Here is a 54,831-nt window from a genome sequence, read left to right as displayed (position 1 = left end):
AATACAAAAGGCAAGTTAGAGGATATACTGTTGGGCTAACAGGATTTTAAGCCTGTGGAGATGGTGGGTTACCACTTCTAAGAAGCAGGAATCCTCGTGGGCTTGCCCCGAGGAGGGTCAATTATGTAAGGGTGAACCTGCCTGTGTTGACATCTGTTCTGCTGGTGCACTGAGCTATGAAGAAACAGATGAATTTGACACAGCAAGAAGCAGGAGTGCTGCTGAAGAAATCAGAAAAGTTTTAAAAGGGGGGCAGCTATAAATGAAAGGCTATACAGGAAAATTTTTGCGAATTGACCTTACTCATGGAAATGTAAAAGAAGAAAAATTAAATCCAAAATTAGCAAAGAATTATATAGGAGCAAGAGGTCTTGCGGTAAAATACTTTTATGATGAAGTAGCTGCTGATATAGACCCGCTTAGTCCGGAAAATAAACTCTTTTTAGCAACCGGTCCACTAACAGGAACAATGGCTAATGCTGGAGGAAGATTGGATGTCGTAACAAAAGGACCTCTAACAGGTGGGATTACTGGATCAAATACTGGCGGTTACTGGGGCGCAGAGCTAAAATATGCAGGTTATGATATGCTTGTATTTGAAGGTAAAGCTGATAAACCTGTCTATGTTTGGATTGATAATGGAGAAGTGGAAATACGTGATGCATCACACCTCTGGGGTAAAAACACATATGAAACAGATACTAAGTTAAGAGAGGAAACACATAAAGAAGCCCGTGTTCTGAATATTGGCCCGGCTGGAGAAAATCAGGTGTTATTTTCTAATATAATGAATGACCGCGACAGGGCGGCCGGCCGGACCGGTGTTGGTGCTGTTATGGGTTCGAAAAATCTTAAAGCTGTTGTTGTGAGAGGTAAAAAAGGCATACAGGTAGATAATAAAGAAAAGTTTATGGAAACAGCTTTTGAGGTCAAGAAAAAAATAAATGAACAGGGTTTAACAGGTGAAGGACTTGCTGCTTTAGGAACTGCCAGTCTTGTAAATGTAATCAATGAGAACGGGAATTTACCGACAAGAAATTTCCGGGAAAGTATGTTCGAAAATGCAGATAAAGTCAGTGGAGAAACCCTTGCTGAAAATCTCTTGATTAAAAATAAAGCCTGTTTTGGGTGTGCAATCGCATGTGGTCGAGTAACAGAAGTACCATCTGGAAAGTATAAAGGTAAAGGAGAAGGTCCTGAATACGAAACTCTATGGGCATTTGGACCTGACTGTGGTATAGATAATCTGGAAGCTATAACAAAGGCCAGTTATTTATGTAATGATTTAGGTATTGATACAATTACAATGGGAACAACTATTGCCTGTGCTATGGACATGCAGGAAGATGGGATTCTCAGCAGAGAAGAAACCGGCCTTGATTTAGAATTTGGAAATGAGGATGTAATTATTGAAGCAACAAAACTGACTGCTGAAAAGAAAGGATTTGGCGAAAAATTAGCCAGAGGTTCATATCGCCTGGCTGAAGAATATGGAGTTCCAGAATATTCTATGACCAGTAAAAAACAGGAGTACCCTGCCTATGATCCAAGAGGAAGCCAGGGAATGGGGCTTGAATATGCTACTTCCAATAGAGGTGGCTGTCATGTCAGAGGGTATATGACTTCTCCTGAAGTTCTCGGCCTTCCACAGAAGCTGGATCCTGAGACAACTGAGGATAAAGCTTTCTGGACAAAAACATTTCAGGATCTAACTGCAGCAGTAGATTCTGCCGGCTTATGTCTATTTAATACATTTGCCATTGGTGGAGATGAAGTATACAGACTGCTGAATTATGCTACAGGTTTTGATTATACAGAAGAGGAACTCATGAAAGCTGGAGAAAGAATCTGGAATCTGGAGCGCCTCTTCAATTATAAAGCAGGTATTACTAAAGAAGATGATACTCTAAATCCACGTCTGCTGAATGTTCCTATTAAATCAGGTCCAAGAGCAGGCAATGTGGTTAAACTTGATGAGATGCTGACAGAGTATTATCAGCTGCGCGGCTGGAATGAAAAGGGTATACCATCAGAAGAGAAAAAAGATGAACTGAAATTATAGCAAAATGGGGGTAAATTATGAAATATGTAATTATAGGCAGCAGTGCCGCCGGACTAAGTGCACTGGAAACTATCCGCAAATATGATACACATTCTAATATTACAATTGTTACAGCAGATAGTGCCCGCCCCCATTCAAGAATTTTAACCAGCTATCTTATTGGTGATCAAATTGCGGAGGAAAATATTTTCCTCCGCTCTCCTGACTATTTTGATGAGATGGGAGTAGAGGTGCTGGACCGCTGTAGAGCAGAAGAAATTAATTCTGATAAAAAGGAATTAATTCTTTCTTCTGGAGAAAAAATAAGTTATGATAAGCTGTTGATAGCAACTGGAAGCAGTCCTAAAATGCCTGATTATAATGGAAAAGAACTTAAGGGTGTTTTTAACCTCCGTGATTATGGTGATGTAATTAAAATAAAGAGTTATCTGAATGATGTTAGGGTAGAACACTGCTTTATCCTTGGTGGTGGTCTGGTTGGTATGAAGGCTACAGAAGCATTTTATAATCTCAATAAAAAGGTAACAATAATTATTCGTTCCCCTCAGGTCCTATCACAGATGCTTGATCCAGAGGCCGCTTTTCTGGTGGAGAAATATCTTAAAAGTAAAGGAATTAACATAATGACAGGTGAGTCTCCAGCAGAAATAATCGGAAATGAACATGTAAAGCAGATAAAACTCCAGAGCGGCAAAACTCTAACAGGAGAACTGGTTCTGGTGGGTAAAGGGGTAAGACCCAATACTGATTTTGTAAATGGCGAAGTTGAACTCAACAAATATGGGGAAATTATTGTTGATCAAAAGATGCAGACAGGCACTGAAAACATTTTTGCTGCCGGTGATGTTGTTTCTGCTCCTGATTTTCTGGAAGACGGAAATTCTGCTTATGCAATCTGGCCCGATGCGATTTGGCAGGGTAAAACAGCAGCCAAAAATATGCTGAATATTGAAAGCAGCTATGAAGGTGGACTTAATTTGAATGCTCTTAAGATAATTGATCTTTTATTTTATGCTGTTGGAAAAGTCCAGCTGAATGATGAAGAAAAAGAAAAATATAATGTTTATGTCAGAAATGAACCTGGAAAGGGTATTTACCGCAAATTAGTATTTTCGGGTCACAGGCTGATAGGAGCAATTACTATTGGTCAGACAGATGATATAGGTGTTCTTTATCTGCTGATTAAAAAGCAGATAGAAATAGAAAATAGAGCAAAACACATATTAAAACATGGTATAAACTATGCTGAACTTATGAAGGAAAAAGTTTTATTAAAAACAGCAAATTTTGAACTGACAATTGTGTAAAATAGATTAAAAATAAATGTAGAGCACAGAGAAGCTCCCTGGTGGGGGTTTCTTTTTTGCTTTTTACATAAATATGGATTTTATCTGCAGTTGAAAAAGAATGCAGGAAACAAATTATTTTTAGAGAAGAAATAAATAATATAGTGAGAAGTGAATAGTGAGAAGTGAGAAGAGAGGTGAAAAAATGGTTTCAGAAAAAAATATAGTAATTAATTTGATAATGGCCTTAATGTTGAGTGGAGTAATTGGATCTGAAAGAGAAAGACATGATCGACCTGCCGGATTGAGAACACATATTTTGGTTGGTGTAGGTGCTACAATTATTATGATGATTTCTTTAAGTATGCATAGAATACATGTGGAAAATGATGCAGGAAGAATAGCTGCTCAGGTAGTTAGTGGAGTTGGTTTTTTAGGTGCTGGAACGATTATAAAAGAGGGGTTTTCTGTTAAAGGTTTAACTACAGCAGCAAGTTTGTGGGCTACAGCGGCAATTGGTCTTGCAATTGGCGGAAATTATTATTTTTTGGCCTTAATGACAACTTTACTTGTAATAATAACCTTATATTTATTAAATAGATTTGAATTCAGCAAAGACGGTAAAAAGGATAAGCTAATTAAATGCAAAGCCAAAAATAGCGATAATCTTCTCTGTAACATAAATAAAATTATTCAGGAAAACAGTGTTATTATCAAAGATATTGATGTAGAAAGAAATTTTGATTCACAGCAGCTTATAGTAAAGTTAAATTTAAAATATAAAGATAATAAAAACATTATTAATACTGCTGATCAGCTGATGCAGCTGGATGATATAATGGAGATTAATATTGGAAAATGAGCATATAGTAAAAAGGATTAAAAAGACTCTTCCTCTGTAAGTTTGAGGCAGAGTCTTTTTCATATTTTATAAAAATCAGGCTTGCCTTCCGTAAAAGTAGTCAGTGTTTCAAAACCAATTTCTTTTAATTTTTCAGCTGTTTCTTCAAATTTATATCCAATCTGTTCAGCATAATGGCTGTCAGAACCAAGAGTTAGTATTTTGCCTCCCAGTTCATAATATAGTTCTAAAATACTCCAGCTAGGCATAGGATTTTGTCCATCTTCAAGATGATAGCCTGAAGTGTTAACCTCAAGCCCTTTACCATTTTTAATAAGTATTTTTAAAATTTCTTCAATCAATTCAGCTGCAGTTTTATTTTCCATCAAATCTGGACTGCTGTTAAAATTTCCATATCTTCTTACTAAATCAAAATGTCCGATAACATTAAAATTATTATAATTTTTTACAACATCTAGAACTGTCTTTAGATATTGTATATAAGCTTCCCACTGCTCATAGCCTCTGAAGAAATCGCCTCTATAAAGGTCAGCTTTTTCTACTGTATGGAATGAACCAATAATAAAATCAAAATCATCAGCAAGATAATTATCACACTCCTCAAAAATGTGGAGCTGTAATCCCATTTCTATTCCTTTTTTAATTTTTAAATTTCCAGCAAATTTGTGCTGGTATTTTTCCAGTTCATTCAGATAGCTTTCTTTATCCAAAATAAATTCAATTGTATCATCCATGTAATCTATATCGAGATGATCTGTAACAGCTATTTCCCTTATTTCTTTACTAACAGCAGTCCTGCAGATAGTATCTAAATCAAGTTTTGAGTCTGCAGAAAATTGAGAATGCAGATGGTAGTCAGCAAGCATAAATTTCCTCCTTATTTAGTGTAGATATTTTTGATTATAAATATCTGACTATTACTATTTATAAATATAATAGCATAATCTATAAATAAATGAAATTAATTTTATAAATTAGTTTTTTGAACTGAGGGTATATGTTTTTCCGGCTGCAGATGAAAAAATAAATAAAAAATAAAATAATTGCTCAAATAACTTGACAGCAGGCAGAATAATAACTATAATAAATACAATACTTTAATACTTTACTATGATAAAGAGATAAAACAAGGGGGATAATATAGATGAGTACATTTGTAGAAGGAGTAAGAGATATTTTGCCGGCAGAATTAAGAAAAAGAAGAACTATATATCAAATAATAAGAGAAGTTTTTGAATCCAGCGGCTACAGAGAGGTAATAACTCCAACTTTGGAATCTCTGGAACTTTATGCTGGGATAGAAGGTCTGGTGGATAAAGATGAGATGTTTAAGGTTGTTGATGATAGAGGTCAGATACTTGTTTTAAGACCTGATCTAACAATGCCTATTGCGAGACTGGCAGCAAGCCGTTTTCAGAACAGTCCTCGCCCCCTAAAATTTTCTTATTTAAGTTCAGCTTTTCAGTCAAAAAATTCACAGAGTTTAAGTTTAAAAGAAAAAACTCAGGCTGGTGTTGAGCTTATCGGTTCAGATAATTTAGAATCTGATTTAGAAATGATTTTGCTCTTGATCAAAACAATGGAAAAAGTCGGTGTGGAGGAACCTCTGGTTGATATTGGTCATGCCGATTTAATCAATGAAATTTTCTCTGATCTAAAAATTAATGAGGAAGCCAAGAAAGAGCTCAGGAAACTTCTGGCGGCTAAAAATAAAATTGGAATAAAAAACTATATTAAAAAAATAGATCTGGCAGATAATACAGCAGAAATTTTACTGAGGCTGCCTTCATTATTTGGTAATCCTCAGCAGGTTATTAAAGAATTAAATAAAATGCCTCTGTCAGCTGAGACAGGTCAGGTTTTGAAAACTCTAGAAAAGTTATTTAATAAGCTGACAGAATTTGATAGTTTAAAGTATATTACTTTTGATCCGATGCTTATATCACGTCACGGTTATTATACCGGATTAATATTTAAAGGTTATGCCAGAGGATACAGCAATCTTCTTGCAAGTGGAGGCCGTTATGATAATTTAACCGAAAAATTTGGAGTTGAAGAAGCCGCCGTTGGTTTTGCACTTGAGATTGAGAATTTGCTTGATTTTTTGAATAGAACAGGAAATTTTAATGAAGATCCTGTACAGAGATTTTTGCTGTCCTATGAAAAAAAAGAAGATTTTAAATTTGCTTATTTGCTGGCTGAAGATTTGAGAGAAGCAGGATTTGCTGCAGAAGTCTACAATGGTGCAGATAAAGAGTATATTGACTTTCAGCAAATAGACTTTGAAATTTATATAAAAGAAAAATGTCTGGAGCTTAAGCAGACTGGTGGAGAAATAGCTGTACTCAAAAGAAATAGAAAAGAAGCACTTGAATATCTAATTTTAAATAAAATTGAGGAGTGGGAATGATGGGAAATCTCTGTATTGCCATGGCCAAAGGAAGGCTGGCTAAAGAAGCAGTCAAACTTTTTCGCCAGGCAGGATATAACATGCCTGATAATATGCTTAAATCACGCAAGTTAATTTTTGAAATAGAAAGTGAAAAATTAGAAATTATACTTGTTAAACCTGCAGATGTACCAATTTATGTTGAATATGGTACTGCTGATCTGGGTATTGTTGGTAAAGATACTCTTCTGGAAGAAAATCGTGATCTTTATGAAGTGCTTGATTTAGAATATGGTGTCTGTGAATTTGCTCTGGCTGGTCTGCCTGACCGCAAAGATACTCTGCTTGAGCGTAAAGTAGCAACTAAATATCCAGATTTTACCCGGCGCTTTTTTCGCAGCCGAGGTGAACCGGTTGAGATAATTAAGCTGAATGGTTCAATTGAACTTGCACCTCTGACAGGTCTTGCTGATACAATTCTGGATATTGTAGAGACTGGTAGAACTTTAAAAGAAAATGGTCTGGTAATTTATGAAAGTATCAGGGATCTATCTGCCCGACTGGTGGTAAATAAGGTGAGTATGAAGACCAGACAAAATGAAATTACAGCTATTATTGAAGCTTTAGATAAAGTTGTTAATGGAGATGATGGAAATGCTTAAAATAAAAAAAATAAAAGAAGGACGCAAAAATGTTGAGAAAATAAAAGAGCTGCTGGAAAACCGTGCTGATGATAATCTGTCTCAATATAGAGAAATAGTGGGAGAAATTATTAAGGATGTTAAAGATAAAGGAGATAAAGCAGTTTTAGAATATACAGCTCGCTTTGATAAAGTAAAATTTACAGCAGAAGATATGGAAATAGATAGAGAAGAAATAGAAGAGGCTTTTAAAGAAGTGGATGCTGATTTTAAAAAAGCACTTAAAAATGCTGCAGCAAATATAGAAGACTTTCATGCTGAACAAAAAGATAGATCCTGGCAAAAGCAAAAAAAGACAGGAATTATTACAGGTCAGATCTGCCGCCCCCTAAAAAGGGCAGGTGTCTATGTGCCGGGAGGTAGAGCAGCCTACCCTTCTTCTGTTTTAATGACAGTTATACCGGCAAAAGTAGCTGGTGTTGAAGAAATTATTATGCTTACTCCACCTGATGAAAACGGACAGGTGAATCCAGTAATTCTAGCAGCAGCAGAAATTGCAGGAGTTGATAGGATTTTTAAAGCTGGTGGTGCTCAGGCGGTTGCAGCGGCAGCATATGGGACTGATACTGTGCCTGGAGTTGATATAATTGTTGGACCGGGTAATATCTATGTTTCAATGGCTAAAGAATTGGTCTTTGGTCAGGTGAAAATTGATATGATAGCCGGTCCCAGTGAAATTTTGATTATGGCAGAAAAAGAGTCTAATCCTGCCTATATTGCAGCAGATCTGATGAGTCAGGCTGAACATGATCCGCTGGCAGCTGCAATTCTGGTTACGGATTCTCAATCACTGACTGCAGAAGTAGAAGAAGAATTAGAAAAGCAGATTAAAAATATGAGAAAAAAGGAAATTATTAAAGAATCTCTGGAAAATTATGGGCTGATAATAGAAGTTGAAGATCAGAAAGAAGCAGTTGAGATAATAAATCTGATTGCTCCTGAACACTTAGAACTGGCAGTAAAGAATCCTTTTGAAATTCTGACGTTGGTGGAAAATGCTGGATCGATTTTTTTAGGTGAATATACTCCAGAACCTGTTGGTGACTATTATGCCGGTCCCAATCATGTTCTGCCGACAAATTCAACAGCCAGATTTTTTTCACCTTTATCTGTTAGAGATTTTGTTAAATATTCGGGGTTTGCTTACTACAGCAGAGAAGCTCTGGAAAAAGCATCTGCTGATATTATATGTCTGGCAGAGGGTGAAGGACTTGATGCACATGCTAATTCAATTCGTATTAGAAAAGACAGTTAAGTATATTTATAAATTAAATTCGAAAACAGTAAAATTAGAAGGAGGAAATAATGAGCAGTAATAATTATAATAAAAAAGAAAAAATTTTTAAAAATTTTCTTAGACCTGAAGTGAAAGCTATTTCTCCATATATGGGAGAAAAAGATAGTTTTAAGGTAAAAATTGATTTATCAGGTAATGAGTCACCTTTTGACCTGCCTCAACAGATTAAAGATAAATTCAAAGAAAAATTTGATAAGCTTAATATAAATAGGTACCCTGAACTTTATTCTGACAGCCTGCGCGAAAAAATATCAATTTTTTTACAGCATAATACTGGTATCAATGTAAAATCTGAAGAGATAATAGCAGGAAATGGATCAGATGATCTGCTTGAGCTAATTGTAAGAACTTTTGTTGATAAAGGTGATTATGTTCTCTCACCGGCTCCAACATTTTCTATGTACAGATATTTTACTGAAGTAAATGGTGGTAAATATGTTGATCTACCTCTTATAGAAAAAAAATTTACTTTTAAAAATATTAAAACAGAAATCGATAAATACAATCCCAAGCTGATTTTTTTCTGTTCTCCAAACAATCCAACCGGTGAGATTTTAGACAGGGAGATCGTGCTGAAAACTGCAGAATATTATAAAGGTCCGGTAATAATTGATGAGGCCTATGCAGAATTCAGTAGAAATAATTTTATGCTTGAGGTTAAAAAATTTTCTAATATTGCTGTATGCAGGACTTTTTCTAAAGCATATGGGATGGCAGGAGTAAGGCTTGGCTATATGTTTGCAGATCGAATTATTACACAAGAGGTGGAAAAAGTTCTAAAACCCTATAATCTCAATATAATGACAGATGTACTGGGACGTATTATTCTCAAAAATAATGATATAATCAAAGAACGTATTAAATATATAGTAGCAGAAAGGGACAGACTATTTAAAAAGCTTTCACAGTTTGACGGGTGGAAAGTCTATAATACAGAAGCTAATTTTGTTTATATTGAAGGAGAAAAAACTAAAGATTTTAAAAATATTTTAAATCAGAATGGGGTAAAAATAAGATCATATAATACAGAACCGGCGGCAATCAGAATAACTGCCGGCAGCAGTAAAGAAAATGATGTTGTTCTAAAATTATTTAAAGAACTAAAAAGAACCAAAAAATGTCGATTGAGAGGTGAAAAAGATGTCTGAAAATAGAAAAGCAGTTATAAGGCGTAAGACATCTGAAACAAATATAAAGATAAGTATAAATCTTGATGGAAGTGGGAAGTGCAGTATAGATACCGGTGTTGCATTTTTTGATCATATGCTGGATCAGTTAGCAAGACATGGGAGTTTTGATCTGAGTATTTTGGCAGATGGAGATCTAGAAATTGATGCACACCATATGGTTGAAGATACGGGGATTGCTCTGGGCCAGGCTTTTGCTGATGCACTTGCTGATAAAAAAGGAATTAGCCGCTTCAGCAGTGTATTGGTTCCACTGGATGAATCACTTGTGAGAACCACTGTAGATATTAGCGGTCGTTCTTTTCTTTATACAGATCTTTCTTTCAGCAGAGAAATGGTTGGAGATTTCCCTTCAGAATTGGTTGTGGAATTTTTAAGAGCGTTTTCTTATAATGCTGGAATTACTGTTCATGTGGAACTAATGCATGGAGAAAACTGCCATCATCAGATTGAGGCAGTCTTTAAGTCACTGGCCAGAGCTCTGAAGATGGCGGTAAAAATAGAGTCAGATCAAATTCCGTCTACAAAGGGTGTGCTTTAATGATTGCAATTATTGATTATGGTGCCGGTAATTTAAATAGTATACAAAAAGCACTTGAATATATCGGTCAAAAAACTGTTATAATAAATAGTGCAGAAAAAGAAGATGTAGATAAATATAATGGACTAGTGCTTCCTGGTGTTGGTGCATTTCCAGGGGCAATGGGAAGGCTAAAAAACAATAATTTCCTACCATTTATTAGAGAATTTGTGGATAGCGGAAAACCATTTTTGGGAATCTGTCTTGGTATGCAGCTGCTTTTTGAATGGGGATATGAAGATAAAAAAACACCAGGACTTGGTCTGCTCAGCGGTGAAGTGGTAAGAATTAGCAGTGATTATAAAATTCCACATATGGGGTGGAATCAGCTTAAAATATTAAAGGATGATCCTTTATTTGCCGATCTTCCGGAAAATCCTCATTTTTATTTTGTTCATTCATATCAGCTGTCAGAACTTACTGATGATACTGAAGCAGTGGTTGAGTATGGTGTGGAGATTCCGGCTGTTGTGCGAAAAAAAAATATAATTGGACTTCAGTTTCATCCGGAAAAAAGTGGAGATAATGGGATACAGATGCTTAAAAATTTTGGGGAGATGTTATAGATGATAATTCTGCCAGCAGTTGATTTGCAGAATGGAGAGGTAGTTAGATTGAAACAGGGAAATTTTGATAGAAAAACTGTCTACAGCAGCAGTCCTGTAAAAACTGCAAAAATGTTTGCTTGCCGAGGTACAGAATGGATTCATATTGTTGATCTTGATGGTGCCTGTGCAGGAGAGAGCAAAAATTTAAATGTTATTCGAGATATTTCGGAAAAAACCGAGCTTAAGATTCAGGCTGGTGGTGGGGTCAGATCAAAGGAAGATGTAAAAAGGCTGCTTGAACTGGGTGTGGATAGAGTGATCATTGGTACACTGGCAGTTAAAAATTTGGAACTGCTGCAGGAGATAATTGCTTTATTTGGAGGAGAAAATATACTGGTAAGTATTGATGCTCGTGGTGGGAAAGTTGCCAGTTCTGGTTGGCTGGAAGATAGTAAGATAGATATGCTGGATTTTGCTGTACAGATGGAATCTTTGGGTGTTAAATACATACTATATACTGATATTTCCAGAGATGGAATGCTGGCTGGCCCTGATTTTGAAGGACTTAAAAAAATTAAGTCCAGGACAGAGCTGAATATTATTGCATCTGGTGGTATAAGCTCTGAACGTGATTTAATTAAACTTGCTGAATATGGATTTTATGGAGCTATTACAGGACAGGCGGTTTACCAGGGGAAAATTGATCTAAAAAAAATTTTTGCAGAAATAGGTGATATTAATGCTTAAAAAAAGAATAATTCCGTGTCTGGATATAAAAGATGGCAGGGTTGTTAAAGGGGTCAACTTTGTGGATTTGATAGATGCTGGTGATCCTGTTGAATCAGCCAGAAAATATAATCAGCTTGGTGCAGATGAACTTGTTTTTCTTGATATTACAGCTACCAAAGAAAAAAGAAAAACACTGACAGAACTTGTAGAAAAAGTTGCAGCAGAAGTATTTATACCTCTTACGGTTGGTGGAGGGATAAAAAATGTAGAAGATATGCAGCTTATTTTAAGAGCCGGTGCTGACAAAGTATCATTAAATTCAGCTGCAGTAAAAAGTCCTAATTTAGTTAGTAAAGGAGCCCAAATTTTTGGCTCTCAGTGTATTGTGGGGGCGGTTGATGCAGCCAAAAAGAAGTCAGGAAAAGGATGGGAAATTTTTATTCGTGGAGGAAGTAAAAAAACAGGAATAGATTTACTTAAATGGGTTAAAGAATTGGAAGAACTTGGAGCTGGAGAAATTCTGCTCACAAGTATTAATACAGATGGAACCAGAGATGGTTTTGATATAGAAATGCTCAAAGCAGTAACAGAAGCAGTAAATGTACCTGTAATTGCTTCTGGTGGAGCAGGTAGTATTCAGCATTTTATAGAAGTTTTTGAAAACACTGGAGTTGATGCAGCTCTGGCAGCTTCTATATTTCATTTTGGAGAAATAGCAATTAAAGATGTAAAAAAAGAACTTGATAAATCCGGTATTCCAGTTAGAATTGAAGATTAAAATAATAATTCATAATTTATATATGGTGTAAGGGAAATTATAATCTATCGGTCAGTTCTTTAAAACTGCTCGAAGGAGGGTTAGTAAATGCTGAAAAAATCTAAAAAAATAGAAAAAATTAATTTTAAATATAATGAAAAAGGACTTATGCCTGCTGTTGTTCAGGATTATCGGACAAAGGAAGTGTTGATGGTTGCTTATGTTAATGAAGAATCTCTCAAGATGAGTTTAAAAATGGGAGAAACTGTTTTTTACAGCCGCTCCCGTCAGGAACTGTGGCACAAGGGCGAAATTTCTGGTAATACACAGGAAATAAAGGAAATTTTTTATGACTGTGATCAGGATACAATTTTATTTATGGTTGATGCGGCTGGACCTGCCTGTCATACAGGGGAAAATTCCTGCTTTTATCGTAAAATTTCTAATGAAGCTGAGTCCGGAAAAAAACCGAAAAATAAGCAGGCAGAACAAAATACAGATTTAGAATTTGAAACAGAAAAAATAGTCGATTTTCTTTACCAGCTAATTTTAGACCGTAAAGAGGAAATGCCGGAAGGATCCTACACTTCCTATCTTTTTGAAGAAGGGCTAGATAAAATTTTAAAGAAAGTGGGAGAAGAAGCGGCTGAAGTAATTATTGCAGCAAAAAATGAACCAGATGAAGAGCTGATATATGAGTCAGCCGATCTTATTTATCATATGCTTGTTCTGCTGGCTGTAAAGCAAATATCTATAGATATGATAAGAAAAGAATTAAAGAAAAGACATAAGTAGAAATAAAGAATTAATGGTACCAGGTACCAACTGAGGTACCAACTGGTACCAACTATTTATTATTCATCCTTTCTTTATTAATATCTTTAGAACTTTTATGCCATTTAGCTGATAGATCGTCAAGAAAATCAGCTGTCTCATCTTTTAAGATTTCATCTGCTCCATCATGTGTAGGCACAGCACCTGACTCTTCTACTATATCCCTTAAAGCTTTAGGATTATCAATAATCGGACAGGGACACATTAAATTATTGGTAAAAGGCTGTTTCTTTTGAAAGGATTTAAAAAGAGGGTTCTGCAGCGCTTCTTTTAATGATTTTTCTTTTATATTATCTACTGCAAAATGAACAAATGCACAGGGCTCAACTTCTCCTTTAGCATTAATATGAAAATACCTTCTTCCCCCAGCAATACAGCCCTGGACATATGTGCCGTCATTCCAAAAATCCATAATAAATATTTCTTTTTTCTTCCTTAGTTCACTTCCTCTTCGAGCCAGATATACTCTCTGCTCAGGAGTAATCATCATATCAAGATTAGGGTTTCTACCTATTGGAATATAATGAAATAACCACATGTAAAGAGCACCCTTTTTGGATAAATGATCAATAAATTCATCGGAAAAAAGTTCATCCACATTATTTTTAGTTGCAGTTACACTTGCCCCAAAAATGATTCCCCTCTCACGCAGACGATCCATAGCATCCATAATTTTATCATAAGTACCTTCACCGCGGCGTTTGTCAGTTTCTTCTCTAAATCCTTCCAGACTAATAGCTGGTGTAACATTTCCTACTTCAAGCATTCTATCAGCAAATTCATCATCAATAAGTGTACCATTAGTATACATCATAAAGCCCACATCATCATGTTTTTCAAGAATGTCAAAAAGCTGAGGATAAACTGTCGGCTCACCCCCTGAAAGAACTATAAAGTAAATTCCCATTTCTTTAGCCTCAGTAATTATTCTATCAATTGTAGCAAAATCAAGACTATCACTTTTATTATATTTGCCAGCCCAACATCCTTCACAATTCAAATTACAGGCACTAGTCGGATCAATTAGTATTGCCCAGGGTACATCTACTCCTAGCTCTTCAGAAAGTTCATACTGATATGGTATGCCAAAAATAGCTGAATTAACTAAAAAATTCATTAAAAATCCATTTTTATAAGAGGGTGCAATATTATTAATTTTTTTAAGATATTTTTTTATTAAAGGAGTTGTTTTATAGTTCTCTTTGATGATCTTAATAGCTTTTTTGTGATTATCCCTTCTAACTAATTTTTCTCCAATATTTAGAATCTGCAAAAAATTTTCATCAGGATCCTTTTCCAAATATTTTAAAGCCTGTTTGATCATCTTATCAGCTGCATACTTTTTTGCCAGTTTAAAATCAATACTCATATTAACTCCTCCTTTTGTGTTATTCTAAATTTTCTCTTTACTACTTGTTAATCTTGTTAAACCGCAGTTTTTAATTTTTCTTTAGATTAGATCTGTCATTTTTAAGAGAAAAGAAATATTCTTTTCCCGTTCTCCTGGAAATCTCCTATCCAAAAGTAATATCATAATAAGCAGTGCATAGACGCCGCGTTTTCTTTCTGCTTTAGCCCCCTTTTTTATACCTTTTTTTTTCTTTAATCTGTAGTAATATCTGATCTACTATATCTAATAATTCAGATCGCAGCCGGGTTACAATTTTTTCTTCTTTATTATTTATATTTTTTTTAATAATTTCATCTATTATACCTTTTGATTTGTTAATTTCATCATAGAGATGGGTAATAAATACATTCAGATCGAGTTTGTCTTTTTCTAAATATTTATCAAAAAATTTTTTGTTATGATTAATTTTTTCTTCAATAACTTTTATAAATAACTCCTCTTTATTAGCATAATAATTATATAATGTTCCAACAGCAATACCGGTTTCTTCAGCAACAATTTTCATAGTAACATCAGCATAGCCTCTTTCAGAAAATAGTTGAGATGCTGTTTTATATATTTTATTCCTTAAATTATTGATAATTTTAGGCAAAACATTCACCACCTACTTTAAAAAATTCACGTTATTTTAATGAACTCATATTCATAATGTTTTATGAACTTATATTCATTATATATTATGAAAATGAATATGTCAAACTTTTGTGAATTTTAAAATAAAGGACGAACTGCAGTTTTAATGAGTTTATTTAAATTCTTTTTTAATCAATTTAAATTTACCGGTAGTACCTGCACTGTCTATATTTTTAACTTTTTTTATCCTAAAATTAACATTTTGCAGATTTTTACTCTGAAGTATTTTTGTTAATTCTTCTTTTATTTTCACTATTACATCTTCATTTTCACTTTCCTTTTTAATAACCGCCTTGAAAATAAAGGAAGTTTCACCCGTCTGTATCACCTGATATTTAGTCAATCCTCTAATATATAACTCTACAAATATTATCGGATGAATAAACTCTTTTTTTCCAGCTTGATTTTTAAACCATAATATATCCTCCTGGCGTCCGATAATTTCTTTTACCTTGTTAAAAGGCCATCTATCTTCATTTTTCCGTTCATTTACCGATACCAGTAAATCAGACATTCGATATCGTATAAGTGGTTGGGTATAATTATAGAGATTTGTTAGGTAATAGCCCTCTTCCGCAGTTTCAATATAATTAGCATCATCAAAAATATATAAATGATTAAACTCCTCTTTTTTTACTCCGATCACCAGGGACTCTGAGGCAGCATAATAATTAATAAGAGAAGTATCCCAGGTCCTTTTAATAAATTTCCTGGCTGCTGCTGTCAGCGGTTCACCCCCGCAAATTACTACCTCTGGTGATATATCTATTTTGCCAGCTCTCTGCATTTCAGCTAGAACCTTGATCCCAAAAGGATAACCTGTAAGATTATGAGGACGGCATTCATTTAACTTTTGACAATAATCTTCTAGAGGATGATTAATATTAATGACCAGATACTGTTTATAGAAGTATTCCTCCAGAGCATTAACCGGGCTTAAAAAAAGGCTGACCCCAGCATAATGACCATCTGCTGCTCCAATAAAAGCATATCTTTTTCTCTTAAGACCAAAATTAGTAAATAATCTCAAAGAAAGAGCTTTGATAAAATCCCACTCCTTTGAATTATAAAGAAAATATCCAATTTTGCCTGAAGAACCAGAGCTATGAATAACATGATATTTATTATTTAACTTGCTAACAGGAGAAGGGGAATTTTCAAGAAAAGAAGCAATCTTATCACAGCTGATATTTTTATCCGTTACTAATTTATCATAATTTTCCATCATTATATTTTTATCAAGAACTGGAAGATCTGAGTGCTTAATCTCTGACAGGTCTTTTTCCTTAATTCCGTGGGCTGAATAAAAGTCATGATAAAAGGGAGAATTGTTATAAGCATAATACAGCAGCTTTCTAAATTTATTTTCTCTCAGTTTTAATATTTCACTTCGACTTTTATTTAAATTTTTATCAAGCTTATATTTATAATACAGCACTCTTGGTAGACTCATAATATTCTCTCCTTAAAATAAGAATATCATACAATTTTATGCAATTCTATAAAATACTTATAATTCTTTCAAAAAAGAAAAATAAATTATTCCCAAGTTCACCCGGGTAATTCAGGCATCCAGAAATTACTTATCCTGTTCTTTGCATATCTAAAATTAAATTATAAAATCCTTTTTTCAATTGAAAGTTTCTGGTGAGCCTGTTAAACTAAAAGCAGATAAAATTAAATCAAAAAAGCCGGGGTGAAAAACCGTGCAAAATATAAAAAAATTGTTTAAAAAATACCAAAATGATATGCTGAGCGGGTTAACAACAGCAACCATTGCTTTACCGCAAAATATGGCTTATGCTTTAATTCTAGGTATCAATCCAATTTACGGATTTTATGCTTCTATATTTTCAATGCTAACTGCTTCTATTTTCAATCTTTCAGCTTATATAATTGTAGGCCCTACTAATATGATGGCAGTTGCTCTCTTCAGTAGTTTAAGTAATTTTCAGGGTGAAAATTATCTGCAGGTAATATTTCTGACCACATTTTTAATTGGACTCTTTCAATTTTTGCTGGTTAGTTTTAATTTAAGTGAATTAATCAAATATGTATCTCATCCAGTAGTTGTTGCTCTTTCACATGGAGCTGCAGTTTTGATTTTATTCTCTCAGATTGAAAATTTAACCGGTGTCAGTGTCTCAGGTTCCAATGTGATCACCAAAGGCTGGCAGTTTATCCAGCATATATCTCAGCTCAATTACCTTAATCTGGGAGTCGGAATTTTAACTCTGATTTTAATTTATACAATCCCCTTAATCAAAAAATCTCTGCCCGAATATCTATTAACTGTTGTAATTATGTCCCTGCTGACTGCTCTGACAGGTATTAATGGTTCTATACCTCTTGTTGGTGAAATACCAAGAAAGTTAATTGATTTCAATCTGATAAATTTTGACTGGAATTTAATCGGTCAGCTTTATACCAAAGCTTTTTCAATCGCTTTATTAGGACTGATTCAGACAATGGCTGTTCTGCAGTCCCTGGCTTTAAAAACTGGAGAAGAGCCCAATTATGACAGGGAATTTAGAAGCCAGGGGATTACAAATATGGTAATCCCATTTTTTAGCGGTTTTGCTGTTTCTTCTTCTTTTGCAAAAACTTTTGCCAATTTGAGTGCAGGAGCCAAACATAGAGCTTCTCAATTTTTCTGTGCCCTATCAATTATAATTTTTATTTTGTTTTTCCGACATCTTTTAGCCTATATTCCAGTTTCTGTTTTAGCAGGTCTCATTATAGCTGCAGCTATAGGTATCTTAGATTTTAAAGAAGTAATTAAAAATTTAAAAACTACCAAAGGCGATGCTTTGACTTTTGGAACAACCTTTATTGCTACTATTGTGCTGCCAAATATTGACCAGGCAATATATTTTGGTGTTATGGTTTCCCTGGTTGTTGTGTTACAGATCTCCAAAAAAGCTGATATTGAAATGCTCTATTATGACAAAAAGGATGATGATCAGGGTTATCATCTCCACCATGTAAACCATGATGATGCTGATAAGTCCGAAATTTTAGCTCAGCAGGCCAGAGTTATTGATTTAAAAGGTGTTGTCCACTTTAGTGCTGCTGATGATCTAAAAAATCAGCTGGAAGAGTTTTTTGAACCTAATACAGATTTTATTATCCGTTTTCGCAATGTGAGCAGAATTGATATCACAATCATTGGTGTTTTGGAAGAATTTATAGATAAAGTCCAGTCCAGTGGTGGTGAGGTTATGCTGACCGGGGTTAGTGAGAGAATTCTTAAGATGTTTAGAAAAATTGGACTGGCCGATAAGGTCGGTGAAGACAATATTTATCTGCCGGAATCTGAATATTTTGCAGCAACCCATAAGGCTCTAGATTTCAGCCATAAAGGATTTGGCGAAGAGGAAAATTCAAAAGATGATAAATAATGATCAACATACAGATGAGGATGAGGAAAATGAGAAAAAAGAATAATTAAATAAACAGCTTAAACTCCCATCGGCACTATTAAAGTTAATTTAACTGCAGCCTGAATGGGAGCTTTTTTCTTTTAAAACCGTATTTCATTTTTTATTTTATTAATTATTTTTATTTTCTCAGACTGTGTCCTTTATTCTGACTGACAAAACGACCGAGAGAAGCAATGATTCCTCCAATACACTGGCGGCAGTCCCCTGCCTCTTCGTTAATACAGATCTTTCCTGGATAAATCTGATATTTTTCCCGATACTGAGAGTCAGTTACATTGGGCATTACCACATTAGCACCTGCCATTAGAGCTTTCTGTCTGCCTTCGACATCAATTGTACCCAGAGCGGTTGTTGCCGGTATATGGGCCAGCGGCAGCAGCAGCCTGCTTAGAGCTGTAAATTTTAAAGTCATTTCCACCGTACCTGTTTTGCTTTCAGCAAGTGGTGTCTTCTCGTGTGGAATAAAAGGGCCGGAGCCAATCATATCAAGCTCTAATTTTTGTGAAAGAAGTAGATCTTCAGCTAAAATTTCAGGAGTCTGTCCAGGCAGATCAATTATGACTCCACTTCCGATCTGATAGCCAATTTTTTTTAAGTATTTTAAACTTTCAATTCTATTTTCAAAACTCATACCTGGATGATATTTTTCATAAAGGCGCTGATCTGCAGTTTCATGTTTTAAAAGATAGCGATCAGCACCAGCTTCCCGCCAGAGTTTATAGGCAGCAAAATCTCTTTCTCCCAGGCTTAAAGTAATTGCCATTCCGGTTGTATTTTTAATTTCTTTAATAATTTCTGTAATTTGAGCTGTCGGGTATTCATCTTCTCCCGACTGCAGCACAACGGTCTGATAGCCAAGTTCAGCTGCCATCTGAGCAGTTTTAATAATTTCTTCTTTTTTCAGCTGATAACGCTGCAGATGCTGATTGTCTTTACGCAGACCACAGTAATAACAGTTCCGCCTGCAGTAATTTGAAAACTCAATAATTGCCCGTAAATGGACCTCATCTTCACAAATTTCTTTTCTCTTCTGATCTGCTTTTTGCAGCAGATAATCAAGTTGATTAATATCTGCTGCCAGCAGTGAAGTGATTTCTTCTTTATTTAATTCTGCCTTATCATAGGCTTTATCAACCAGCCTTTTTATTTCAAATTGATTCAACTAAACCACCTCTTCTTTTTTTTGTTCCACTTTAATTTTATTCTGCTGCTAGATTTTCAGCACTTCTGAAAAAATTACAAAGTTTGATTCATCAACTTATACAGCCAGATAATACACATTTTATAATTAAACATTTTTATCAGATATTTAAAATCAGCAGTGCTATATAGCTTTATGATATTTTAATTATATCATATTTAAGCATGGATACCCAAGTTTAAAGGCTTTGTTTGAGTAATATTTTTGTGAATTAGATTTATTTTAAATTATTTTAGATTTTTCTCAGTTTAATTATATTCGTTCCAATTATCTTGAAATTTACAATAAATTAACTTTTGCTTTACAAATATGCAAAAAAATAATGGTATGGTAATAATAAGAAATAAGAAAAGGGGTATAATAATGTTCCTTCATATTATTGGAGATATCGCCAGAGAGAATAATAGTGTTACAGTTTGCAGTTCAACTCAGACAAAAGAAGTTGTTAGTATTTTTAACGAAAGAAATATTCAGAGTATAGTGGTTCTTGATAATCAAACTGTTGTTGGACTGGTTATGAGAGATCATCTTTTTTATCGCCTTGGAAGTCAATTTGGCTATAATCTTTATATGAAAAAAAGAATTACAAAAGTTATGGATACTGATCCATTAATTGTAGATTATAATGATTCTGTTTTTAGAGTTTCAAATCTTGCTATGAATCGTCCTCAAGAAAAAATATATGATTCAATAATAGTATGTAAGGATAATTATTTTCATTCTATAATATCGATTAAAAATCTTCTTCTGGAAGTTTCAAAATTAAAGATAAAAGAGGCACGCAATGCTAATCCACTCACTGGATTACCGGGGAACTATATGATCGAATTAAAATTGAGAGAAAAAATTAAAGAAAAAGAAATTTTTTCTTTATTGTATATAGATCTTGATAATTTTAAAGCTTACAATGATAATTATGGATATCAAAAAGGTGATCAGATTTTAAAATTTACAGCTTCAATATTAAGGAAAACAGCTAAAGAAATCGCCCCAGACAGTTTTATTGGTCATATTGGTGGTGATGATTTTGTAGTAATTACAAATGTAGAATCTGATAGAAAATTTGCAGAAAGAGTAATTGAAAAATTTGATAAAAATGTAAAACAGTTTTTTAACAAAAGTGATATAGAAAAAGGATATATAACCTGCTTGGATAGGCAAAAAAGAATTGTAAATACACCGCTAACTTCTATCTCAATTGCTATCATATCAAATGAGTTTAGAAAGATAGAAAATTATTTAGAAGTAAGTGATAGAGCAGCTGAAATAAAAAAACTTGTAAAAGAAAAAATAGGAAGTAATTTTTTAAAAGACAGGAGAGAAAATATTAATGTATAATCTCGATTATATAAAAAATATTAAACTAAATTACAGCTATTCAGATTTATTAAAAAAAATAATTAAAGAAAATGATAATGATATATATATTCACAGTCAGAGGCTTAAAGAGCCGGCATATAGATTAGGAAAAATATTTGAATTTAATTCATCAGAAATAAAAGATTTACTGCTCCTTGCTGAGCTGCATGATGTAGGTAAAATTATAATTAGGAAAAGTATTTTAAACAAAGATGATTCTCTGGATAGCAAAGAATGGCAGAAGATTAGGGAACACCCTTTAGCAGGCTTTCAAATTGCCTATAACTCATTTACTTTAATGAATGTTGCTGAAGGGATATTAACTCATCATGAATGGTGGAATGGTAAAGGCTATCCTTTAGGATTAAAAAAAGAAGAAATCCCCTTAATGGCAAGAATAATATCAGTTGTTGATGCATATGATGTTATGAAATATGGACGGAAATACAAAAAAGCTATGAGCAAAAAAAAAATAATAGAAGAGCTTAAAAAATCATCAGGAGTTCAATTTGATCCTCTGGTAGTAAGGAAATTTGTTAATCTTATCTCAACAAAATAAAATATTTTAAGTTAAAATATTTAGGAGTTGGTGACTATTAAATTTGCTGAAAAAAAATTAAATTTTAATAAAAAAATACATAGTATAAAATTTAAGATAATTTTAGTTGTTATTATAATTGTTTGTCTTTCGCTTTTTACTTTAGGATATATTATCACAAAAAATATAAGCAGTGAAATTAAAGCAGAAACTCATAATAATAATTTAGAAATTGCAGGAATTATTGAAAATAAAACAAAAGAGTTTTTTCAAGGTGCAGAAAAATCTTTAAATAGAGTTGCTGAAAATTATGGAATTAGGTCTAACAATCAGCCTGATCTTGTTGCTAAAAGAAAATTTAGAGAAGAGATGAAAAATTATAATTATTTTAATGCTATGTTTTTTCTAGGTACTGATGGTACATATACCGTTTTATCAAATGAGCAAAATATTAATAATGATTTTTTACAAAGAAATTACTGGTTGAAGAAAGCAAGAAACAGAAAAGAATTTTTCTGGACATCAACTCACCTGGATATTACAGGCGGGAAAAATACTATCTCAGCAGTTAAGCCTGTTTTTGACTATTCAAATAATTTTATTGGAATAATAGGAGCTGATCTGTCGCCAGATAATTTAAGTGAAGTAATAAAATGGAAAATTGGAGAAAATGGTTTTGTATATTTGATAGATAATAAAGCTAAAGTAATAGCACATACTAATAAAAAATTATTAGAAAAAAAATTAGATATGAGCAGTTACCTTGATCTGAATCAATTATTTGCAAGTGATGATATAGAATTATTTTCGTATAATGGAGAAGAGTACCTACTTTCTCATATAAAAATAGATACTATTGGTGGGGCTTTAATGGCTCAGGTTCCTGCTGCTCAGGCCTATCAGCTGATAGATAAAATAAAAAAGATAATATTTATTAGTGCGTTAATAATAGTCATTATACTGATCACTCTGCTCTACATTTTTATACATAGAACTTTGATAGTTCCAATTTTAGATTTAAACAATAAGCTGAAGAAGACAGAAAAGGGAAATTTTGATTTAGACTTCAAGCTTGATAAAAAAGATGAGATTGCAGATTTAGCAAAAAGCTCTGGTGATTTAATTAATAAAATAAAAATGATGATAGATAATATTGAGAACTTATCCAGTCAAGTTAGTTTTTCTTCTGATAATATTAATAAAGCTACTTCTGGATTAATGAAATCAACACAATCAAATCAAAAAATCTTTGATAAAGTCAAAAATGCAGCTGACAGGCAGGAAAATAATATTGAAGAGGTTCACAAAAAAATTATCTCACTTAATAATGATATAAAAGAAATTAAGGAAAACAATGATACTTTAACTGATAGTTCTGTACTAATGAATGAAAAAACTGCTAAAGGTGAAAAAAGCATAAAGAATGTAAAAAAACAGATGAATATTATTAAAGAAAAAATTGATATAGTTTCTCAGGATATAGGATCTTTAGTCTCATTATCGGAAGATATAGATAATATTTTATCTATAATAAATGGAATTGCTGAGCAGACAAATCTATTGGCCTTAAATGCTTCAATAGAAGCTGCCAGGGCTGGTAATGCTGGCAGAGGATTTTCTGTAGTTGCAGAAGAAATTCGCGATCTTTCCGAAGAATCAAGAAATTCCGCAGAGAAAATATCAAAATTAATTGAGAAGATTAAAATTGAAACACATAAAGCTGGAGAAAATATGCGTTCTGGAAAAAAAGAGTTAAATAAGGGAATTGAAAGAGTAGAAACAAATAGCAAAAATTATTTAGAGATTAATAATTCACTTAAAAAAGTAAATAATGTTATAGATAAATCCTATCAATCGGCAGCAGATGCAGATGAAGCAGTAAAGGATATACTTGAGACAATGGAAGATATATCTAGAATCTCACAGAAAAATGCTGATTTATCATCAGAAGCACAGGAAAGAAGTGAAGACCAGCTTAATGAAATAAAAGATATTGATCAACAGTCAGAAAGCCTGATAAATATAGTAGAAAAATTAAAAAAATTGGTCAAAAGTGTTTAAAAAATTAAATTGACCGAAAAATGAGTTAGAGACGCAAATACCCTTTTTGTGGGAGAACCTTTAATGAACCTTTAATTTTTAAAATAAAGGTCAGGGTTAGAAAAGCTCAATAAATTTTTCGGCTGCATTTGTAAGTGGAATATTTTTATTTCTGATTACGGCTAATTTTCTTTTTGCAATTTTTTCTTTAATATCCAATTTGAAAAGGCCTTCTTTTTTAAGGTCCAGAGAATAATCAGGCACATATGCTATACCGAGTCCGATTTTAGCCATTTCTATCAAGAGGTCAACACTTCCCAACTCAATTTTAGCCTCAATTTCTATTCCATATTTATTTAAGTATTTTTCTAAAAATTTGCGAGTAGTTGTTTTCTCTTCCAGCATAAGAAGAGGATAACTGCTTAATTTTTTAAGATTTATTGTCTTTTTATTTAGTTCATTATATTCTTTTCCACCTATAAAAATATCATTAAAACTGTAAATTTCTTTAACCTTCATACTGGATGTTACTTTATCATTGGGAAGATTACTGATTATTAAATCAACAGTATTTTGTTTAAGAAGCTCTATACATGTACTTGAAGTTCTATTTGTGATAAGCAGGTGTATATTAGGATAGAGTTTATGAAATTTATTTAAATGTGGCAGCAAAAAATCTTTTGATATTGTATCATTTGCTCCAATATGAAGTTCTCCTCTTTGAAGAGCATTAATTTCTCTAATGCTTTTTTCTCCACTTTTTATCAGATTAAATGCCGGCTCAACATGCTCGAGCAGTAAACTACCAGATTTACTTAAACTAACATTTTTGGTTGAACGTATAAAAAGTTCTGTATTAAGTTCTTTTTCCAGGGATTTTATATTCTGGCTAACTGCTGACTGGGAAATATAGAGTTTAGAAGCTGCTTTTGAAAAACTTAAATATTTGGCCACAAAATAAAAGACCTTGTATAATTCATAATTAAGCATTAATTACCTCTCCTTATTAATTATATTAGAATTATTAATTTTACTTCTTAATTATATCAGAATATAATCAAATTGAAAAGAAAGACTGACACGGATGGATTTTACCCAAATTTTTAAAGATAGTAATAAAAATCCAATAATAATGCAAAAAAGGAGATTAAAAAATGTCAGAAATCAAGAGAGTTTATGTGGAAAAAAAAGATGACTATAATATAGAAGTAGAAAATATTTTAAGTGATTTTAAAGAAAGTTTATTACTTAATAAACTAGAAGATTTACGGATTTTAAATAGATATGATATTACAAATATTTCTGACTCAGCTTTTAAAGATGCCTGTAAAATAATTCTGGCAGAAGCACCTGTTGATAATCTATATTATGATAAACTAGAGATCAAAAAAGATGAAAAGATCTTTGCAGTAGAATATCTCCCCGGGCAATATGACCAGAGAGCCGATTCAGCAGAACAATGTATACAGATTCTAAACAGCAGAGAAAAGCCTCAGGTAAGAACAGCTCAGGTTTTTATCTTAAAAGGAGATATCTCTGATAAGGAAATCGAAAAAATAAAGGAATATTATATAAATCCGGTTGATTCTAGAGAAGCAAAATTAGAAAAACCCGATAAACTTAAAATAGATTATCATCTGCCAGAAAAAGTAGATATAATTGATGAATTTATTAATAAAGATGAAAAAGAATTAAATAAAATGATCGATAAATTAGGACTTGCCATGAGCATAGAAGATTTAAAACATATTCAAATATATTTTAGGGAGGAAGAAAGTAGAAATCCAACTATAACTGAAATTAGAGTTCTTGATACTTACTGGTCAGACCACTGCCGTCATACAACTTTTTTGACCGAAATTGAAGATGTCGAAATAGAAAAAAATGAATTTACTCAAGAAATAGAAAAAGCCTATAGGGAGTATCTGGCTGGAAGACAAAAAATATATGCTGGAAAAGAAAAAGATATTTCTTTAATGGATATTGCTCTGCTGGCAGGAAAAGAACTGAGAGCAGAAGGGAAACTTGAAGATTTGGAGATTTCAGATGAGGTTAATGCTGCAAGTATAGAGGTTAAAGTTGATGTTGATGGAAAAGAAGAAGACTGGTTAGTCATGTTCAAAAATGAAACACATAATCATCCGACCGAAATTGAACCATTTGGTGGAGCTGCAACCTGTCTGGGAGGAGCTATTAGAGATCCTCTGTCAGGGCGTTCTTATGTTTATCAGGCAATGCGTGTTACAGGAGCAGGTGATCCAAGAACTCCAGTAGAAAAAACATTAAACGGTAAACTGCCTCAAAAGAAGATTGTACAGGAAGCAGCAGAGGGATATAGTTCTTATGGAAATCAGATAGGACTTGCTACAGGTATAGTAGACGAAATATATGATGAAAAATATATTGCCAAACATATGGAAATAGGCGCGGTAATTTCTGCAGCCCCTAAAGAAAATGTAGTAAGAGGTAGTGCAGAAAATGGAGACAAGATAATTTTACTTGGGGGGAAAACTGGAAGAGATGGCTGTGGTGGAGCCACAGGTTCATCAAAAGTTCATACAGAAGATTCTATAGAAGAAAGCAGTGCGGAAGTACAGAAGGGTAATCCTCCCACTGAAAGAAAAATACAGAGATTATTTAGAAATCCTGAAGCAAGTCGAAAGATGAAAGTCTGTAATGATTTTGGAGCAGGAGGAGTTTCTGTAGCCATTGGTGAATTAGCAGATTCTCTTGAAATAGATTTAAATAAAGTGCCCAAAAAATATGAAGGGCTTGATGGAACAGAGCTTGCCATTTCAGAATCACAGGAGAGAATGGCAGTTGTAGTAGATAAAGATGATGTTAAAGAGTTTATAAAACTTGCTGAAGCAGAAAATCTTGAAGCAGCAGTTGTAGCAGAGGTAAAAGACAACAGACGATTAATAATGAAGTGGAATAATGATAATATTGTTGATTTAAGCAGAGCTTTTCTAAATACACATGGTGCTTCACAGAAAAGCAGAGTGAAAGTTAAAGAACCAGCAGCAGATAAAAATTATTTTAAAAATAGTATAAATAAAAGATTAAAAGGCACAGAAAATTTAAAAGAAAAATGGCTTAAAAATTTATCTGATATAAATGTGGCCAGCAAAAAAGGCTTAATAGAAAAATTTGATAGTACAGTTGGGGCTGGAACTGTCCTGATGCCTTTTGGAGGTAAATATCAGCTGACACCTTCTCAATCTATGGCAGCTAAAATACCGCTCATAAAAGGTGAAACAAATACAGCTACTATAATGAGCTATGGGTATAATCCTAAATTGACAACCTGGAGTCCTTTTCATGGGGCATTATATGCTGTGATAGAATCAATTGCAAAAATTACTGCTGCAGGTGGTGACTATAGAAACATTAGATTTACTTTTCAGGAGTATTTTGAACGCCTCTATGATAATCCAGAGCGCTGGGGAAAACCTTTTAGTGCATTACTTGGGGCATATTTTGCACAGAAGAGATTCGGATTACCTGCAGTTGGTGGTAAAGATAGTATGTCAGGAACATTTAAAGATATGGATGTACCTCCTACTTTGGTTTCTTTTGCAGTCTGTACAGCTGATGCCAATAAAATTATATCAGCTGAGTTTAAAGAGGAAGGAAGCAGGATTGTATATTTACCTGTTGATAGGAAAAAAGATGAGCTGCCTGATATAGAAAAATTAAAAAATAATTATAAAAATGTTAAAGCTTTGATTGATGATGACAAAATCCTTTCAGCTTCTGCTGTCACTCTGGGAGGAATTGCAGAGGCTTTGAGCAAAATGAGCTTTGGTAATAAAATTGTTTTTAATTTAGAGCAGATAGAAAAAAAAGAAAAACTATTTACACCAGAATATGGTGCACTCATAATAGAGATCACAGAAGAAGTTGATTTAGATAGTTATTTTGATGATTATAAAATACTTGGTAGAACAGATATAGGAGAAAATTTAAAAATAGATGGGATTGAAATTCCTATTGAAGATGTTTTAAAAGCATGGAAAAATCCTCTAGAAAAAATATATCCAACTCAACCCAAACATGAGCAAAAAGATAAACTAGAAAGTGACGAAAAAATTAAGCCACTTAAATTTGAACCATACAAAAGAGATAAAGAATTGAGGGCAAGTATAAAAATTGCTCACCCTAATGTACTGATACCGGTCTTTCCTGGTACAAATTGCGAATATGATACAGCAAGACAATTTAGAGAAGCTGGGGGAAAAGTTGAGACCTTTGTATTTAAAAATCTAAATGAGAAACATATAGAAAATTCTATTAAAAAAATGGCTGATTTAATTAATCAATCACAGATAGTGGCTCTCCCTGGTGGTTTTAGCGCTGGAGATGAACCAGATGGTTCAGGAAAGTTTATAGCTGCTGTTTTTCGGAATTCAGTTATAAAAGAAGCAGTAATGAAATTATTAAATAAAAGAGATGGACTTATGCTGGGAATATGTAATGGTTTTCAGGCACTGATTAAACTAGGCCTTCTGCCATATGGAGAGATGCGAGAGCTTACAGATAGCTCTCCAACACTGACCTTTAATACAATAGGCAGACATGTCTCTACTATGGTCCATACCAGAATTGCGTCTGATAAATCTCCCTGGTTCAGCAGTGTAGAAGTTGGAGATATCCATACTGTTCCAGTTTCTCATGGTGAAGGGCGTTTTGTAGCTGATCTGAAGTTAATAGAAAAACTAAGAGCAAATGGTCAGATTGCTGCCCAGTATGTTGATTTTGAAGGAAATCCTTCTATGGATATAGAATTTAATCCTAATGGCTCAATGGCGGCAGTAGAAGCTATCAGCAGCCCTGATGGGAGAATACTGGGTAAAATGGCTCATTCGGAACGAATTGGCAGCAGTGTCTGCAAAAATATCCCAGGTCAAAAAGATCAGAAGATATTTAAAGCTGGTATAGATTATTTCAAATAATATTGAAACTCTGGAGTTCTAAATATAAGGAGTTTCCCCATTTTTTAAAATAGCAAAAACTCAAAGTTATCAACAGGCAAAATTGTGGATAAATCATCCTTGAGAAACTCTTAAAATAGGTTATCCACAGATTACGCAAAAAAGGTGAAACAAGCTCCTGTTTTTGGTATAATTAGTTTACAGAACAAAAAACACCAAAAAGGAGTTGTTTCACCGTGACTAATTATACCAAATTTATCTATGAAATGAAACGAAAAGTAACTAATTTCTCTAAAATAATTACTAAACAATTATCTAAACCTAAATCTAAATTCATTGCTCAAATGATTTATGGACTTTTGCAATCTCAATCAGTTCTTTTAAGTGAGATTTCTCGTGCTCAAAAAGAAAATATACTACTTAAAAAATCCATTGAAAGATTATCCAGAAATCTTGAAAACTTTGATGAGCAAGAGAAATTAATTGATGAATATATAAAAAAGTTAAGCCTCATATTAATGACAATACCGTTTTTTGTTGCGATAAATCAGATCTAGTTAAACCTCACAGCCATGAATTAGAATTGCTTGACAGGGTTAGAGATGGCAGTACTGGTGAAACAGAAAAAGGCTATGATACTTTTGAAATTGCTGCTTTAACTGAAAATAAAGAACTACCTGTTGAAATCTATTCTCGTATCTATTCAAGTCTGGAAAAAGGCTTTAAAAGTCAGAACATTGAAGCCTTTAATGGCCTAAATTTTGTAGAAAAACACTTTGGTAAAAAAGGTATCTATGCCCTTGATAGAGGCTATGATGCTAATAAATACTAAATAAATACTATGAATATTTTTCTAAAGTAAATAAAGATTTTGTAATTAGAGCAAAAGGAAATCGCAATGTCATCTATAAAGGCAAAAGCATAAATATAGAAAAGGTAGCTGCTCTTTACAAGGGAAAATATGCCTATTATTATAAAAATAAAAAGAATAAAGAACGACACTTAAAATTCAGCTATGCTCCGATTAAATTGCCAGCCTTAAAAGATAAAGAGCTGACTCTTGTAATTATTAGAGGTCTAGGTAAAAAACCTATGCTTTTGATTAGTAATGTAAAACCCAAGACCAAAAAACTTACTCTGGCAATCTTAAAATATTATATTAAAAGATGGAAAATAGAAGAATATTTTAGATTCAAAAAGCAAAAATTTGATTTAGAAAATTTCAGAGTTAGATCAATAAAAAGAATTAGAAATCTGGACTTAATTTTATCAATAACCATAGGATTTCTAGCTCTATTTTCAGATAAAAAACGAAAGACAAAACTAAGAATAATAGTTAAGAAAGTTTCAGAAAGAATCTATGATATTCCAGAGTTTGATTATTATGCATTAGCTGATGGAATCAAAGAAATATTGTCTAAATCATATACTGGAATAGCTGCATTTTTAAAGAGTTATTACAAAAAACAACGATCACAAAATCATTTAAGGCTTTTCTTATCCTTGTGACAGTAAGAATAGCTTTTGCTATTTTAAAAAATGGGGAAAGTCTATCTAAATATAAATTGACTTATTGAATACCATCTGTTAAGATGGGGTTGTAAAAATAAAAACTTAATCTGTACCTCATATAAAGGTGGGAATATGGCTCACAAGTCTCTACCGAACACCGTAAATGTTCGACTATGAGGGAAGTGTACCTAGGTTTCCGTGGTAAATTATACTTCTTATTTCTATTTTTTGGTTTAAAATAATCTTCAGCATTTTAAAAATATAGGAAATTTAAGGAGTTGTTTTTGCTGGCTGGTCCAAGCGGTACAGATATTAATATATTACACCGAAGGGATAAAAGCCCAGGCGGGGAGGTTCTACTCATTGAAAGTAGAGTCTTCCTACCTGGGCTCTTTTTATTTTGTAAGTAGGTACCAATTGTACCTGGTACCAATAAATTAAACTGGGAGTGATAGAATGAAAATTCTTCTCATCGGCAGTGGTGGAAGAGAACATGCACTGGCCTGGAAAATAACTCAAAGCAGCAGAGTAGAAAAATTATATACAGCAGCAGGTAATCCTGGTACTGAAGAGTTTGGGGAAAATATATGTATAGCTGAAAATAATAAAGAAGCACTTCTCGAATTTGCTTTAAAAGAAAAGATTGATCTTACAGTAGTTGGACCTGAAGCACCTCTGGCGGCAGGAATAGCTGATCTTTTTGAGAAACACGGACTTAATGTTTTTGGACCCAATCAGAGAGCTGCCCGATTGGAGAGTTCTAAAGTATTTTCTAAAAAACTAATGCAGAAATACCAGATTCCGACTGCAGAATATAAAAGTTTTACAGAAGCGAATAAAGCAGTAGAATATGTAAAAGAAATAGGTGCCCCAATAGTAGTTAAAGCTTCTGGACTAGCTGCAGGAAAAGGAGTTATAGTAGCTCAAACAGAAGAGGAAGCAGTTGGAGCAGTTGAGACAATCATGAAGGACGAAAAATTTGGACAGGCAGGAGAAAAAGTTGTAATTGAAGAATTTTTAGAAGGAGAAGAAGCGACAATTCTTGCCTTTTGTGATGGGAAAAGCATCAGAGCAATGATTCCATCCCAGGATCATAAAGCGGTTTATGATGGTGATAAAGGTCCAAATACAGGTGGTATGGGAGCTTATGCACCGGCTCCAGTTGTAACTGCTCAGATAAGAAAAATTTTTAAAAATGAAATCATGGAGCCGACACTGGGTGCTCTACAGAGTGAAGGTATTGATTATAAAGGTATAATTTATTTTGGTCTGATGATTAAAGATGGAAAAGCAAAAGTTTTAGAATATAATGTCCGCTTTGGTGATCCAGAAGCACAGGTAGTTCTGCCGCTTTTAGAAACAGACCTGGTAGATATTATGGAAGCAGTGCTGAAGGAGGAGCTTGATAAAGTTGAAATTAAGTGGAAAAATCAAAAAGCTCTCTGTGTGGTAATGGCCTCTGGAGGTTATCCTGTAGAATATAAAAAGGGTAAAGAAATTACAGGGATTAAGGAAGCCGATTCGTCTGCAGATATAATTGTTTTTCAGGCAGGAACCAGACTAAAAGATGGAAAACTAATGACAGATGGCGGCAGAGTACTTGCTGTTACAGCCCTGGGGAATAGTTTTGAAGAAGTAATAGACAGAGCCTATAAGGGTGCAAAAAAAATTTATTTTGCTGATTATCATATCAGAAATGATATTGGCCGGAAAGCATTGGAGAAGTAATAATTAATTTATGTGGATGATATTATTCCAATAAATTATATATAGTTTAAGCTTTCTTTATACATTCTCGATAAATCTTAAAAGATAGATATTGAATTGTTATATTTAAAGATATATTTACTTTAGCGGGAGGTTATAATTTGGAATTTAAAGATAAGACCAGGCAAAAAATTGGAATTATCGGTGGTGGACAGCTGGGTAAAATGATGATTTTAGAAGCTAAGAAAATGGGCTTTTATGTTGCAATTTTAGATCCCACAAAAAAATGTCCGGCACACAGTATTGCTGATCAGCACCTTATTGCTGATTTTAATGATCAGGAAGCAATTAGAAAACTTGCAGAAAAATCAGATTTAATAACCTATGAATTTGAACATATAGATATTGAGGTTTTAAAAAAATTAGAAAGTGAAGGATATAAGATTTATCCGACAGCCCGCAGTTTAGAAATTATTCAAAATAAGTATCATCAAAAAAACGTTTTAAAACAGAACCAGATAGGTGTGCCGGAATTTAAAAAAATTGGGAGTCCTGATGATATTAAAGAAGCTGCTCAAGAATTTGGCTATCCACTGATGTTAAAAAGTTGTACAGGCGGTTATGATGGTAAGGGAAATGCTTTAATTAACAGTCAGGTTGAAGTAGAAAATTCTTTTCGAGAACTGGGAGAAGGAACAACTCCGCTGATGGCAGAAAAATATATACCCTTTAAAAAAGAAATTTCTATTATAGCAGCTCGAGGTTTAACTGGTGAGATGGAAGTTTATCCAGTGGGAGAAAATAACCATCAGGATAATATTTTATATGAAACAAAGGTACCAGCTCAGATTTCAGCTAAGCTAAAAAAAGAAGTGGAAGAATTTGCCATAGAAGTACTCAAAGTTTTTGATGGAATAGGAATTTTTTGTGTAGAAATGTTTGTCACAGAAGATGATCAGCTTTTGGTAAATGAAATTGCACCCAGGCCGCATAATTCAGGTCATTATACAATTGAAGGCTGTGTAACCTCACAGTTCGAACAACATGTCAGAGCAATTACGGGACTGCCTCTGGGTGATACTGCTTTAGTTAGACCCTCAGTAATGCGTAATATTTTGGGCAGTGGCGCAGAAGGGAAGGCCGAGATAGTTGGACTGGAACCGGCTCTGGCAGTAGAAGGAGCAAAAGTTCATATTTATCAGAAGACTATTTCCAGGCCTGGGCGAAAAATGGGCCATCTTACAGTTACAGCAGATAGTTTAGAAATAGCTGCTGAGAAAGCTTTAAAAGCCAGTCAGCTAATTGAAATTAAAGGTGAAATTTAATTTGAAGTTAAAGCGGCTAATTAAAAAATAGAAGATGATAAAATTTGAAAATAAAGATAGAGTATATTAGCAAAAAATTAGGGAGGTAAAATTTGATGAAACCTAAAGTAGGAGTTATTATGGGCAGTGATTCTGATCTGCCGGTAATGAAAGAGGCAGCAGAAGTTTTAGATCAATTTGAGGTAGAATATGAACTTACAGTTGTATCAGCTCACCGTACACCTGATAGATTATATAATTATGCAGAAACAGCAGAAGAAAAAGGTTTAGATGTAATTATTGCAGGAGCCGGAGGGGCAGCTCATCTGCCGGGAATGGTGGCAGCTGTGACAGCTGTACCTGTAATTGGTGTTCCGGTTAAAACTTCAAAATTAAGTGGACTTGATTCACTTTACTCAATAGTACAGATGCCCCCAGGAGTTCCGGTAGCAACAGTTGCTATCAATGGGGCCAAAAATGCAGCCTTACTGGCAGTTCAGATTTTAGCCCGCAGTGATGAAAAATTGAATGAAAAGCAGAAAGATTACCGCCAGAAAATGAAAGAAAAAGTACTGGCTGCAGCCGAAAAAGTAGAAGATATGGGATATGCAGAGTATCTTGAGAGGAGCGAAAAATTTGCAGACTAGAGATATTTTTGCCAATATAAGTCCCCTTGACCACCGTTATTCAAGGCAAAAAAAAGATTTTGATCAAATTGGAAAATATCTTTCGGAAAATGCAGCAATTGCTTTTCAGGCAGAAGTAGAACTGGCCCTGGTTAAGGTTCTGACTGCTCGAGGTATGGCACCGGAGCAGGCTCCAGCTGAAGTGGAAGAGGCGATTGAAAAATTAACAACAGAAGAAGTTTACGAAGAGGAAGCAAAGACCAAACATAATATTCGCGCTTTAGTTAACTGTATTCAAAAAAAGGTAAGTAAAAAGACCCGCCCTTATATTCACTTTACAGCTACTTCTTATGATATTGTAGATACAGCAAACTCCCTCCGCTATCAGAAAGCGGCTAAAGAACTAATTTTACCTAAATTAAAAAAACTCCATAAAAGCTGGGCGGAAATTGCTCTGCGCGAAAAAGATAGTGTACAGATTGGAAGAACTCACGGCCAGCATGCAGTACCAGTGACCTTTGGTTTTACCACTGCTGAATATGTGGCCCGCCTGGGAGAAAGAATAGAAGAAATTGAAGCAAAAGCAGATAAACTTGTCGGTAAATTTGCAGGGGCAGTTGGGGCCTATAATGCCAGCAGTATCTTTTTTGATGATCCAGAGGAATTCGAAAAAGAAGTTTTATCTGAACTCGGTCTAAAACCAGGAGAACATTCAACTCAAATAGTCCAGGCTGAGCCGATGACAGATTTTATTCACTCTCTCGTTTCAACCTTTAGTGTTCTGGCAGCCTTTGCTGATGATATGCGCCAGCTGCAGCGCTCGGAAATTGCAGAAATTGGAGAGCATTTTGCTAAAGATCAGGTTGGCTCTTCAACTATGCCTCACAAACGCAATCCAATTAACTATGAAAATGTAAAGAGTCTCTGGAAGGCCTTTATGCCCCAGATGATAACAGTTTATATGGACCAGTTATCTGAGCATCAGCGAGATTTGACCAATTCAGCTTCAGCCCGATTTATTCCTGAATTGATTACTGCACTGCTATCGGCGGCAGATCGTTTAACAAGAGTCAGTTCTAAAATGGTAGTTGATATGGAAAATATTAAGAAAAACTTTGAACAGAATAAAAAGATGATTGTGGCTGAACCTTTATATATTTTACTTGCAGCAGCCGGTCATCCTGATGCACATGAAGCAGTTCGTAAGCTGACATTAAAAGCCCAGGATACAGATCTTTCTTTGAGAGAACTGGTTGATCAGAGTCAGGAACTAAAAGGTTACTGGGAGAAATTTACTAAAAGACAGAAAGAATTAATTTTAGAGCCGGAAAAATATACAGGTATAGCAGCTGAAAAAACAGAAAAGATAGTAAAAAACTGGCAGCAAAAATTTGACTATGATCTCAAAGTGGAGGTTTTATAAAGATGGAGAAAAGGAAAATGATCTATGAAGGTAAAGCTAAACAAATTTTTAGCACTGACAGGGATGACCAGGTAATTGTACATTTTAAAGATGATGCAACTGCCTTTAACGGTCAAAAAAAAGGGCAGATAGCTGAAAAGGGAAAGATTAATAATAAGATCAGCAATTTCTTTTTTAAGCTTTTAGAAGAAAAAGGGATTAAAACACATTTAATAGAAGAGCTAAATGAACGGGATTCACTGGTTAAAAAAGTTAAAATTATTCCCCTGGAAGTAGTGATGCGCAATGTTGCAGCCGGCAGTCTAGCCAAAAGACTTGGACTAGAAGAGGGAACTCAGCTTAAACAGACAGTAATGGAATTTTATTTTAAAGATGATGATCTGGGTGATCCTTTAATCAATGTTTCTCATATTGAACTGATGGGATTTGTGGATAAAGAAGAACTGGAAAAATTAGCTGCTCTGGCTCATAAAATAAATGATATATTAGTTCAGTTTTTAAAAACACGAAATGTGGAGCTGGTTGATTTTAAGCTTGAATTTGGCAAAACTGAAGATGGAGAAATTATTCTTGCTGATGAAATTACTCCTGATACCTGCCGCTTCTGGGACAGTGAGACAAAAGAAAAGCTGGATAAAGACCGCTTTCGCCGTGACCTTGGTGATGTAGAAGCGGCCTATCATGAAATGTATAAGCGGATTACCGGCCAGGACTGGAAATAAGCTTCAACGCGAGTTGATATTTTAATTATTTTTTGAAATCAGATATATTTGCCTCTATTATACTTTTATTATTCAACTAAAATTCTTTTTTCGGTCTAAATAGCACTACCTAATCAATGCCACCTCCTGTGGAGTGATTAGCTCCGGGCGTCCTGCCCTCCGGTGCTATTTATTCCTTATAAGAATTAAGTTGAATTGGAATAAAACTATAGAGTCGTTAAATATATTCTTCTTTCAAAAAATGAATATAAGCATAACTTTATAGAAGCTTATTTCCAGCCTGTCGGTAGTTGGATCAGGGATAAGATTGATTTTAAAATTAATTTTTAATTATGTTTTTAGCATTAAAGGGAGGAAAATTAATGAGAGAAAGCTGTAATTTCTCTAAAAAAGCAGATAAAGTTCAGCCGGATGCAAATGATTTAAAATTAACTCAGGCTGAGCTAAATGAAGATAAAATGACAGAAGAATGTGGAATTTTTGGTATTTTTAATGCTGATGGTGAAAGCAGTGCGGCTGAATTAACCTATCTTGGTTTAATTGCTCTGCAGCACAGAGGACAGGAAAGTGCGGGTATCTGTGCCAATCATCAGGGGGAATTCAATCTGCATAAAGGTATGGGTCTTGTAGAAAGTGTTTTCAAAAAAGATGATATTAAAAATTTAAGGGGAGAAATGGCTGTAGGCCATGTGAGATATTCGACCAGTGGCTCCAGCAAACTTTCAAATGCTCAGCCAATTTTGATTAACAGTGTTAAAGGTGATCTGGCACTGGCTCACAATGGGAATTTGGCCAATGGAGCAGAGCTGAGAAATAATCTGGAGCAGAATGGGTCGATTTTTCATTCTACTTTAGATACTGAAGTGATTGCTCATCTGGTGGCCCGCTCCTTTGAAAATAATATAGTAGAAGCTTTAATTCAGAGTTTACACCAGTTGAAAGGTGGATTTTCTCTGGTAGCAATGACTGGAAGTGAGCTGGTTGCTATTAGAGACCCGCGCGGTTTTAGGCCTCTTTCAATTGGAAAGCTGGATGATAGCTATATTGTTGCCTCAGAAAGCTGTGCTTTTGATATTATTGGAGCTGATTTTATACGGGATGTTGCTCCTGGTGAGGTTGTTGTAATTGACAAAGATGGAATTAAAAGCAGGCGTTATACCGGTGAAAATGGAACCAGTCTCTGTGTTTTTGAGTATATTTATTTTGCGCGTCCTGACAGTAATATAGCCGGTCAGAATGTGCTGCTGGCCAGAAAAGAAATGGGTAAACAGCTGGCCAGAGAGATGGATGTTGAAGCAGATATTGTAGTACCTGTTCCTGATTCTGGAATGGCAGCAGCTCTCGGTTTTTCCGAAGAATCTGGAATACCCTATGCCCAGGGTATTTTGAGAAACCGTTATATGGGAAGAACATTTATTCAGCCAACTCAGGAAATTAGAGATTTAAAAGTAAGGCTTAAGCTTTCTCCGATAAAAGAAATAATAGCAGATAAAAGAGTGATATTAATAGATGATTCCATTGTTAGAGGTACAACCAGCAAACAAATAATTGGGCGAATAAAAGAAGCAGGAGCAAAAGAAGTTCATATGGCTATTTCTTCACCACCTGTTGAATATCCCTGTTATTTTGGTCTTGATACATCCCGCCGTCAGGAACTAATTGCCAGCAGAAATTCTGTTGAAGAAATAAGTGAAAGTATTGGAGCTGACAGTCTTCACTATTTAAGCCAGGCAGGTATGCTAAAATCAATTAAAACTGATGTTGAGCTGGGATTTTGTACAGCCTGTTTTGATGGTGATTACCCAATAGACAGCCGTTATTTAAGTGAGGAGGAATAAATCTGTGGGTTTAGATTACAAAAAAGCTGGAGTTGATATAGATGCCGGCAATAAAGCTGTTGAGATGATAAAAAAAGATGTGCAGTCGACCTTTGGACCGGGGGTTATGACAGACCTGGGTGGATTTGGTGGTCTTTTTAAACCTGATTTAAGTGGTTATAAAAATCCGGTTTTAGTTTCAGGAACAGATGGAGTTGGAACAAAACTCAAGCTGGCCTTTAAGCTGGATATACATGATACAATAGGTATTGATTTAGTTGCTATGTCAGTTAATGATATTCTGGCTCAGGGGGCCCAACCTTTATTTTTTCTCGATTATCTGGCAATAGGGAAACTTAAACCAGAAAAAACTGCTGAGATTGTAAAAGGAATTGTGGCCGGATGTAAAGAAGCCGGGGCTGCTCTAATTGGTGGAGAAACTGCTGAAATGCCTGGATTTTATAAAACAGGTGAGTATGATCTGGCAGGTTTTGCAGTTGGAATTGTGGATCAGGATCAGATTATTACTGGTAAGGATATTAAAAAGGGAGATTTAATAATTGGACTTAAATCAAGTGGACTGCACAGCAATGGTTTTACACTTGCCAGAGAGGCACTTTTTGAAAAAGCGGGCTGTGTCTATACTGCAGAATTTGAAGGCCTGGATGATAATTTGGGGAAAGAACTGCTCAGACCAACTAAAATTTATGTAAAAACTGTTCTTGCTCTGCTGAAAAAATATAAAATTAACGGGATTGCCCATATTACTGGTGGTGGCTTAATTGAAAATCTGCCCCGTATTATTCCGGATGGTCTAAAAGCTGAAATCAAAAAAAGAAGCTGGCAGCCACCCAAAATTTTTAAATTAATTCAGCAGGCTGGAGAAATAGAGGAAAAAGAAATGTACAGAACCTTTAATATGGGAATCGGAATGTGTTTGGTCATCAAAAGTGAAGGTAAAGATTGTATTTTGGATCAATTAGAAGAAATGGGAGAAGAAGCCTGTTTGATTGGAGAAATAAAAGCAGGAGCTGGAGACCCATCTCTAGAAATAAATTAAAGAAGGTGCAGAAGTGCTTAAACTAGCTGTTTTTGCTTCAGGTAGGGGTTCAAATTTTCAATCAATTATTGATCATATCAAAAGAGGGGAAATTTCGGCAGAAGTTAAATTGTTAATAAGTGATAATCAAGAAGCCGGTGTTTTAAAAAGAGCAGAGAATGAAGGGATAGAACATTTATATATTGATCCTGGCCATTTTGATTCAAAGCAAGAATATGAAAAAAAGCTGATTGTGCTTTTAAATAATGCTGGCGTAGAACTAGTAGTTTTAGCAGGATATATGAGGATTTTATCACCACTTTTTGTTAAATATTTTCAAAATCAGATTATCAATATCCATCCATCACTTTTACCGGCCTTTAAGGGACTTAATGCTCAAAAACAGGCGGTTGATTATGGAGTTAAATACAGCGGCTGTACTGTACATTTTGTTGATCAGGGAATGGATACCGGCCCAATTATAAAGCAGTCAGTGGTAGAAGTTAAAGATAATGATAGTGCTGATGATCTGGCAGCGAGAATCCTAAAAGAAGAACATAAGATTTATCCTGAGGCAGTAAAATTGATTGCAGAAGGTAAAATTAAAATTGAAGGAAGAAAAGTTAAAATTTTAAAATAAAAACTTAAATTGCTATAAAACAAAAAGGGATGAAGTACACAATGTTAGAGTGTTACTCTTTTAAAAGAGCCGCAATGTACTCCATCCCAAATAAATTATATCAAAAGACAAAATGAAGTACAAATTATTTAGTTTGATTAGTTTCTATAATTTAGAATAACACAATAGGGAGGAAAAATAACTTTGTCTAAAATTAAAAGAGCATTGTTAAGTGTTTCCAATAAGGACGGTATTGTTGATTTTGCCAGAGGCTTAAAAAAATTTGGAGTAGAAATCATTTCAACAGGTGGTACAGGCAGACTGTTAAAAGAAAATGGCATAGAAGTGACAGATATTGACCAGATAACTAATTTTCCAGAAATGATGGATGGAAGGGTAAAAACTCTACACCCGGCAGTTCATGGCGGTATACTTGCTGTAAGAGATAATAAAGAGCATTTAAAAGAAATTGAAGCTCAAAATATTGAAACAATTGATCTAGTTGTCTGTAATCTTTATCCCTTTGCAGAAACTATTGCTGAAGAAAATGTTACTCTGGAAGAAGCAATAGAAAATATTGATATCGGTGGTCCAACAATGATTCGTTCAGCTGCCAAAAACAATAATGATGTGGCAGTAGTTGTAGATCCGGCTGACTATGATGAGCTTTTAGCAGAGATGGAAGTTGGGAGTGGTGGACTAACAAAAACTGAGAAACTAAAATTAGCTTATAAAGCTTTTCGCCATACAGCTGAATATGATTACAGAATACAGAAATACTTAGGAGAAATTGTGCTGGATGAAGAAGAGAAAAAAGAATTTCCTGAAACATTATTTGACCACTATGAGAAGAGAGAAGACCTCCGCTATGGAGAAAATCCACATCAGAAGGCAGCCTTTTACCTAGCAGAAGAGCAGAATGAGCCTTCAATTTCTACTGCTGAGCAGCTGCACGGAAAAGGAATGTCCTATAATAACATAAATGACACAGATGGGGCTTTAGAATTGATTAAAGAATTTAAAACTAAACCAGCAGCAGCAGTGATTAAACATGCCAATCCCTGTGGACTGGCGGCAGCTGATAATTTAAAAGATGCTTTTGTTAATGCATATGCAGGGGATCCACTTTCTGCTTTTGGTTCAATCATAGCTGTCAATAGAATAATTGATGCTGCTACAGCCAGAGAGATTGCTGATGAGGATAAATTTATTGAAGTTGTAATTGCTCCTGATTATCAAGATGATGCACTAAGAATTTTAAAAGAACGTTCTGATAATATGCGTATTTTAAGAACTGGAGATCTTTATATTAATTATGAAAAACCTGGTTACAGTATGAAAAAAGTGACAGGTGGCCTCTTGGTTCAGCACAGAGATCTGGCTCAAGCCACAGCTGAAGATTTAGAAATAGTTACTGATGAGGTGCCGACAGATGATCAGATTGAAGATTTGTTATTTGCCTGGAAAGCGGTAAAACACGTAAAGTCAAATGCAATTGTGATGGCAAAGAATGAAATGGTGGTTGGAGTTGGAGCAGGTCAAATGAGCAGAGTCGATTCTATGGTTATAGCAGGCAGAAAAGCAGAAGGACGTCAGGAAGGTGGAGCTGCAGCATCAGATGCCTTTTTTCCATTCCCTGATGCTGTAGAAAAGGCAGCTGAACTGGGAATTAAAGCAATTATTCAACCTGGTGGCTCAATTCGTGATGATCAGATAATTGAAACCTGTAATAAGCTGGGAATTTCCATGGTATTTACAGGTAAAAGGCATTTTAGGCATTGAACAATGATTATAAACTTATATATGGTTCTTCCACCAAAAGTTTATTTGCATTTCTAACTCATTTTTCGATCAAACTAAAATTTGTTGACAAGATAAATAAAGACTTTCTAATCAAATGAGACGTCCTGCCTCAGGATTAGCATCATGTGCTGAGGTCTTATTTTTCTTTCTAAATTCCTGCATCCTTTTTTGTAATTTAATTTAAAAAATAGGGAAAGTTTGTAAAATAAACTGGACTTTCCCCCTTTTTTATATACTGCTGCAAAAAGGGGAGATGCAGGAATATTGAAATTTTTAGTCAATGAATCTTAACGAAATGAAGGAAGAAATAGGGTTGAACTGCAGGATGGAGTGAGCTAATCATGAGTCAGGAGGACTCATTGATTAGTGTGCCCTATTTCACACCCGAATTGAGTTTTAGATAAATCTAAAAATTTCGTTGATGACTAAAGCCCCCTTTTTGCAGCTTGAAAATAAATTTTGGGGAAACTCCTGAAAATAAAAGTTTGATAAAATAAAATTTCTGTTATATAATACATTTAGATAGAATATAGATAATCAAACTTTAAAATTAAAAACTGGGGAGCCAAACTGGAGGCTGAGAGGATGAGAAATCATCGACCCATTGACCTGATCCTGATAATGCAGGCGTAGGCAGAAAAATAATGAGATTATAAAACCCTCCGGTTTGTTCCTCGCAAATCAGGAGGGTTTTTTATTATGGATAAAAAATTTACAACAAGAATGATGGCAGAAATTGGAGCTGCAGTTGCTCTAGCAGTAGTTTTAAATTTTCTTAAATTATGGCGGATGCCGCAGGGAGGATCTGTAAGTCTGGAAATGCTGCCTATTTTAATAATAGCTTTTCGCTGGGGTGCAGGTGCAGGTATGTTTAGTGGACTTGTATATGGATTATTACAGCTAATGTTTGGAGCTTATATAATTCATCCAGTACAATTGATTATGGATTATCCACTTCCATATATGATGCTCGGTACTGCCGGATTATTTTCAATTCGAGAGAATGACACAATTAAACCTCTGAAAATATTCTGGGCTGTTTTAGCGGCAGGCTTGTTAAGACTGCTGGTCCATATACTTTCAGGAGTAATATTTTTCAGCAGTTATGCACCTAAAGGACAGAATGTTTGGGTTTACTCTGCTGTGTATAATGGGTCATTTTTAATTCCTACGATAATTGTAACATATGTTGTAGTACTGATAGTAATGAAAACATTAGAAAAGAAATAGTAGAAAAAAGTTTATTACTTGATAATTGGCAAAAAAATTGGGGGGTAATAATAAATGAAAAAATCACTAACAATTGCTGGTTCTGATTCAGGGGGAGGAGCAGGCATTCAGGCAGATTTAAAAACTATGACAGTTCATAAAATATATGGAGCTTCAGTTATTACTGCTCTGACAGCACAAAATACGCTGGGAGTACAGGGAATAAGTGTTGTGGATGCTGCTTTTGTCGAAAAACAATTTGATTCTGTTTTTAAGGATATAAAATTTGACTCTGCTAAGACAGGGATGCTTGCAGCAAAAGAAATAGTAGAACTAACTGCAGATAAGATAAAAGAATACGGACAGAAAAATCTGGTAGTTGACCCTGTAATGGTGGCAACAAGTGGGGATTTGCTTTTAGAAAAATCTGCAGTAAAAGCCTATAAAGAAAAATTATTTCCATTAGCCCGAGTTGTTACACCAAATTTAAATGAGGCAAAGGTATTATGTGATATGGATCTAAATTCAGAGGCAGATTTAGAAGCTATGGCAGAAGAAATTTATGGTTATGGGTCTGAATATGTACTTATTAAGGGCGGCCACAGAAATCAAAAAAATAGTGATTTGTTAGAAGCAAGAGATCTGCTTTATGATGGTAAAAACTTTATGAGTATAAATGGAGAATATATAGCAACAAATAACACTCATGGAACAGGTTGTACACTTTCTGCTGCTATAGCCAGTAATTTAGCTTTGGGATTTGGAGTAGAAAAAGCTATCAAAAAATCCAAAAAATATATTACTGATGCAATTAAAGCGGGTACAAAAGTTGGCTCTGGTAATAACCCTGTTAATCATTTTGCTTTATGGAGTGATATAAATTGAAAAAAATTGACTGGGATATCTATCTTTTAACAGAAGAAAGGCTATCTAATGGCAGAAGTACAGTTGAAGTAGTTAAAGAAGCTATCAGGGGAGGAATAGAAGTAATTCAGCTTAGAGAGAAGGCTCTCCCACTTAGAGAAAGATTTCAGCTTGGACTTAAAATTAAAGAGTTAACTCAAAAAGCTGATGTAGATTTAATAATAAATGATCGTGTAGATCTGGCCCTTGCACTTGATGCTGATGGAGTGCACCTTGGTCAGGATGATCTTCCTTTATCTAAAGCAAGAAAAATTATGGGTAAAGATAAAATAATAGGTATTTCTGCTTGTAGAGAAGAAGAAATTAGGGCAGCAGAAGCTGATGGAGCTGACTATATTGGTGTTGGAGCAGTATTTACTACCAGATCAAAAAAAGTAGAAAAAGAAAAAGACGGTATTGGCTGTTCTGCTATTAAAAAGATAAGTCAAAATAGCAATCTGCCAATTATAGCAATAGGAGGAATTAATAAAGATAACTGTCAGTCTGTTATTGCTGCAGGTGCAGATACCATTTCTGTTATATCTGCTCTAACACAGGCTGAAAACATTGCTTTAGAAGTTAAAGAATTTAAAGAAAAAATAAAGGCTGTCAAAAGAGGAGCTGTTTAAAATGCTTATTAAAGAACTTTATCAAAATTTTTATACTGAATCAAAAGAAATTCTTTCAGAAATCTCTGCCAGAAGGCCACTTATTCTTCAGATTACAAATGAGGTTACTATTAATGATTGTGCAAATATTACTTTAAACTGGGGAGCATTACCTGTAATGTCTGGAGGTAGTGTTGAAGATGCTCAGGAAATGCTTAACTCTGCAGCAGCTTTATTAATAAATACTGGTATTCTTAATGATAAAAATTTAGAAATAATGTTAAAATCAGCTGAAAGGGCAAATGAGCTTAACATTCCTGTTGTTTTAGATCCTGTAGGGGTTGGAGCTACCGATTTTCGCCTCATGACAGTCAAAAAATTACTTAAAAAAGTAGACTTTGCAGTTATCAAAGGTAATCAGAGTGAAATAGATGTACTGGGAGGTGGTAAAGCAGAAATGCTTGGTGTAGAATCGCTTTCCAGTGGAGATAGCTACAAGAAGTCTGCGTTAAAACTTGCTGCTGAACAAAATGCGATAATTGTTGCTACAGGTGCTGAAGATTTTATTGCTGATCAAAAAAATAATATAAGCTTTGCAAGAGGGGATAAAATGATGTCAGAGGTAGTCGGTACAGGCTGTATGCTGGGAAGTACTCTGGCTGTGTTTTCATCACTGATGGATAATGACCGGACAGAAAATTTTAAAAAAATTGTATCTGCTGTATTATTATATAATCTCTGTGCTGAAAAAGCTGCAGAGGCTGCTGCACCTGCGTATTTTAAGATTAAGTTTATGGATGGTATTTATAGGCTGCAGAAAAATAAAGATCTATTAAATAGTTTTGAAATTTATAACTAAATATATGGTTCTCACACAAAAAGGTTATTTGCGTCTCTAATTCATTTTTCGATCAAACTAAAATTCGTTTACAAGAGAAATAAAGACTTCCTAATCAAATGAGACATCCTGTATCAGGATTAGCTCAGCACATCATGTGCTGAGGTCTTATTTATCTTTCTAACTCATTAAGATTGATTAACGAAAAATGCCTAAAGTTCCGCAAATACCCTTTTTGTGGACACATCAATATGTTATATTAAAAGGAGTTTCCACAAAATTTATTTTCAAGCTGCAAAAAGGGGCTTTAGTCATCAACGAAATTTTTAGATTTATCTAAAACTCAATTCGGGTGTGAAATAGGGCACACTAATCAATGAGTCCTCCTGACTCATGATTAGCTCACTCCATCCTGCAGTTCAACCCTATTTCTTCCTTCATTTCGTTAAGATTCATTGACTAAAAATTTCAATATTCCTGCATCTCCCCTTTTTGCAGCAGTATATAAAAAATGGGGAAAGTCTATGTTATATTAAATATTTAAATTTGAAAGGAGATAAAAAATGACTGAAACAGAGGAACTGTCAATTCATAATCAGAAATTTAACAGAGGTGCTGCCGATTTTGAAAGCTGGTTTAAAAACAACAAAAATTTATTTTACTCTGAGTTAAATGCGTTAAAGGAAATGGTCAGTGATCCAGAAAATTGTGTTAGTATTGGTATTGGCAATGGGCTTTTTGCAGAAGAACTTGGTATCAAAAAAGGTGTGGAACCTTCTACTGGTATGGCAGAGCTGGCCCGGGCTAAAGGAATTGATGTAAAACCAGGGAGAGCAGAAGATATACCTCTAGAAGATGGAAGCTGTAGTCAGGTTCTGCTGGGTACAATACTGGCTTATGTTGAAGATAAAGAAAAAGCAGTTAAGGAGGCTTATCGAATTCTTAAAAAAGGGGGAGAAGTTATAATATCTATTCTTCCCGCAGAAGGGGCCTTTGCTATGCTTTATAGGTTAACTAATCAGGAAGGATTTTATGATAAAAAACTGGCCCCCAAGTACCCATATCCCATGAAATTCATTGAAAACACAGAATGGATTTCCAGCGAAGAGCTGCTTTCTTTAATGAAAAAAGTGGGTTTTAAAAATATAAAAGCTGTCCAGACACTGCTCAATAATCCTAAATATAGTGATCAGAAAATAGAAAAGGCTGTAGAAGGTTACAAAATGGGTAGTTATGTAGTGTTTAAGGGGGTAAAATAGGTGGATTTTTCGTCTTTTAAAAAGCAGAATAGAGGTGTTACGCAAAAAATAATAGATCATCCTTTTATGAAAGAACTTTATCAGGGTCAGCTGGATTTTTCTATTTTTAAGTTTTTCTTAAAACAGGACTACAACTATCTTGATCAATCAATGGCAAATATGGGGATTCTTATCTCTAAAGCAGAAGATATAAATATTCGCCGAAAGCTAATCAGAGTCATTTACAGTGAGTCTGAAGTAGAATTTGAAAATTACATAAAGCTGCTCAGTTCACTTAAAATAAGTCCAAAAGAAGCTGGAGAAGTAAAGCTGACCCGGGCAAATATTGCTTACAGCAATTATCTAATTTCTCAGAGTGTAAAGGGGGGCTTTGCCAGAGGTATTGCTGCTTTACTCCCATGTTATTATAGTTATTTAGAAGTTTATAAACATCATAAGAGCGAACTCAAGTATAATAATAATCACCTATATTTAGAGTGGGCTTCAGCATATAAAGAAAAAAGTTTTGAAGAACTTGTCAGTGATCTAATTGAGATTTTAGAAAAGAATATAACTGAAGAAAATTATCAGATACTATTAAAAACATATTCTGATTCCTTAAAATTCGAATATGAATTTCTTACAGATGTTTATTATAAGAAAAGATGGGATATTTAAATTTTAGAAGTTTATTTATTTACTTCTATCCAGACTATAACATTATTGGGAACACAGACAAGTCTGGGACCAACAGAATCAATAATCCCTATTTTTTCGCACAATTTATGTGGATCATCATCTGGAGCTTCTTCCATCCATATTTTCCCTTTGTGCATTGCAACTTTACTGATTCCAATTGGTCCTTTGACTTCAATTATTACAGGTTTATCTGTAAAACTTTTATCAAGTGATATTTTTTCAATTCTATTTTCAGCCCTTATAACAACTGTTTTATGTGTTTCAGTACTGCTGTTAAATAGAGAAGTAATTCCAAAAAAAGGGATAAAAAACATCATAACACTGATCAGCAGTATAGATATTATCAAAATCCAGTCATATTTTGTTGTATAAATAAAAAGATTATTTTTCATAATCCTGCAGATTATCCTTTCATATGAGAATTTAATTTATTTGTGAAGATCATAATTTAAAGAAGGAATATAAAACTTCATGTAAAAGTATATGATATAATGGATCTTTTTTCAACATATATGTGAAGAAAATAACATAAAAGGGCGTGATAAAAAAGAATACAGTTTGAGAGAATAGTTTTATAGTACAGGGAATACGTTATAAACACAACAAAAAATCAACGATATGTAAATACAGGAGGATAAAAATGAATAAAATTTATAAATTATCAGTAGTGCTATTAAGTATAGTGATGACCTTTACACTAACACTAAATATATCAGCACAGGATGATACAAACATTATGGAAGCAGATGTAGTTGTAATCGGTGGTGGGGGGGCAGGCCTGGTATCTGCACTTAAAGCTTCTGAAAATGGAGCAGATGTCATTTTATTAGAGAAGATGGCATATATGGGTGGAGCAACAATGCTTTCAGCTGGTATTATTCCGGCTGCAGGAACATCTTTTCAGGCAGAAGCAGGAATTGTTGATACTCCAGAACAGCTTGCCCTGGATATTCTTCGTCCTTCACATTACAGTGTGAGGCAGGATTTAGTAGATACTATTGCTTTAAATGCTGGAGATATAGTAGAGTGGATGGATGAGCTCGGCGTAAAGTGGAATCTGTTAACTGGTTTCCTTTATAAAGGACAGTCAAATTATAGAATGCATCAGGCAGAAGGTCAGGGTGCAGAAATTACAAAGGTATTGATTGATGAAATCTATGCAAGAGATAATATTAGAGTTCTGCTGGAAACACCGGGTACAGGTCTTTTAACCACTAATGATGATAGAGTGATTGGTGTAACAGCAGAAAACGTTTCGGGTGAAATTATTGTAATTAAAGCTGATAATGTAATTCTTGCTACAAGTGGTTTTGCAGCAAATGATGAAATGATGAAAAAATATATACCGGAAATTACAGCAGCATATCCAAGAGTTGCTCCAGGTGCTACAGGTGAAGGTATTGTCTGGGCAGTAAAATTAGGGGCAGATGTTGCCAATATGGATGCATATCAGGGCTATGCTCCAATCAGTAATATAACAAAAGACAGCCTTGATTTATCAATGCTTTACAGAGGAGCTATTTTGGTTAACACCAACACCGCTCGCTTTACTGATGAGTATTTAGGTTATTCAGAGCTTTCTGCACATGTAATCAATCAGCCTGGGAATATAGCTTATCTTGTTCTGGATAAAAATGTTGCTGAGGGAACATCTGCTTTAGAAAAATATGAAGAAGACGGAATTCTCTTTAAAGCTGATACTCCGGCAGAACTGGCAGAAAAAATTGGACTTGATTCTGAAGGTATGAAAGAAGTATTTGCTAATTACAGAGAAGCCATTAAAGTTGGAGAAGGAAGATTTAATAGGACTAAACTTCCCGAAAACTGGGAAGCTCCATTTTATGCAATTGAAGTAACAAGTGATCTGCGCCATACTCAGGGTGGTATTGTAATTAATACAGATGCTCAGGTATTAAAGACTGATGGTGAAGTAATTAAAGGTCTTTATGCTGCTGGTGGAGTAACTGAAGGATTTTCAAGTTCTGGTGGACCTGCATATATGTCAGGTAATGGACTTCTTCAGGCATTTGTATTTGGAAAAATTGCAGGAGAAAATGCTGCTGCAAACCTTATTGAAGTAGAAAAAGAAGTTTCTGCAGTTAGTGATAAAGTATATAAGGATGGTACATATACTGGTTTAGGCAGAGGTTTACATGGTCCAATTGAGGTATCAGTAAGAGTAAGTAATGGTAAGATTAAAAGTGTAACGGTATTCTCACATGAGGATACTCCAGAAATTGCAGATAGTGCAATAGAAAAATTAAGTGAAAAAATAGAAGAAATAAATAGTCCGGATGTAGAAATAGTATCTGGTGCTACTTATACCAGTAATGGACTAATCGAAGCAGTAAAAGATGCACTGAAAAATGCTGAGTAAATAAGAATGTCAAATAAAAAAACCCGGCCTCCAAAATAAGGCCGGGCAAACAAGAAGGAAAGATCTCTATGTAAAAGCAGATAAGTATCTGCTTTAATTAGGGAAAAAGAGCAGCTGGCTATTAACAGTGTAAATATATAATAGCACAGCAGTATTAAAGAATTATTAAAGCAAGATTAAAATTAAATTAGAATTTCCTTATTAGGAATAATTATTATTACTAATCTGCCGGGTTTTTCGGCAGATTTTTTTCTTGACAAAATAGCTCAAATTATATTATAATTAAGATAGAATTGAAATTGAAAATCATTATCAATTAAATATTTTTTTGAATTTAATTTAGGTTTTCCTAAAAGAGGTGTGATTATGAAGGAAGAAATTTTGCTGTCAAAATCACTTGAAGATTATCTTGAAGTTATTTTCCATTTGAGCAATAAAAATGGTTCAGCAAGAATTACAGATATTGCTTCAGATATGGAAGTCGCAGCATCAAGTGTTAATGAAATGATAGGTAAATTAAGTGTAAAAGGGTTGGTCAAACAGAAAAAATATGGACCGGTACTTCTGACAGAAAATGGTGCAGTTTATGCTAAAAAAATTGATTGTGTCCATAAAATAATTTTCAAATTTCTGTATGGACTTCTGGGAGTTAAAAAAGATACTGCTGATCATGATGCATGTTTAATTGAACACAATGTTAGTTATCAAACCGTAGAAAAATTAAATCAGTATTTGATAAAGCAAAATATTATAGATGAAGATGATAGTTGCCTCAGTGAGTTTTTTGTTAACAATAAAGAGGGGGTAAAGAATATGGCAGCAGATACAAAAAATTTAAATTTAAATCAGATAGATGTAGCTGTAGAAGCAGAAATAATAAAGATTAATGCAAAGGGAAAATTAAAGAGAAAATTGATGGATATGGGCCTTACCAGAGGAACAAAGATTACTGTAAAAGGTAAAGCACCTATGGGAGACCCAATTGAAGTTAAAATTAGAGGATATAGTTTGAGTTTACGCCAGAATGAAGCTGCAGAGATTCTGGTAAAGGAGGTATAAAATTGATCCCTTTAGCAATGTTAAGACCAGGTGAAACAGCCTGTATTAAAAAAATAGTTGGTGGAAGAACTGCAAAAGGAAAATTAACAAATTTAGGATTTGTAACTGGTAAAAAAGTTAAAATTTATAAAAGTTCTGATGGGCCACTGATAGTTGGTCTTGGAGACAATAGAATTGTAATTGGACATGGAATGGCCCATAAAGTAATGGTAGACACTGAAGGATGTGAAAATTAATGGCATTAAATAAAAGCAAGAGAAAAGATAATCAAATAAGAATTGCCCTGGCCGGAAACCCAAACTCAGGGAAAACAACAATGTTCAACGAATTGACAGGTTCCAGACAGCATGTTGGTAACTGGCCTGGAGTTACAGTAGAAAAGAAAACGGGAAGGGTTTCCTATCAGAATTTTTCACTGGAAGTTATTGATCTTCCCGGCACATATTCATTAGGTGCATATTCGGAAGATGAAATTGTAGCAAGAGATTTTTTGACAGCCGGTGATTATGATGTAGTTTTAAATATTATTAATTCTTCCAATTTGGAAAGAAACTTATATTTTACAGTCCAGCTTTTAGAAATGGGAGTAGATTTGATTGCTGTTTTAAATATGGCTGATGAAGCTGAGAAAAAGGGGATCATAATTAATAAGGAGAAGCTTGGTCAAATGTTGGGAACACCTGTTGTGGAAACAGTGGCCAGCCGCGGTAGAGGTATTAGTAACCTTTTAGAAAAAACTGTTGAAAATAGAGATTTATCTGAAACAGCTCTCAAAATTGATTACGATAGTGAACTAGAAGCTTTAATTGGTGAAGTAGTTTCAATGCTTAAAGAATTTGGTTTTACAGCTCAGATCAGTCACCGCTGGACTGCAGTTAAATTAATTGAACATGATCCAGAAGCTGTAAAATTGGTGGAACGAGAAGTGGGAGTTTCAAAAGCAAAAAAAATTAAAAGTTTAATTGCTGAAAGAGAACTAAAAGCAGAAGATGATTTTGATAATATTATTATTGATAAAAAATATGAATTTATAAATAAAGTTATAGAAGAATGTGTTCAAAGACCGGAGGAAGGTCAGGAGCCTGAAAATGTATCTGATAAAATTGATGCAGTAATAACCAATAAATATCTCGGCATTCCAATTTTTATGGCAGTAATGTGGGGTATTTTTAAATTTACTTTTACTGTTGGTGATCCGCTGATTGGATATATAGAAGCATTTTTTGCAGCAGCAGGAACCTGGATTGGTGGTTTATTGACAGGAGCAGGGGTTTCTCCCCTTATTACCTCTTTTATTACTGATGGAATTATTGGTGGTGTAGGTTCAGTACTGGTCTTTATTCCCAATATCTTTTTATTGTTTCTGGCTATAGGTGTTTTAGAGGACAGTGGCTATATGTCAAGAGCAGCTTATGTTATGGATAAGGTAATGAGTAAACTCGGGCTCCATGGGAAATCATTTATTCCAATGATTGTTGGTTTTGGCTGTAATGTGCCTGGAGTAATGGCAACCAGAACCTTAGACAGTAAGCGCGATCGAATTATTTCTATTTTAATTAATCCATTAATGTCCTGTTCAGCCAGATTGCCTGTTTATGTAATTTTTGCAGGAGCTTTATTCCCTAATCATGCCAGTACAGTTGTTTTTTCACTCTATGCACTGGGGATTATAATGGCAGTGGTTATGGCAGGGATTTTTAATAAAGTGTTATTTAAAGGTGAGAGATCACACTTTGTTATGGAACTACCCCCTTATAGATTTCCAACTCTAAAAGGAGTTTTCATACACATGTGGGAAAAAGTTGGAGCTTTTATTAAAAAAGCGGGTACAATTATCTTCTCAGTTGTAGTTCTAATCTGGGTACTTGCCAATTTACCCTTAGGTGTAGATTATGCTTCTGCAGAAAGTTTAATTGGACAGTTTGGACAGCTTGCAGCTCCAATATTTGAGCCTTTAGGATTTGGCAGCTGGCAGGCAGCATCTTCACTTATTTTTGGTATTTTAGCTAAAGAGGTAGTTGTTGGTACACTTGGTGTTGTTTATGCAGCTGGAGAGGGTGGATTAAGAGCAGCCCTACAGACTAATTTTAGTCCACTGGCAGCATATTCATTTTTAACTATGGTACTTCTATATACACCGTGTATAGCAACACTTGGAGCAGTAAAATCAGAAACTCAGAGCTGGAAATGGACTATTTTCACAGCTTCATATCTTTTTGTTTTAGCCTGGATAGTATCATTTATAATCTACCAGGGAGGAAAGCTGCTCGGAATTGGAGTTTAAGTAAACTGATAAACTAGTCGAATTATTAAAAAGAGAATTTGATTAGTTATTAAAATAATAAAACTGAATTTGAGCTGTACGAATCAAGGAGGTTATTATGGAATATTTATTTTTAGGAATTCTTGGTACTGGGAGTCTTTATTATATTGCTAAAAAGTTATATGGAGGACTTAAGGGTACTGATAGTCCCTGTGCAGGCTGTGGTAATGAAAGCTGTCCTGTAGCTGGGGGTAAAGAATATAATTTTGACGATATAATTATTGATGAGGAAGATAATTAAAAAAGTATTTATATAAAGCAGTAAAGCAGTACCGGGTACAAAAAACGTTTTTTGTACCCGGTACTTGATTTATATATTAGATACAGGATTAACAAGTGTTTTAAACTGAGTGGTAAAAAATAATTCGAATTATATTATTTTATATTGAGCAGTTCGTTCAATCTCTGCACCCTGCTTCTACTAACTGGAATTTTATGTTTGCAAAAATCTGATAGTATTACCTGATATTTACCTTTGAACCAAGGTATTACAGCTTTAATCAACGTCAAATTTACAATATAACTTTTGTGTATTCTGTAAAAATTTTCAGGCAGAATTTTTTCCAGTTTTTTTAATTGAAATTGAGTTATATAAGAATTATTATCTGTATGAGCCCATACTTTTTTGTCTTTAGTGGAAAAATAAAAAATATCATTATAATTTAAAAGTAGATATCTATCTCCATCGGAAACAGCAATTTTTTCTGGTTTTTGAGAATGTTTTTGCAGCTGATTAAGCAAACTATTTATATTTTCCCGCATAAATTTTTCTTTATTAAAGCTATGAGAATTTATTTTTTTCCAGACACGATCTAAAGTTTGATTTAGTCTTTTTTCACTGACTGGTTTTAGGAGATAATCTACAGCAGCAAGCCGAAATGCTTCTACAGCATATTCATCATAAGCGGTGGTAAATACTATAAGAGGAGAATCATTTTTATTTTGAAGCTTTTGGGCTACCTCAATACCAGAAATACCGGGCAGTTTTATATCCAAAAAAAGCAGGTCTACTTCAGTGCTTTCTAATAATTCAAGTACTTTGCGACCTCCGGCAGTTTCAGAAATAACGTCAAATCGTTTATCTTTTTCTAAAAGATATTTGAGCTCTTTTCTGGCCAGAACTTCATCTTCGACAATAACTGTATCTATAATCAATTGGCCATTCTCCTTTCTTCAAAATAATCTGCAGGCAAACTGATATTAATTTCTGTTCCTTCATTAGCTCTGGAATAAATGTTAAGCTCTGCTGATTTATTATAAATAACATTTAGTCGCTCTTTTATATTTTTTAAACCAATATGGTCCTGTTTTTTGTTAAAAATGCTTTTTAGCTTTTCTTTATTCATACCGATACCATTGTCTTTAACAGTTATTTTTAACAGTTTATTCTCTTTTTTGACACTTATAAAGAGCAGGCCTTTACCTTCTTTTGGATAGATACCGTGTTTTAGTGAATTTTCTACAAGTGGCTGAATGATAAAGGGAGGGATTTTATATTCCAAAATGTTATTTTCTATATCCCAGCTTACTTCCAGCCTTTCTCCCAGGCGTGCTTTTTCTATGTCAAGATAATTCTGACAGAATTCTATTTCATCAGCCAGTGTTGTCTGATTTACATTTCTTTTTAAAGTTCTTCTAAATATATTTGCGAGCTTTCTCAGTAATGTTCTTGACTGCTGTGGATCAATTCTGCAGGCAGAAATAATTACATTTAAAGAATTGAAGAGAAAGTGTGGATTAACCTGAGCCTGCAGGGCCTTTAGTTCAGATTCACTTTTTAATTTTGCTTCTTGGCTTACTTTAGCCAATTTAATCTGGGTTGCAAGCAGACTGGAAATACCTTCAGCAAGTTTAATATCAAGCACAGATATTTTTTCACCGCTTCGGTATAGTTTAAGCAGACCGAATACATTATTTTCAATTTTTAAGGGAGTAATAACTGCATTTGTTAGAAAACAATTCTCATTTTCACAACCTATGTCTTCTTTTTTATCAATAATAGTAGTTACCTTTTTATTTAAAGCTCTTTTACTTGCTTTAGTTTTAATTTTTTCTCCCGGAAAATGGTGGTCGCTTCCAATTCCCACAAAAGCCAGAACTCTCTCTTTATCTGTAATTGCTGCTGCATCAACACTGCTTTCTTTTTTTATCATATTAATAATTATAGAAGCAGTTTCTTCATTTAATCCTTTTTGTAAAATAGGAAGGGATCTA

Annotated in this window: 49 protein-coding genes and 2 riboswitches (1 of these 51 running past the window's edge); of the genes, 40 read left to right on the top strand and 9 right to left on the bottom strand. The window is 34.2% G+C overall.

Features of this window, described 5'->3' with window-relative positions:
- Positions 1-262: 262 nt before the first annotated feature.
- From DFR78_RS01990 to DFR78_RS01980, 3 genes are all read left to right on the top strand, one after another.
- Complete coding sequence (locus DFR78_RS01990; RefSeq protein WP_114457165.1) at positions 263-2,062, top strand: aldehyde ferredoxin oxidoreductase family protein; 1,800 nt, start codon at positions 263-265, stop codon at positions 2,060-2,062.
- Between the two features lie 17 nt (positions 2,063-2,079).
- Positions 2,080-3,369: an NAD(P)/FAD-dependent oxidoreductase gene (locus tag DFR78_RS01985; protein WP_114457164.1), complete on the top strand. Its 1,290-nt coding sequence runs from the start codon at positions 2,080-2,082 to the stop codon at positions 3,367-3,369.
- A 184-nt stretch (positions 3,370-3,553) separates the two neighbouring features.
- A complete protein-coding gene (locus tag DFR78_RS01980) occupies positions 3,554-4,210 on the top strand; it encodes an MgtC/SapB family protein (protein WP_114457163.1) in 657 nt (218 codons plus the stop codon).
- A gap of 59 nt (positions 4,211-4,269) precedes the next feature.
- Here the strand turns inward: DFR78_RS01980 and DFR78_RS01975 are convergent, their stop codons facing one another.
- A complete protein-coding gene (locus tag DFR78_RS01975) occupies positions 4,270-5,076 on the bottom strand; it encodes a histidinol-phosphatase HisJ family protein (protein ID WP_114457162.1) in 807 nt (268 codons plus the stop codon).
- Between the two features lie 278 nt (positions 5,077-5,354).
- On the opposite strand from DFR78_RS01975, the gene hisZ reads away from it, so the two are divergent.
- The 9 genes from hisZ (at position 5,355) to hisIE (ending at position 13,193) form a co-directional block, all read left to right on the top strand.
- On the top strand, positions 5,355-6,620 hold the full coding sequence (gene hisZ, locus DFR78_RS01970; protein WP_114457161.1) for an ATP phosphoribosyltransferase regulatory subunit: 1,266 nt from the start codon (positions 5,355-5,357) through the stop codon (positions 6,618-6,620).
- Positions 6,620-7,261 carry an ATP phosphoribosyltransferase gene (gene hisG, locus DFR78_RS01965; RefSeq protein ID WP_114457160.1) on the top strand — a complete coding sequence of 214 codons (642 nt, stop codon included), beginning with the start codon at positions 6,620-6,622 and terminating at the stop codon, positions 7,259-7,261. Before hisZ ends, hisG begins: the two co-directional genes overlap by 1 nt.
- Positions 7,254-8,555, top strand: a complete 1,302-nt coding sequence (hisD, locus tag DFR78_RS01960; protein ID WP_114457159.1) for a histidinol dehydrogenase — start codon at positions 7,254-7,256, stop codon at positions 8,553-8,555. Before hisG ends, hisD begins: the two co-directional genes overlap by 8 nt.
- A gap of 50 nt (positions 8,556-8,605) precedes the next feature.
- Positions 8,606-9,745: a histidinol-phosphate transaminase gene (gene hisC / locus DFR78_RS01955; protein WP_114457158.1), complete on the top strand. Its 1,140-nt coding sequence runs from the start codon at positions 8,606-8,608 to the stop codon at positions 9,743-9,745.
- Entirely contained in the window at positions 9,738-10,325 is a 588-nt protein-coding gene (gene hisB, locus DFR78_RS01950; protein WP_114457157.1) for an imidazoleglycerol-phosphate dehydratase HisB, read from the top strand. Before hisC ends, hisB begins: the two co-directional genes overlap by 8 nt.
- Positions 10,325-10,930 (top strand): imidazole glycerol phosphate synthase subunit HisH, encoded by a 606-nt coding sequence (gene hisH, locus DFR78_RS01945; RefSeq protein ID WP_114457156.1) that lies wholly within the window; start codon positions 10,325-10,327, stop codon positions 10,928-10,930. Before hisB ends, hisH begins: the two co-directional genes overlap by 1 nt.
- A complete protein-coding gene (hisA, locus tag DFR78_RS01940; protein ID WP_114457155.1) occupies positions 10,931-11,659 on the top strand; it encodes a 1-(5-phosphoribosyl)-5-[(5-phosphoribosylamino)methylideneamino]imidazole-4-carboxamide isomerase in 729 nt (242 codons plus the stop codon).
- The gene (hisF, locus tag DFR78_RS01935) at positions 11,652-12,419 is read left to right on the top strand and encodes an imidazole glycerol phosphate synthase subunit HisF (protein ID WP_114457154.1); all 768 of its coding nucleotides are present in this window, start codon (positions 11,652-11,654) and stop codon (positions 12,417-12,419) included. Before hisA ends, hisF begins: the two co-directional genes overlap by 8 nt.
- 87 nt (positions 12,420-12,506) lie before the next feature.
- Entirely contained in the window at positions 12,507-13,193 is a 687-nt protein-coding gene (gene hisIE, locus DFR78_RS01930; RefSeq protein WP_114457153.1) for a bifunctional phosphoribosyl-AMP cyclohydrolase/phosphoribosyl-ATP diphosphatase HisIE, read from the top strand.
- Positions 13,194-13,245: 52 nt separating this feature from the next.
- Here the strand turns inward: hisIE and DFR78_RS01925 are convergent, their stop codons facing one another.
- The 3 genes from DFR78_RS01925 to DFR78_RS01915 all read right to left on the bottom strand — a co-directional run bounded on the left by DFR78_RS01925 (position 13,246) and on the right by DFR78_RS01915 (position 16,729).
- A complete protein-coding gene (locus DFR78_RS01925) occupies positions 13,246-14,601 on the bottom strand; it encodes a radical SAM protein (RefSeq protein ID WP_114457152.1) in 1,356 nt (451 codons plus the stop codon).
- A 202-nt stretch (positions 14,602-14,803) separates the two neighbouring features.
- Complete coding sequence (locus DFR78_RS01920) at positions 14,804-15,235, bottom strand: TetR/AcrR family transcriptional regulator (RefSeq protein ID WP_158531691.1); 432 nt, start codon at positions 15,233-15,235, stop codon at positions 14,804-14,806.
- Positions 15,236-15,388: 153 nt separating this feature from the next.
- Complete coding sequence (locus tag DFR78_RS01915; RefSeq protein ID WP_114457150.1) at positions 15,389-16,729, bottom strand: phenylacetate--CoA ligase family protein; 1,341 nt, start codon at positions 16,727-16,729, stop codon at positions 15,389-15,391.
- 253 nt (positions 16,730-16,982) lie between these two features.
- Here DFR78_RS01915 and DFR78_RS01910 point away from each other — a divergent pair, with 253 nt between their 5' ends.
- Positions 16,983-18,677 (top strand): SulP family inorganic anion transporter, encoded by a 1,695-nt coding sequence (locus DFR78_RS01910; protein WP_114457149.1) that lies wholly within the window; start codon positions 16,983-16,985, stop codon positions 18,675-18,677.
- Between the two features lie 160 nt (positions 18,678-18,837).
- On the opposite strand, the gene hydE is transcribed toward DFR78_RS01910, so the two are convergent.
- A complete protein-coding gene (hydE, locus tag DFR78_RS01905; RefSeq protein WP_114457148.1) occupies positions 18,838-19,881 on the bottom strand; it encodes a [FeFe] hydrogenase H-cluster radical SAM maturase HydE in 1,044 nt (347 codons plus the stop codon).
- Positions 19,882-20,283: 402 nt separating this feature from the next.
- On the opposite strand from hydE, the gene DFR78_RS01900 reads away from it, so the two are divergent.
- Genes DFR78_RS01900 through DFR78_RS01890 form a run of 3 tightly spaced genes read left to right on the top strand, consistent with a single transcriptional unit; the run spans position 20,284 to position 23,878 of the window.
- Complete coding sequence (locus tag DFR78_RS01900) at positions 20,284-21,258, top strand: GGDEF domain-containing protein (RefSeq protein WP_158531690.1); 975 nt, start codon at positions 20,284-20,286, stop codon at positions 21,256-21,258.
- The gene (locus DFR78_RS01895; RefSeq protein ID WP_114457146.1) at positions 21,251-21,838 is read left to right on the top strand and encodes an HD-GYP domain-containing protein; all 588 of its coding nucleotides are present in this window, start codon (positions 21,251-21,253) and stop codon (positions 21,836-21,838) included. Before DFR78_RS01900 ends, DFR78_RS01895 begins: the two co-directional genes overlap by 8 nt.
- Positions 21,839-21,868: 30 nt before the next feature.
- Positions 21,869-23,878, top strand: a complete 2,010-nt coding sequence (locus DFR78_RS01890) for a methyl-accepting chemotaxis protein (RefSeq protein ID WP_158531689.1) — start codon at positions 21,869-21,871, stop codon at positions 23,876-23,878.
- Positions 23,879-23,974: 96 nt separating this feature from the next.
- On the opposite strand, the gene DFR78_RS01885 is transcribed toward DFR78_RS01890, so the two are convergent.
- Complete coding sequence (locus DFR78_RS01885) at positions 23,975-24,847, bottom strand: LysR family transcriptional regulator (RefSeq protein WP_114457144.1); 873 nt, start codon at positions 24,845-24,847, stop codon at positions 23,975-23,977.
- A 164-nt stretch (positions 24,848-25,011) separates the two neighbouring features.
- On the opposite strand from DFR78_RS01885, the gene DFR78_RS01880 reads away from it, so the two are divergent.
- The 19 genes from DFR78_RS01880 to DFR78_RS01800 all read left to right on the top strand — a co-directional run bounded on the left by DFR78_RS01880 (position 25,012) and on the right by DFR78_RS01800 (position 46,837).
- Positions 25,012-28,812 (top strand): phosphoribosylformylglycinamidine synthase, encoded by a 3,801-nt coding sequence (locus tag DFR78_RS01880; protein WP_114457143.1) that lies wholly within the window; start codon positions 25,012-25,014, stop codon positions 28,810-28,812.
- Positions 28,813-29,027: 215 nt separating this feature from the next.
- Positions 29,028-29,348 carry a hypothetical protein gene (locus DFR78_RS12115; RefSeq protein WP_233486940.1) on the top strand — a complete coding sequence of 107 codons (321 nt, stop codon included), beginning with the start codon at positions 29,028-29,030 and terminating at the stop codon, positions 29,346-29,348.
- 26 nt (positions 29,349-29,374) lie between these two features.
- Positions 29,375-29,623, top strand: a complete 249-nt coding sequence (locus DFR78_RS12110; protein WP_233486939.1) for a hypothetical protein — start codon at positions 29,375-29,377, stop codon at positions 29,621-29,623.
- Entirely contained in the window at positions 29,617-30,300 is a 684-nt protein-coding gene (locus DFR78_RS12105; RefSeq protein WP_369834878.1) for a transposase, read from the top strand. The genes DFR78_RS12110 and DFR78_RS12105 overlap by 7 nt, the downstream gene beginning before the upstream one ends.
- Before the next feature lie 97 nt (positions 30,301-30,397).
- Positions 30,398-30,497, top strand: a riboswitch (purine riboswitch).
- Positions 30,498-30,759: 262 nt separating this feature from the next.
- Positions 30,760-32,031, top strand: a complete 1,272-nt coding sequence (gene purD, locus DFR78_RS01870; RefSeq protein ID WP_114457142.1) for a phosphoribosylamine--glycine ligase — start codon at positions 30,760-30,762, stop codon at positions 32,029-32,031.
- 140 nt (positions 32,032-32,171) lie between these two features.
- Positions 32,172-33,335, top strand: coding sequence for a 5-(carboxyamino)imidazole ribonucleotide synthase (locus DFR78_RS01865; RefSeq protein WP_114457141.1), 1,164 nt, complete (start codon positions 32,172-32,174; stop codon positions 33,333-33,335).
- 95 nt (positions 33,336-33,430) lie between these two features.
- Positions 33,431-33,961: a 5-(carboxyamino)imidazole ribonucleotide mutase gene (gene purE, locus DFR78_RS01860; protein WP_114457140.1), complete on the top strand. Its 531-nt coding sequence runs from the start codon at positions 33,431-33,433 to the stop codon at positions 33,959-33,961.
- A complete protein-coding gene (locus DFR78_RS01855) occupies positions 33,951-35,363 on the top strand; it encodes a lyase family protein (protein ID WP_114457139.1) in 1,413 nt (470 codons plus the stop codon). The genes purE and DFR78_RS01855 overlap by 11 nt, the downstream gene beginning before the upstream one ends.
- A 2-nt stretch (positions 35,364-35,365) precedes the next feature.
- Positions 35,366-36,085: a phosphoribosylaminoimidazolesuccinocarboxamide synthase gene (gene purC, locus DFR78_RS01850; RefSeq protein WP_114457138.1), complete on the top strand. Its 720-nt coding sequence runs from the start codon at positions 35,366-35,368 to the stop codon at positions 36,083-36,085.
- Positions 36,086-36,447: 362 nt separating this feature from the next.
- The gene (gene purF, locus DFR78_RS01845; RefSeq protein WP_114457137.1) at positions 36,448-37,923 is read left to right on the top strand and encodes an amidophosphoribosyltransferase; all 1,476 of its coding nucleotides are present in this window, start codon (positions 36,448-36,450) and stop codon (positions 37,921-37,923) included.
- A gap of 4 nt (positions 37,924-37,927) precedes the next feature.
- Complete coding sequence (gene purM, locus DFR78_RS01840) at positions 37,928-38,962, top strand: phosphoribosylformylglycinamidine cyclo-ligase (RefSeq protein ID WP_114457136.1); 1,035 nt, start codon at positions 37,928-37,930, stop codon at positions 38,960-38,962.
- A gap of 13 nt (positions 38,963-38,975) precedes the next feature.
- Positions 38,976-39,581 (top strand): phosphoribosylglycinamide formyltransferase, encoded by a 606-nt coding sequence (purN, locus tag DFR78_RS01835; protein WP_114457135.1) that lies wholly within the window; start codon positions 38,976-38,978, stop codon positions 39,579-39,581.
- A 183-nt stretch (positions 39,582-39,764) separates the two neighbouring features.
- The gene (gene purH / locus DFR78_RS01830) at positions 39,765-41,342 is read left to right on the top strand and encodes a bifunctional phosphoribosylaminoimidazolecarboxamide formyltransferase/IMP cyclohydrolase (RefSeq protein ID WP_114457134.1); all 1,578 of its coding nucleotides are present in this window, start codon (positions 39,765-39,767) and stop codon (positions 41,340-41,342) included.
- A gap of 569 nt (positions 41,343-41,911) precedes the next feature.
- Positions 41,912-42,016, top strand: a riboswitch (TPP riboswitch).
- 46 nt (positions 42,017-42,062) lie between these two features.
- The gene (gene thiT / locus DFR78_RS01825) at positions 42,063-42,593 is read left to right on the top strand and encodes an energy-coupled thiamine transporter ThiT (protein ID WP_114457133.1); all 531 of its coding nucleotides are present in this window, start codon (positions 42,063-42,065) and stop codon (positions 42,591-42,593) included.
- A gap of 54 nt (positions 42,594-42,647) precedes the next feature.
- Positions 42,648-43,457, top strand: a complete 810-nt coding sequence (gene thiD, locus DFR78_RS01820) for a bifunctional hydroxymethylpyrimidine kinase/phosphomethylpyrimidine kinase (protein WP_114457132.1) — start codon at positions 42,648-42,650, stop codon at positions 43,455-43,457.
- A complete protein-coding gene (gene thiE, locus DFR78_RS01815) occupies positions 43,454-44,104 on the top strand; it encodes a thiamine phosphate synthase (RefSeq protein ID WP_114457131.1) in 651 nt (216 codons plus the stop codon). Before thiD ends, thiE begins: the two co-directional genes overlap by 4 nt.
- Before the next feature lies 1 nt (position 44,105).
- Positions 44,106-44,942: a hydroxyethylthiazole kinase gene (gene thiM / locus DFR78_RS01810; protein WP_114457130.1), complete on the top strand. Its 837-nt coding sequence runs from the start codon at positions 44,106-44,108 to the stop codon at positions 44,940-44,942.
- 542 nt (positions 44,943-45,484) lie between these two features.
- Positions 45,485-46,180 carry a class I SAM-dependent methyltransferase gene (locus tag DFR78_RS01805; RefSeq protein WP_114457129.1) on the top strand — a complete coding sequence of 232 codons (696 nt, stop codon included), beginning with the start codon at positions 45,485-45,487 and terminating at the stop codon, positions 46,178-46,180.
- Positions 46,181-46,837: a hypothetical protein gene (locus DFR78_RS01800; RefSeq protein WP_114457128.1), complete on the top strand. Its 657-nt coding sequence runs from the start codon at positions 46,181-46,183 to the stop codon at positions 46,835-46,837.
- Between the two features lie 11 nt (positions 46,838-46,848).
- Here the strand turns inward: DFR78_RS01800 and DFR78_RS01795 are convergent, their stop codons facing one another.
- Positions 46,849-47,250: a NusG domain II-containing protein gene (locus DFR78_RS01795; protein ID WP_114457127.1), complete on the bottom strand. Its 402-nt coding sequence runs from the start codon at positions 47,248-47,250 to the stop codon at positions 46,849-46,851.
- A gap of 248 nt (positions 47,251-47,498) precedes the next feature.
- Between DFR78_RS01795 and DFR78_RS01790 the strand changes: the two genes are divergently transcribed.
- The 5 genes from DFR78_RS01790 to DFR78_RS01770 all read left to right on the top strand — a co-directional run bounded on the left by DFR78_RS01790 (position 47,499) and on the right by DFR78_RS01770 (position 52,858).
- Entirely contained in the window at positions 47,499-49,235 is a 1,737-nt protein-coding gene (locus DFR78_RS01790; RefSeq protein ID WP_114457126.1) for a flavocytochrome c, read from the top strand.
- 366 nt (positions 49,236-49,601) lie between these two features.
- Entirely contained in the window at positions 49,602-50,294 is a 693-nt protein-coding gene (locus DFR78_RS01785) for a DtxR family transcriptional regulator (RefSeq protein WP_114457125.1), read from the top strand.
- Between the two features lie 2 nt (positions 50,295-50,296).
- Complete coding sequence (locus DFR78_RS01780) at positions 50,297-50,530, top strand: FeoA family protein (protein WP_233486938.1); 234 nt, start codon at positions 50,297-50,299, stop codon at positions 50,528-50,530.
- Positions 50,530-52,578: a ferrous iron transport protein B gene (gene feoB / locus DFR78_RS01775; protein ID WP_114457124.1), complete on the top strand. Its 2,049-nt coding sequence runs from the start codon at positions 50,530-50,532 to the stop codon at positions 52,576-52,578. The genes DFR78_RS01780 and feoB overlap by 1 nt, the downstream gene beginning before the upstream one ends.
- A gap of 97 nt (positions 52,579-52,675) precedes the next feature.
- Positions 52,676-52,858: a hypothetical protein gene (locus DFR78_RS01770; RefSeq protein WP_114457123.1), complete on the top strand. Its 183-nt coding sequence runs from the start codon at positions 52,676-52,678 to the stop codon at positions 52,856-52,858.
- 134 nt (positions 52,859-52,992) lie between these two features.
- Here the strand turns inward: DFR78_RS01770 and DFR78_RS01765 are convergent, their stop codons facing one another.
- Positions 52,993-53,772: a LytTR family DNA-binding domain-containing protein gene (locus DFR78_RS01765; protein WP_114457122.1), complete on the bottom strand. Its 780-nt coding sequence runs from the start codon at positions 53,770-53,772 to the stop codon at positions 52,993-52,995.
- Positions 53,769-54,831 carry the 3' portion of a LytS/YhcK type 5TM receptor domain-containing protein gene (locus DFR78_RS01760; RefSeq protein ID WP_114457121.1) on the bottom strand. It continues 644 nt past the right edge of the window, so 1,063 of the gene's 1,707 nt are visible here — the last part of the coding sequence; the start codon falls outside the window, past its right edge — the gene reads right to left on this strand; the stop codon is at positions 53,769-53,771. The genes DFR78_RS01765 and DFR78_RS01760 overlap by 4 nt, the downstream gene beginning before the upstream one ends.

Origin of the sequence: Halanaerobium sp. MA284_MarDTE_T2 (genome assembly GCF_003337245.1) — a bacterium.
Taxonomy (GTDB): Bacteria; Bacillota; Halanaerobiia; order Halanaerobiales; family Halanaerobiaceae; genus QPJE01.
Note: the sequence above shows the minus strand (reverse complement) of the source record. Positions and strands in the feature narration are given on the sequence as shown.

Bases quoted from the DNA above. Each gene is read 5' to 3' on its own strand.
- DFR78_RS01770 (WP_114457123.1), top strand. From the start codon at position 52,676: ATGGAATATTTATTTTTAGGAATTCTTGGTACTGGGAGTCTTTATTAT.
- hisB (WP_114457157.1), top strand. From the start codon at position 9,738: ATGTCTGAAAATAGAAAAGCAGTTATAAGGCGTAAGACATCTGAAACA.
- hisA (WP_114457155.1), top strand. From the start codon at position 10,931: ATGATAATTCTGCCAGCAGTTGATTTGCAGAATGGAGAGGTAGTTAGA.
- DFR78_RS01880 (WP_114457143.1), top strand. From the start codon at position 25,012: ATGTCAGAAATCAAGAGAGTTTATGTGGAAAAAAAAGATGACTATAAT.
- thiT (WP_114457133.1), top strand. From the start codon at position 42,063: ATGGATAAAAAATTTACAACAAGAATGATGGCAGAAATTGGAGCTGCA.
- DFR78_RS01785 (WP_114457125.1), top strand. From the start codon at position 49,602: ATGAAGGAAGAAATTTTGCTGTCAAAATCACTTGAAGATTATCTTGAA.
- DFR78_RS01795 (WP_114457127.1), bottom strand. From the start codon at position 47,250: ATGAAAAATAATCTTTTTATTTATACAACAAAATATGACTGGATTTTG.
- purF (WP_114457137.1), top strand. From the start codon at position 36,448: ATGAGAGAAAGCTGTAATTTCTCTAAAAAAGCAGATAAAGTTCAGCCG.
- hisF (WP_114457154.1), top strand. From the start codon at position 11,652: ATGCTTAAAAAAAGAATAATTCCGTGTCTGGATATAAAAGATGGCAGG.
- DFR78_RS01925 (WP_114457152.1), bottom strand. From the start codon at position 14,601: ATGAGTATTGATTTTAAACTGGCAAAAAAGTATGCAGCTGATAAGATG.
- DFR78_RS01990 (WP_114457165.1), top strand. From the start codon at position 263: ATGAAAGGCTATACAGGAAAATTTTTGCGAATTGACCTTACTCATGGA.
- purD (WP_114457142.1), top strand. From the start codon at position 30,760: ATGAAAATTCTTCTCATCGGCAGTGGTGGAAGAGAACATGCACTGGCC.
- hisC (WP_114457158.1), top strand. From the start codon at position 8,606: ATGAGCAGTAATAATTATAATAAAAAAGAAAAAATTTTTAAAAATTTT.
- hisIE (WP_114457153.1), top strand. From the start codon at position 12,507: ATGCTGAAAAAATCTAAAAAAATAGAAAAAATTAATTTTAAATATAAT.
- hisD (WP_114457159.1), top strand. From the start codon at position 7,254: ATGCTTAAAATAAAAAAAATAAAAGAAGGACGCAAAAATGTTGAGAAA.
- thiM (WP_114457130.1), top strand. From the start codon at position 44,106: ATGCTTATTAAAGAACTTTATCAAAATTTTTATACTGAATCAAAAGAA.
- feoB (WP_114457124.1), top strand. From the start codon at position 50,530: ATGGCATTAAATAAAAGCAAGAGAAAAGATAATCAAATAAGAATTGCC.
- DFR78_RS01805 (WP_114457129.1), top strand. From the start codon at position 45,485: ATGACTGAAACAGAGGAACTGTCAATTCATAATCAGAAATTTAACAGA.
- DFR78_RS01885 (WP_114457144.1), bottom strand. From the start codon at position 24,847: ATGCTTAATTATGAATTATACAAGGTCTTTTATTTTGTGGCCAAATAT.
- thiD (WP_114457132.1), top strand. From the start codon at position 42,648: ATGAAAAAATCACTAACAATTGCTGGTTCTGATTCAGGGGGAGGAGCA.
- DFR78_RS01915 (WP_114457150.1), bottom strand. From the start codon at position 16,729: ATGAGTCTACCAAGAGTGCTGTATTATAAATATAAGCTTGATAAAAAT.
- DFR78_RS01790 (WP_114457126.1), top strand. From the start codon at position 47,499: ATGAATAAAATTTATAAATTATCAGTAGTGCTATTAAGTATAGTGATG.
- hisH (WP_114457156.1), top strand. From the start codon at position 10,325: ATGATTGCAATTATTGATTATGGTGCCGGTAATTTAAATAGTATACAA.
- DFR78_RS01895 (WP_114457146.1), top strand. From the start codon at position 21,251: ATGTATAATCTCGATTATATAAAAAATATTAAACTAAATTACAGCTAT.
- purE (WP_114457140.1), top strand. From the start codon at position 33,431: ATGAAACCTAAAGTAGGAGTTATTATGGGCAGTGATTCTGATCTGCCG.
- DFR78_RS01900 (WP_158531690.1), top strand. From the start codon at position 20,284: ATGTTCCTTCATATTATTGGAGATATCGCCAGAGAGAATAATAGTGTT.
- DFR78_RS01975 (WP_114457162.1), bottom strand. From the start codon at position 5,076: ATGCTTGCTGACTACCATCTGCATTCTCAATTTTCTGCAGACTCAAAA.
- hisG (WP_114457160.1), top strand. From the start codon at position 6,620: ATGGGAAATCTCTGTATTGCCATGGCCAAAGGAAGGCTGGCTAAAGAA.
- hisZ (WP_114457161.1), top strand. From the start codon at position 5,355: ATGAGTACATTTGTAGAAGGAGTAAGAGATATTTTGCCGGCAGAATTA.
- DFR78_RS01985 (WP_114457164.1), top strand. From the start codon at position 2,080: ATGAAATATGTAATTATAGGCAGCAGTGCCGCCGGACTAAGTGCACTG.
- purC (WP_114457138.1), top strand. From the start codon at position 35,366: ATGGAGAAAAGGAAAATGATCTATGAAGGTAAAGCTAAACAAATTTTT.
- DFR78_RS01980 (WP_114457163.1), top strand. From the start codon at position 3,554: ATGGTTTCAGAAAAAAATATAGTAATTAATTTGATAATGGCCTTAATG.